A 57,671-nucleotide genomic window follows, 5' to 3' on the forward strand; every position below is an offset into this window, starting at 1 on the left:
GCTGAACGACTTGGTGTTTTACAAGAGTTAGAACAGGCTGTTGTGTGCTTCATTTTTTATAAGTTACAACACATCGAACATACTCGTGTGGCTATCAATATTAGTAACCGTGCGTTACATAATCCGGTATTTACTGAATGGTTGTTCGATCTTTATCAAAAAATGCACAAAACGCTTCCACCACTTTTGTATGAATTTAACGAGTCTGCGGCGATGCTTTCTTTGGAATCGACCGAGCGATTTATCCGTCAGGCTAAGCAATTAGATATTGATATTGCGATTGAACGTTTTGGCTCAAGTTTGACTTCGTTTTGTTACATTAGAAACTTAAACATTGATTACATTAAGATTGATGCTAGTTACGTCCGTGATATAGCTGAGTCTGATACACGCTTTTTTGTACAAACTATCACTCAAATTTGTCATGGGATTGGTATTAAAATCATCGCTCCACAGGTTGAGTCGGCTATGATAGGTGAACATTTTTCACTCATGAACATCGACGGTTTGCAAGGGAATGGATTGTATGCCGTACGGAATTTCAGTACAATCATTCCTGCTAATGCAACGAACACATGGACAAGTGCATTGGAGTTGAATAACTTTAGCCACTCACTGAATCACGAGGCAACATAATGCGTAAGAATAAATTAACCCTGTTATTAGTTTCTGCATTAATGACCACAGGCATGTCTGCTGGTGTGATTGCAGCTGAAGAAACCTTAACCGCAAGCACTCAGAATGCACCGGTATCTGATGTATCGGCCCAATTAGCCAATGCATTTATTGCCGCTAATGGTGATGAAGCTTTAATTATTGAAGCGATTCAAGCTGCGTATGCTGCGGGTTTAAGCCCTGATGAAATTTTAGCGATTGCGATTGCAAACGGTATAGACCCTGCCATTGTTGCTGCTAACCTTGAAGAGTTACAAACCGCAGCTGGCGGCGCATTTGGTGCAGCTCCTGCTCCAGGCGGCCCAGGTTTTGGCGGCGGTTCAGGCGGTGGCGCTGGAACTATTTCGAGCAACTAATCTAAAAGCTAGTTTTCATTAATTAGTTTAGCTAAACAAAAGCCCATTAATTTGGGCTTTTTTGTGGGTTAAAAAAAAGAATAGAGACTAGGAACTCGCAAGCTCGCCTGGGAGCGGACTACGTCCTTCTAGTGACTAGATAACGGTATACAGAACGCTTCGCTTACGGAATACATGGGCTAGGTTCTAGATCCTAGGTAAAGCTTTTGCCCCATTCGTACGTCATCTTTTGCCGTCATCCCTGAGATCTTTTATCAGAGATCCAGGTGTTGATCCATTCGCACGTCATCTTTATGCCGTCATCCCTGAGTGCTCGTATCAGGGATCCAGGTGTTTCTTTAAAATCAGGTTCTAGATTCTAGATTCTAGGTACTAGGTTCTAGATTCTAGGTACTAGGTTCTAGATTCTAGGTACTAGGTTCTAGGTAAAGCTATCGCCCCACTCGCCCGTCATCTTTTGCCGTCATCCCTGAGTGCTCGTATCAGGGATCCAGGTGTTTCTTTAAAATCAGGTACTAGGTACTAGGTTCTAGATACTAGGTACTAGGTAAAGCTGTCGCCCTACCCGCTCGTCATCTTCTCGCCCGTCATCCCTGAGTGCTCGTATCAGGGATCCAGGTGTTTCTTTAAAATCAGGTTCTAGATTCTAGGTACTAGGTTCTAGGTAAAGCTGTCGCCCCACTCGCACGTCATCTTTTGCTGTCATCCCTGAGTGCTCGTATCAGGGATCCAGGTGTTTCTTTAAAATCAGGTACTAGGTTCTAGGTAAAGCTGTTGCCCTACCCGCACGTCATCCCTGAGTGCTTTTATCAGGGATCCAGGTGTTTCTTTAAAATCAGGTACTAGGTTCTAGGTAAAGCTGCCGCCCCACCCGCACGTCATCCCTGAGTGCTCGTATCAGGGATCCAGGTGTTGCTGTTGACCTTGCTTGGGCACTAAAAAGAAATACAACACCTGGATTCCGGCTTAAAAGCGTTGCCGGAAAGACTTGGTAGTGAGCGTTGTCGTAATCTTCTTGCCGTCATCCCTGAGTGCTTGTATCAGGGATCCAGGTGTTGCTGTTGACCTTGCTTGGGCATTAAAAGCAAAAAGCTAACACCTGGATTCCGGCTCAAAAACATTGCCGGAAAGACGTGGTAGTGAGCGTTGTCGTAATCTTCTTGCTGTCATCCCTGAGTGCTTGTATCAGGGATCCAGGTGTTTCTTTTGACCTTGCTTGGGCATTAAAAGCAAAAAGCCAACACCTGGATTCCGACTCAACAGCATTGCCGGAACGACGTGGTAGTGGACGTTGTTTGAATACGAATGAGTAAACAATGAAATAGTGGCGTGCAAGTGTTGCCCTACCCGCCCGTCATCTTCTCGCACGTCATCTTTTGCCGTCATCCCTGAGTGCTCGTATCAGGGATCCAGGTGTTTCTGTTGACCTTGCTTGAGTATTAAAAATGCAAAAAGCCAACACCTGGATTCCGGCTCAACAGCATTGCCGGAACGACGTAGTAGTGGGCGGTATTTGAATACGAATAGCAAAAGACGGAGTAGTGGGCGGTGTTTGGATACGGATGGGTAAATGATTTAGTTTCGCCCCATCCGCACGTCATCCCTGAGTGCTTGTATCAGGGATCCAGGTGTTTCTTTTGACCTTGATTAAATATCTAAATTTCAAGGTCTTCCCAACGAGGATTAAACTTTTCTATTAATTGAATTTTCCATTCACGCTTCCAGTTTTTAAGCTGTTTCTCTCTGGTGATGGCATTATAGATGTCATCAAATACTTCATAGTAAACTAACATTTTAATTGAATGTTCTTTGGTAAAGCCATCAGACAAGCCATTTTTATGCTCCCAATTTCGTCTGATTAAATCAGATGTCACTCCAGTATAGAGTGTGCCATTGGGCCGATTAGCCATGATGTAAATATATGATTGCTTATCCATAAACACTTAGCTCAATTAACGTAATCTCAAAATATAGCAGTTAAATGCGAGCTTCGTTGTTCCTTAACAAAATTAAGAACTCTGCTACTGAATGCAAGATCTAAAGCCAACACCTGGATTCCGGCTTAACAGCATTGCCGGAACGACGGAATAGTGGGCGTTGTTTGAATATGAATGAGCAAACAACGAAGTAGTTACATGCAAGTGCAGCCCTACCCACCAGTCATCTTTATGCCGTCATCCTCAAATGCTTTAATTGGGGATCCAGGTGTTTCTGTTGATCTTGCTTGGGCATTAAAAGCAAAAAGCCAACACCTGGATTCCGGCTTAAAATCATTGCCGGAACGACGTGGTGGTGGGCGGTATTTGAATAAGAGTGAGCAAACAACGAAGTAGTTACATGCAAGTGCAGCCCTACCCGCTCGTCATCCCTGAGTGCTCGTATCAGGGATCCAGGTGTTTCTGTTGACCTTGCTTGGGCATTAAAAGCGTAAAAGCTAACACCTGGATTCCGGCTCAACAGCATTGCCGGAACGACGTTGTAGTTGGCGTTGTTTGAATACGAGTGAGCAAACAACGAAGTAGTGGCATGCAAGTGTTGCCCTACCCGCCCGTCATCCCTGAGTGCTTGTATCAGGGATCCAGGTGTTGCTGTTGACGTACCGCTTATATAATTTAGCTACAGCAATGCTTGTTCTATGTCTGCTATTAGGTCTTGAACATTCTCTAAGCCAACTGAGATACGCAGTAGGTTGTCGGTGATGCCTGCGGCGAGTCGGGCTTCTGGGGTGTAGGGTGAGTGGGTCATGGATGCGGGGTGTTGGATGAGCGATTCTGCGTCGCCTAGGCTTACGGCTATAGTGAATAGCTTTACACGATTGACGAAGTTGATGGCGTCTTGCTTGTTGCCTGTTAATTCAAATGCGATAACGCCGCCGGCGCGTTTCATTTGGTTACCGACAAAGCGGTGGCCCTGGTGGTGTGTTAAGCCTGGGTAAAACACCTGACTGAATTTAGGGTGTTTATCTAAATACTCAGCTAATACTTCGGCGTTGTCACAGTGACGGGTTAAGCGTACGTCTAGGGTTTTTAACCCGCGTAAGATTAACCATGCATCGTGAGGTGATATGACGCCGCCAAAGTCTTTTAATATTTCGTATTTTAATCTGTGCATGTGTTCTGCATTGCCGCACACAATCCCGGCTATCACATCACCATGGCCGTTTAAGTATTTGGTGGCGCTGTGGATCACCATGTCGATACCTAATGAAAGCGGTTGTTGCAATAGTGGTGTCATAAAGGTGTTGTCGACGATTGACACAAGGTTATGCGCTTTAGCGACATTCGCCATCGCGGTAAGGTCAAACACTTGCAGATGCGGATTAACCGGGGTTTCGCAGAACAAGACTTTGGTGTTTGGCTTAATAGCGGCCTCAACTGCGTTCATGTCGGTAAAGTCGACTAATGTACTCGTAATGCCTAAGCGCGTTAGCTGAGTGGTCATGAGCGCGAAGGTACAACCATAAACGGCTTTAGATGCTACGAGATGATCGCCTGCATGTAAATGCGTCAATAATGCGCTTGATACTGCTGCCATGCCCGATGCGGTTGCAGCGGCGTCTTCTGCGCCTTCTAGTAGCGCCATTTTACGTTCAAGTTCTGCGGTGGTTGGGTTACCGAGGCGAGTATAAATATAACCAGGTTCTTCGCCTGCAAAACGGGCTCCGCCTTGCTCGGCGCTGTCAAAAACAAAGGTCGCGGTTTGGTATAAAGGGGTGGTGAGCGAGCCAAAAGCTTCGCGTTGATGTCCGCCATGAATGGCTAATGTGGCTAAGTTCCATTTACCTTGATTGTTATTTTGCATTGCTTCTCCCTGCGCCACCTTGTTATGAGTTGTTACCCTCTTTGGGGTTATTGTGGTGGTGGTCGGAATTTAAGATACAGCGGAATAAAATATAACCAAGTGATTGTTGAAAAATAACCCAGTGGACGATGTAAAAACAATTTTACAAACAGCTGTTTACATCGTTTAAATCACCTATTTGAGTGCTATAAATGTACGTAGAGATGTGTGACAGCAGGCGATTAGTTCAGCAAAGATTGCTTGAGCTTTTGCATGCCTTGGTCAATGTTAACAAGAGGCTGGTAACCTAAGTCTTGTTTGGCTGCGCTGATGTCAAAGTAGTGGCTGGTAGACAGTTGTCTTGCGACAAAACGCGTCATGATAGGTTCTTGTGATTTATTGAGTAAACCATATGCGGTTTCGAGCACCACACCTGCGACAAAAGCAACACTTGCTGGAACACGTTTGGTTACTGGCGGTAAATCAACACACGCGAGAATACGATTAAGCATATCTGCCATGGTAATAGGTTGATCATTACTGAGAAAATACGCTTTACCTGCGCACTTAGCATTAGTGACTAAATCTAACGCGGCTAAAACATGAGCATAAGCAGCATTGTCGACATAAATGGTATCGACCAGTTTATCTTCATGACCCACGAGCTTTAACCTTCCTGCCCGTGCACGCTCAATCACTCTAGGCACAAGATGAGGATCGTTTGGTCCCCAAATCAAGTGTGGTCGTAAGGCGGTAGTGTAAAGTTGAGCGGAATTAGCCTCAAGCACATGTTGCTCTGCGATGGCTTTAGATTCACCGTAATTATTGAGGTATGAGTCTGCGTAAGGTGCTGATTCGTTAATGCCATTTTCATCACGCCCGGCAAACGTCACGCTTGGGGTGCTGGTATAGACTAAACGTTGAATATTAAGCGTTTTACAGGCATTGATAATGTTGTTTGCACCATCTACATTGGGCGAGTAATAGCTTTGTTTACTGCCCCAAACCCCCGCTTTTGATGCCACATGAAACACCATGTCGCAACCTTGCATGGCTTGTTTAACGTTTTTGTAGTCACTGATATCGCCGCGGTGCATATCGACGCCCAGTTCTACCAGTTTTGGGTAATCACCACGGGCAAAACCCACTACCTGAATACCAGCAGCAATTAAACGCTGGCAAATCGCCCATCCTAAAAAACCACCCGCACCGGTGACAAATACCTTGTCGACCGACAATGCTAATTGCTTAAGTGCGGTTTGCTCTAGAGGATGTAAATCTGTCAGATTCATGCTGATGACCTTATTTAATACTTTAAGACAACTTTGAGACGACTTTAAGACAACGTTAAGACGAGGCTTATTCTTTCCACTGCTTTTGTGCCCAAACCGCCAGTTTTTCTCTAAAGATTTTTGCGTTATGACGCACGTCGACCGGGAATTGAGGATGAATTAAAAAGCGCCCTATTCCGTCGGTGTGTGGATATTGTTCTGCGATAGCTAATAGCTCTTGATACAGTGCTTTAGACGTTGAGCAGACGATGTCTTTTTGTAACTCAATGCACAATACCGGTACGATATTATCACCTAACTTAACGCCAACAATAGCCGAACGTTTTACTTGTGGATGGGTGTTAAATACGCGCTCACAGGGTAATGTATAAAAGCGCTTTATTCTTTGCTGGCCACGCGTAGCATCGACAATATGGCCTTTACGACCACACATCCATAATAAGCCATTATCGTCTATATACCCCACGTCACCCATGCGGTGCTTAACGTGTTCTGCGTCGTTAATTTTAGCTAACTCAGTGGCCTGTGGACGTTGATAATAAGCCTGGCTGACCATTGGCCCGCTGACTACAATTTCGCCAATTTCGTTAGCGGCAAGTTTTTTAACATCGACCCAATTAGGCTGGGCATTATCGGTGATGGCAATAATATCAACGCTAACTGTCGAGATCGGTTTTCCAACACAAATGCCCTTACCTTGATCGGTCAGTTCGCTGGTTGCAAACAATGCATGGCTGCCAATCATGCTGATGGGTAACGATTCTGTCGCGCCGTAAGAATTCAGCACTTCAACCTGTGGGTTGAGCATGTGGCTAAAGCGTTTAATAGAACTAATGGTTGCCGGTGCGCCTGCTGATATCACTCGCTTAACGCTGTTTAGTTTATGCTGAGTTTGCTCGCCTGCTTGACCTAAACGCTCTAACAAGGCTGGGTTAACAAACATGTTACTGCATTGATATTGCTCTATAGCGGCAAACAAATTAGCAGGGTTGGCGGTTATCGGTTTACTGGCATCCATGTCTGGCACAATCGATGCCATGCCAAGTGCTGGGCCAAACAATGAAAACAGCGGAAACGTTGCTAAGTCGCGCTCACCTGGGCTAATGCCGTAATCATGTTTTAGGGCACTGATTTGTGCTTCAAACATGGCGTGGCTGTACACCACACCTTTAGGCGTACCTGTGCTGCCACTGGTAAACAAAATGGCCGCCATATCATCTGGTTTTAACAAGGCCATTTCAAAGGGGTAAGCCTCATTTCGGCCTATTTCGGTGATGGTTTCAAGGCTTGTAGCGTTAGCTAACCAGCGCTGTAACCCTGATCCGCCGACATTAATCACCTGTTTTACACTATCTTTGCCCCACCCCAGTACACGTCTGGCGATATGGGCTTTAGGAATACCGATAAAGGCGTCTGGTTGCGACTCTTCAAAACACTGTTTAAGGTTTTTAATCCCCATGCCTGGGTCGACTAAAATGGGGATGATACCAGCTTTGAATAAGGCAAACGTTAACGAGAAAAATTCAATGCTTGGGGTGACCATTAACACCGTTTTCATGCCACGCTTGATCCCGTATTGAATAAGCCCTTTGGCAATCATGTCTGATTGTTGGTGTAGGGTCGCAAAGTCGATTTCTTGATAATTGAACTGGCCTTGCTTAGCGTGTTGCACAGCAACAGCAAGCTCGGCAGGCATGGTTTGCGCAGCCGTTTTAAGGTGCTGACAGATATTGGCATTAGCAAGTGCAGAGGTTTGGGTCATGTGGCTTCAATTTGGCTAATGTGAATAACGCATATGCTGGCTAACCGCTAAAAGGACGCCAATATATAAATAATGTTAGACGATGAAATAGCTAAAAGGCTCAAATGAGCCTTTTAGGATGTAATTAGTTTTTTTCGATGAAGTCTTTAATTAAGCCAATTACTTCGTCGCTGGCATCTTCAAGAATGTAATGACCGCAGTCAGCAAACTCGTGCACCGTTGCATGAGGCATTCGCTGTCGCCATTCTTCTAAAAAATACTTGTCGAATACAAAATCTTGTAAACCAAAACAAATCAAGGTTGGCACGTTCGCAAATTCGCTTAAACTGTCGCCAATACTGCTGACTAGGTCGTAGTTTCTGTCGCCCGGTTTGAGTGGAATATCTTGTACAAAGCGTAAAGTCGAAATACGGTTTTTCCACGAGTTAAACGGTGCTACGTAAGCTTCGCGCACTTCTTTACTCATGGGTTTACGTTTAACACCTACATAGGATGCCGCTGACGAAAATGCATTACAACCGCGCACTAACAAAGTGCCTAGTAAGGTTTCGCGGCAAATCCACAATGCCCAGGGAAACGGCTTAGATTTTGGCAGATGAAACGCGGCAGTGTTTAAACACACAATACGTTTAATGCGTTCAGGATGACGAGCCGCAAAGCCCATACCAATCATTCCGCCCCAGTCGTGTACCACGAGGGTGATGTTTTGTTTTACGTCTAAGCTGTCAAGTAACGCTTCTAAATCGTCAATACGGTTTTTTAAGGTGTAATCGTATTGTGGATCATCGGGCTTGTCTGATAAGCCGCAACCAATATGGTCTGGCACAATACACTGGTGTTGATCGCTCAACGCGCTCACTAGGTTACGGTAGTAGTAACTCCAACTCGGGTTACCGTGCACCATAACCACTGGCTCGCCCTGGCCTTCGTTGATGTAATGGAGTTTATTGCCGTTACGGTCTAAATAATGACTTTTAAAGGGCAGTAAGTTGTCTAGCATGATGCATCCTGTTAACTATTTTTATAATGATATGCAAAAATTCAGTGCAGCCTAAGGCTTACCACTTAATTCCTAACATCATGCAGTTTAAACCACTGCCTATGCCTAAAAAGCTGACCTGATCGCCAACACGTAAAAAACCTTCGTCGTGTGCGATGGCGGCGGTAACAGGTAAAGACACTGTGCCCATGTTGCCAAGCTTTTGGTAGGTTGGATATTCTTTCTCGTGCGGAATGTTTAATGCATTGAGCACTTGTCTGCGGTTTGATGCACCCACTTGATGACAAATCACTTTATCGACTTGTTCAACAACCCAGTCGCGTTGCTCTAAAAAGTGTTCCCACGTGTGTTTAGCAAGCTCAACGCCTTCTTTAAGCAAGGTAACCGCATCGGTACGCATAAACTCGCGATACAATAAGTGCCCTGCTTCTTGCAGGCCCCATTGACACAATTGGTGATGTTCTGGTGCAGACAAATGGCTGGCACCCAGTAATTGATGTTGACGTGTGGTTGTGAGTGGCAAGCTACCGTCTGTTAAAATAACAGCCACTGCGCCTGAACCGCCCGTTAGCGTTGCCAGCGACTGGGCAAAGTTCTGCATTGTCGGCTCAGCTAGCATGTGGTCAATTGTGGCATCGACGATGTCTCGTGCCGATTCGCACGACACCACCATACCCGCTTTAATTTGCCCAAGCTCGATACGGTTAGCAATGTCTAAAATACCCGACAACACCCCTAAACAGGCATTACTGATGTCGTAAATTGCAGTATCTTTTGACACGCCAAGCTCAGCAGCTATGCGGCACGCGGTAGCGGGTTCGTGTTGGTCACGGCACACTCCGGTATAAACCACTGCGCCTAGGTCACTGACATTAATGCCCGTTTCGTTGACGGCTTTACGTGCAGCGGCAATTGCCCCGTCTGATAAACGATGGCCTTTTGGCCACCAACGGCGCTCAGTAATACCCGTTAATGCGGCAAGTTGCCCCATTGGAATACGAAACTTTTGATATAGCGGTGCTAAGCGAGATTCTAAATCGCTACTCGACACTATTTGTGGTGCTAGCTCATAAGCCAGACTATTGATAAAGACGCGTGAATATTTCATTAAACCGTATAATTCGCTTCGCTCTAGCAAGCCCAAAGCCACTAGAATAATTGTTATTCATTATTAACCCGCCATTTGAACAAGAATGGCATCATTATTCAATCAAAAACCGCAGTTAAGTCGGCATCTTTGGCGTTTTTTTTACGGCTTTGTGAAGGCTGTTGATTAACTAGCGCCTTGATTATTACAGACTTACGTTAAATAAAATAGCTTAAACAAAGGCTTAGTTGTAAATGTACATGTTATTCAACTTAAGCTGTTGTTTTAATTGCCTGGATAAAGGCATTTCGCGGTGTAACACTGTTTGCACAAAATTCACTCAGCGAAACATCATATCCATGCTGTTGCAAAAAACACACACGGTCGAGCAATAACCAAGCTTCTAATGCTCGACGAAATAAATGCGCGACTAAGTCTATGCGTTTTGTGAGTCGTTGTCGCGCTATTCCGCGTTGTAAAAATGTATCGAAGTCGATGTCGTTAGGAAGCACTAACTTTTTGTGATTTGCAGCCCACAGACAAAAATCGGCAAAACTGTCGCTGAGTTGGCTTTGTTTGACTGTTGGCACTGGTAGATAAGCATCAATCCCTCGCACCTGACGTTGCAGACTGTCAAAGCCTAAACGCCACGACACTTCTTGCAAGCGCAATGCCTGTTGCTTGGGACTGGCAATAACGCTTTGCTGTAATGGCAGTTGTAAGTCATGCCTTGAAAGCTTAACTTTACTGGCTTTAGCTTGAGTGGATAATGGTTGGTAGTGTGAGTCTTGGATTAAATGGTAACAACAAGGTGAAATCGAAATCGCTTGAGTGTCGGCCTTAGTCGCAAGGTTTAATAAACGCACATGCAAATCACCACAAGCATGCAATGCAATTACATGTTGCTGCGGATAAAATATCGTTTCATTGGGGTTAAGCGGCGCAAACGCATCGGCACAGATAAACCGCTGCGATAACTGCCATTGCTTGGCAAATGCCTGACCTTGCTGGCATAAGTTAGCTTGCCATTCGAGACTGGTAACTTCCACTTGCTGCTGCTTTGCGACTAAACGGCCTAAATGCCCTTTGCCAGCGCACCATTCTAATATCGGTAAGCGCGTTAATGTCGTTTGATATTGCGGGTCGATTTGCTCGGAAAATGCCGTGATTTGTTGCCACTTTCGACCTTTAATATGCGCGCTGAAATGGGCTAAATCAGTGTGTTGTTCAGCCGTTGAACCTGCTTGTTTACTTACAGCGCTAATGCTGCTTGTAGGCAAAGTGAAGACTAACAAGCTTAACTGTTCGATGATCTCTGCTACATTTTGGTGTTGGCTTTGTTTGAGGTCTCTTATCAAGCTTGGGAGCAGTGTGTCGATTAATAATTGCTGATCAGCATCAATTACATCAATTTCAGCATCGTCTAATTGCCACACTTTTTGCGCTAGATGAGGAAATGACGCCTGCCAAGGTAAGTGGTCACACTCAAATGCCACCAGCTGCCACAAGGGCCTTAAGCGTTCAAGCAATGAATCGAGTGCTGTAAACGTATGTTGATATTCGATTGAAGACATATTGATGCTGACAGTTAACCTTGGCTGATTGAAATGATAGGATGCGGGCTCAGATAACCCAAACCGGAATTGTAAACTATGCACTCGCCTTGTGTCGCCCGCTGTGGCTTAAATGCTGACGATTATTGTATGGGCTGTTTTCGCCACATCGACGAAATTGTCATTTGGTCACAAGCCACAGATCAGCAAAAACAACAGATTGTAGATAAGCTCGACGACAGAAAACAATTGTTTATGGGTGACAGTAATAACAAAACCTTGTCTCGCGCCGAATGGCTCGCAGCAGAGAAACGTATCAACAAGAGGTAAAAACCTAACAGCTAACACCTGGATTCCGGCTAAAAAGCATTGTCGGAACGACGTAGTAGTTGGCGGTGTTTGAATACGAATTAGCAAATGTGCCATTTGGCCCTACCCGCCCGTCATCTTTTGCCGTCATCCCTGAGATCTTGTATCAGGGATCCAGGTGTTTCTTAGATTTAAGGTTCTAGGAGCTCGCAAGCTCGCCCAGCGCGGACTTCGTCCTTCTAGGTTCTAGGTAAAGCTTGGCCCTATCCGCCCGTCATCCCTGAGTGCTTGTATCAGGGATCCAGGTGTTTCTTTTGACCTTGCTTAAAGCGTAAAAGACTACACCTGGATTCCGGCTTAAAAGCATTGCCGGAACGACGTGGTAGTGGGCGTTGTCGTAATCTTCTTGCCGTAATCTTTTGCCGTCATCCCTGAGTGCTTGTATCAGGGATCCAGGTGTTTCTTAGATTCTAAAAGGACGAAGTCCGCTCTCTGGCGAGCTTGCGAGTTCCTAGAATCTAGGCCCTAGGCCCTAGGGCCTAGGGCCTAAAACCCCAAAACCAACACCTGGATTCCGGCTAAAAAGCATTGCCGGAACGACGTGATAGTGGGCGTCATCTATATACGAGCAAAAGACGTGGTAGTGGGCGTCATCGGAATACGAATTAGCAAACGACGGAGTAGTCGGCGTCATCGGAATACTTATGAGCAAACGACGGAGTAGTCGGCGTTATTTGAATGATGAAGTGTCGGCGTTGTCCAAACGCGGGTAAAACCCCTACTTCTTCATCATCGCTTTTAAGTCTGCGAATGGATTGAAGGTGGCGGCTTCTTGTTTGGCTTCTTTGGAGCTGCCGTAACGGATGAGTTCTTCAAAGCGAGAATGCTCATTATCATGACAGTACAAGCATAATAATTCCCAATTGGTGCCATCAGACGGATTATTGTCGTGGTTATGATCGCGGTGATGTACCGTGAGTTCAGAAAGGTTTTTATGGGTGAATTCTCGGGTGCAGCGGCCGCAGACCCATGGGTATAATTTAAGTGCTTGTTCGCGGTAACCCTTTTCACGGGAGGCTTTGTAGTCTCTGGCTTCGGCTAAGACTTTATCTAATTTACTTGGGTTTTGATTGGTTGACATGATGCATCACTTATACAAAAAAATTACCCCAAGGATAATCACTGTTATCGCTTGGGGCAATTGTTTATACGCTGTTATTTTACGATTATTCTGCGACTGGCGAAGAATTCGATAAATAAAGGTAATGTAGGTAACGCTCATACTGAGTAATAATGTCGGCAATAATCTGTGATTGAGTATAACCCATCACATCATATTGCTGTCCACCGTGCTCAAGATACACTTCAACGCGATAGAATGCCTGCTCAGCATTTTTATCGGTTAATTCTGCCCCCATCATATTATGCGCTCGGATCCGTAAACCATACGCAAATGCCAGTGATTCATCTGAACCAATGACCAAACGTACACGATCTTCACTCAATATAATTTCAGCATTGATGTGTTTAGCGATAAACGTATCTTTGACTTCATTCAATGCTGGGCGTGCAACTGTGTCTAAAAACACTTGTGCATCTTGATGGCTTGGTTGTGACACCAAAACGTCAAGACGGTCTTGCCAGCTCATGTTCGCTTTTACATACTGCACACTGGTGTTGTGCGACTGTACGCTGTTGATTTTAAGCCAGTCATCTTGCAATGCTCGGTATAAACCCACACACATAAATAGCATTACAATTAAGAAGGGTAATGCACTGGCAATCGCGGCAGTTTGCAGAGCTTGTAATCCGCCCGCAACTAACAACACTGATGCAACCACACCTTGTAATAAGGCCCAGAAAATACGTTGCCATACTGGCGCATTTGCATCACCGCCAGAGGTCAGGTTATCAATCACTAATGAACCCGAATCTGATGAGGTTACAAAGAACGTCACCACTAAACACAGTGCAATAACAGACAGTACGTTAGACATTGGCATGTGTTCAAAGAATTTAAACAACGCCACTGACACATCGCTTGATACCGCTTCAGCTAAGTAAGTCGCACCGTGGTTCATAATGGCGTCGATAGCTGTGTTACCAAATACGGTCATCCATAGGAAGGTTAACGCACTGGGTACAAACAACACACCGATTAAGAATTCACGAATAGTACGACCACGACTTACACGGGCGATAAAGGTACCGACGAATGGTGACCATGAAATCCACCAGCCCCAATACAGTAATGTCCAACCACCAATCCAATCATCTTTTTGCTGATAAGCATAGAGGTTAAACGTTTTGCCTACGATGTCGCTTAAATAGCTACCGGTATTTTGTACAAATGATTGTAACAACATCACGGTTGGGCCAAGAATCAACACAAAAGCAAGTAACAAACAGGCTAAACCAAGGTTAAGCTCACTTAAGCGTTTAACCCCTTTGTCTAAACCAGAAAACACTGACAATGTCGCAATACCAGTGATAACAATGATCAAACCAACCTGTACAGTGGTGTTATTTGGAATGTCACTCATTAAGTAACTCAAACCAGAGTTTACCTGTAACACCCCAAAGCCTAATGACGTTGCCACACCAAACATGGTGCCGATAACCGCAAAGGTATCAACCGCATGACCGATTGGGCCATAAATACGGTCACCAATTAACGGATATAACGCCGAGCGCGGTAACAAGGGTAATTTATGACGATAAGAGAAATACGCTAAGCTTAATGCTACAACAGCATAAATAGCCCATGCATGGATACCCCAGTGGAAAAAGGTAATTTTAAGCGCATCTTTAGCGGCTTGAATGCTCTCAGGTGTTGCATCTGGCGGCGCAAGAAAATGCATTACCGGTTCTGCCACACCAAAAAACATTAAGCCAATACCCATACCTGCTGAAAACAACATAGCAATCCAGCTTTTATAGCTGTAGTCAGGTACTGAATGGTCAGGGCCTAATTTAATATCACCAAAACGGCTGACCATGACAAAAAGGATAAAAATTAAGAATACCGCCACGCCTAGAATATAAAGCCAACCCGCTTTAATTTCTAACCATGACTGCACGCTTTTAAAGAAGTTGCTGGCGCCTTCTGGCCAAATGGCACAGAGCAACACCATAAAAAATATGATCACCACCGATGAAATAAACACCGGCGGATTAATACTCGACTTTATTGACATAAAATCTCCAAGATAGAGAAAAATAAAAACAAAATGAGTCAGCCATGAACAAAATTGCTCAAGCCAACATAAATTCTATTTCAATTTGGGATAAGGGCAGATATTACCATAGACAAAAATAAAACAAATGGAAAGTCTGCGATTTGTGATAAACATTGCGCTTTAATTGATATAAAAAAAGGTTTCAGCCACAAATTGGGCTGAAACCTTTATTTTCAATACTTATGTAAGATGCAATGAGTCTTAAGGAGCGAGTAACGTCAGTGATAGTCCTAATATGGATAGTCCTAAATGTGATGACGTTATTCCGCTTTACTGTTGGCAATACCTGCCGTTAAGTTAAAGCGCATTGCATCTTCAAATGACCAATCGACAAAGATCAAATCATCACGTTTAACCAAACTGGTCACTCCAGCCATTTGGTAACTGAGCTGAAATAATACTGGCACCCAATCGCCATCTGGCAGAGCATCGGCTAACGGCTGCGGCGCTGACTCACTCATAATAAACCCTACCACATAGCCGCCATTGGCTTGTTTCACTAATACGGTTTTTTGGGTTTTAGGCTCGCCGTCGCGGTTCATTAAGCTAGCAATATCACGAATACTGCCATACACAGATTTAAACAACGGAAATTTCATCAGTTGCTTTTCAATCCAACCGTAAACCCAAGCGATAGGGCTGACTGAAAAAAGCAAACCTGCGACAAACACTAGGCTGGCAACCAGGCCAAAACCGGCGCCGACAAACACAGATTGAACACCCACAAGTTCAAGTAATAATTTACCTAAACCATCAAGTGATATAAACAACGACCAAAAAAGCCAAATGGATAACACCATCGGCAATAAATTCATTAAACCACGGGCAAGGGTCTTTTTCATTAAACACACAAAAGCAGAAAAACAGGTCAAAAATGTTAACACAGTTTGCTGATTAGTCACTTCAAATCTACTGAGGTTTAGTATCGGCTAACGATCTGGGATCGGTTAAAACCTGTTAACGGCTATGTGTATCTCAGATCACAGGCTGCAAACATAATAGTTACTTATTTGTTTTAGCGACATTCACCCATTGATGACGGCCTAACTCTAATAACACCCCAATGGCCAAGCCTGCTGCTGTATTGATTAGTAAGCATGTTGCTGCGGTTGAAAAAATAACAAAAATACAAAAAGGCTTACCATCGATAAACCGCTTTGACCACGCTAATTGTGTACCGGCGATGGCAAGTAGGCTGCCTAAAATAGCGAGAGGAATAAATGATAAAGCACTGGCAATGCCCTGGCCCCAAAAAATAGCAATGAGTATACATGTACTGCCAAAAATGGTGGGGGCTAACCATGTCCGGGCCCCAAAGTGATATTGCACAGCAAGCCCACCAGCGCCATGACACATGGCTGTAGCCCCAAAAGGGGCTAACAATAAATTAGCCCAACCAGAACTCTTAGCAAATTGTTGTGGCTCAAATTTAGCGGCATCTTCTGGGAATTTATGTTTCGCCATTGCCGATACGGCAATCACGGCATTAGTTAATGTTAGGGCTAATTGCGGTAATACTAATAGCATTGCAGCTGAGCCCCATTCATCGATACTCGGCCAACTTAATTGCCATGCACTGGCCTGGCTAAAATTAAAGCTAGGTGCTGTACCGCTGGTATATTGCCAAGTAATACCAAGGATAATCACTAACGGCATGACCAAATATTGCATTGACATATAACGGCTAGCGAACAATAACCCAAAGGCCAATAAACCAATAAACCAAGTTTCGCTCATCATGACACCACCGAGCCAAATAAGCTGGAGTCCTATTGCTAACTGGATACCAATACTGATTGCTGGCGATAACTGCTTGGCCATCCATTGAATAATCCCGCTATAAGCTAATATCAGCAGGATAATACCCATTAATATGGCTGATGCCTGGAGCATTCCCAGCGACATGCCTTCTGCAATAACTAACGCACTGATCACCTTCATAGGTTGTACAGGCATGGGGCTTCGATAATACAGTGCTGTAAATAATGCAAACAAACCGAAACCGAAAAATATCCCTTGAGGAGAGAAGTGATTAAGCGCAATTAAACCTAACACTAAAGGAAGGAAGGTGCCTAAGTCCGCAAATGCGCCACTAAATTCACCTGAAATCTTATTGACGTTGTCGTATCGATTGATTTCACGTCTCATAAATCTTGCCGAAGGTAATAGATACTCAAACATAGCAATTACAGTGCCACATCAAAAGTGAGATCCACGTCAAAGTAAAAGACTGATTGACAACATTATTGGGACAATTTGAACCAGTAGATATTATCAATACTGTCATTATGTCCACATTACAGTGGTTGTTTCCCTTCAAATAACTACGTAGAGCAAAAGCGGCTGGATTGATACCGTTAGATATAGTGAAAAACTCGCCGGAAACGTATTTGACGGGCATAAAAAAGCCCCTATTAAGGGGCCTTAACAAACATAGCATCACAATTAACAGTAGAGTAAGACGTTTACATCTTATGATTGAAACGTTATAGATTTTTTTCCATGTCTTCATAAGAAGTATGGCGAACATCTTTACCTTTTACATAGTAAATTACGTATTCACAGATGTTTTTACAACGGTCGCCAACACGCTCTACTGCGCGAGCGGCCCATAACACATCTAACACACCTGGTATTGAACGTGGATCTTCCATCATGTAAGTCATTAACTGACGAATAATACCTTCGTATTCTTTGTCTAATTTGGCATCTTCTTTATGCAACTCAAGAGCTTGCTCAGCATCCATACGTGCAAGCGCATCTAGGGTTGAGTGCAGCATGCGCGTTGCGTGACGGCCCATGCTTTCTATGCTGACAAGTAAAGGTTGCTGGCTATTTGCCCGTTTTTCGAGTGCCGCTTTGGCAATACGCACACATGCATCACCAATACGCTCAAGATCCGCAATGGTTTTTGAAATAGCGATAATCATGCGTAAGTCACTTGCTGCGGGTTGACGCTTAGCAATAATACGGGTGCACTCTTCGTCAATCGCCACCTCCATGCCGTTGACTCTGTGGTCGCCTTCAATCACTTTTTGCGCCAGTTCAGCATCTAATGCGGTTAATGCATCAAGTGCTTGCTCAAGTTGACGCTCAACTAAACCGCCCATGGCCAATACACGGTTACGAATATCTTCAAGTTCAGCATTGAACTGACCAGAGATGTGTTTACTTAAATTCATTTTTTCCATCTTACCCACCTAACATTTTGTTTGTTTATTAAAAGCGTTTATCGCCAGGATTAACCATAACGACCGGTAATGTAATCTTCGGTTTTACGCTTTTTAGGGGTAGTAAAAATCGTGTTGGTATCGGCGTATTCAACCAATTCACCCATGTACATAAACGCCGTTTGATCTGACACACGTGCAGCTTGCTGCATGTTATGCGTCACAATCACCACGGTGTACTGTTGTTTAAGCTCAGTGATCAACTCTTCAATGGTTAAGGTTGAAATAGGATCCAAAGCCGATGTCGGTTCATCGAGTAATAACACTTCTGGCTCAATCGCAATAGCACGAGCTATCACTAAACGCTGTTGCTGACCGCCAGATAAACCAAAAGCATTGTCGTGTAAGCGATCTTTAACTTCGTCCCAAATTGCTGCACCGCGTAACGAACGCTCTGCAGCTTCATCTAATTCACGGCGGTTATTTAACCCTTGTAAACGTAAGCCATAAACCACGTTTTCGTAAATTGATTTAGGGAACGGGTTTGGACGCTGAAACACCATGCCGACGTTACGACGCAATGACGCGACATCGACTTTTTTGTCATAGATGTTTTGCCCATGAAGCAAAATTTCGCCGTCGATTTTACAGTTATCAACCAGGTCGTTCATGCGGTTAATACAACGTAAAAGCGTTGATTTACCACAACCACTTGGACCAATAAATGCCGTCACTTGTTTTTTAGGGATCTTCATCGACACATCAAATAACGCTTGTTTGTCACCGTAACGTAAATCAAGGTTACGGATCTCAAGTGCGGTATCCTGCGCGGGTAAGTTAACTAAATCAACTGCTTGTGTTTGCATTGCTGAACTATCAATAGAAATCATTTTTCTTTCCTTCAGGATATCGCTAATTAGTGTTCTAGCGAACGGAATTTTTCACGTAAATGGTTGCGCACGCTAATCGCGGTTAAGTTAAGTGCAACAATTACTGATACTAATAAGAACGATGTTGCATACACCAATGGGCGAGCTGCTTCAACGTTAGGGCTTTGGAAGCCTACATCGTAAATATGGAAACCTAAGTGCATGAACTTACGCTCTAAATGCACAAACGGGAAGTTCATATCTATCGGTAACGTTGGCGCTAATTTAACCACGCCCACCAACATCAACGGTGCTACTTCACCCGCTGCACGCGCTACCGCTAAAATCAAACCGGTCATAATGGCTGGGCTTGCCATTGGCACAACAATGCGCCATAAGGTTTCTGCTTTGGTTGCCCCTAATGCCAGGCTGCCTTGACGTACCGCACTTGGGATACGGCTTAAGCCTTCCTCTGTCGATACAATCACAACCGGTAAAGTTAGGATAGCCAATGTAAGCGCAGACCAAATCACCCCTGGTGAACCAAATGTCGGTGCTGGTAACGCTTCAGGGAAAAACAATTGGTCAATTGATCCGCCCATCATGTAAACAAAGAAGCCTAAACCAAACACACCATAAACAATCGACGGCACACCGGCTAAGTTAATCACCGCGATACGGATCATCTTAGTAATTGGGCCTTTCTTAGCGTACTCGTGCAAGTAAATCGCTGCGACAACACCAAATGGCGTCACAATGACAGCCATTAACATCACCATGAACACGGTACCGAAAATGGCTGGGAATACCCCACCCTCAGTGTTGGCTTCACGTGGGTCATCGTTGACAAATCGGCCAATACCGACAAACCAGTGACCCACTTTCTGAATGACATTCATGTGGTTAACGTAGCTAACATCTAAAATAGAGTCTAGCTTGAGTATGACTTCTTCACCGCGCATGTCACGCACTACAACCGAGTCTCGAGCAGCCTGGTCGCGCAGTGCAAACAAGTCTTTTTCAAGCACAAGGTAGTCTTGGTTTAACTGCTCTATTTGCGCTTTAATATCGGCTTTGCGCTTGTCGGTTAGTTCGCCATCAAGCTCATAGCCACGTTGCTTTAAGCGTAGGCGCTCTATTTGATAGTTAATTGAGCCGATGTCCGATTTTTGTAAGCTTAATGCCTGGTCAGCAATATCTACCGCACGGTCAATATGGCTAAATAAAGAGGCTTCAATATCGGCTTCGTTATTGAGTTCTAGGCGTTTACCATCTTCAATCACTGCCACTGGGTAGCCATAGAAGTTACCATTTTTGGTACGTTCTAGTTTTGCGACATCAGCCGGTGTTGTGCGGCTCACGATATCTGTGGCTAAAATCCAGCGAAAATCCAGGCCAACAAATTCACGGTTACCGGTTTTAACGAGGTAACGTGTGACAAACTCACCAGGGTGTTCAGTGAATTTATGACCTGCTGAGATTAAGCGTTCTGTTGGCACTTCTTCACGGTCGTAAATCTCACCAATTAAGGTGCTTTTTACTCCGTTGTTATCTTCTAGTTGCCATTCGTAAATGTCAGCTGGCCAAAAGTAACTTAAGCCACGCCATGCGATTAACAGTAATAAGCCTAAAACGGCAATTAAACTGATACTTACGGCACCACCGGTCATCCAAATCCACGGTGAACCTGATTTAAACCACTTACCCATTGCACAAACCTCTCAAGGCGATTGGCGAAATAATCAATATATGAGTCATCATCTTTCCTTACAGTGAGCTATAACGGTCGCGTAAACGCTGACGTACGACTTCTGCAATGGTGTTGAAGAAGAAGGTGAATATAAACAGGACAAAGGCGGCTAAGAACAGCACTCGATAATGCGAACTGCCAATGGCTGACTCTGGCATTTCTACCGCAATGTTAGCTGCCAAGGTACGCATACCTTCAAACACACTCCACTCTAATATTGCTGTGTTACCGGTTGCCATTAATACAATCATGGTTTCACCGACAGCACGGCCAAGTCCCATCATAATGGCAGAGAAAATGCCTGGACTTGCTGTTAACAACACCACTCTGGTCAAGGTTTGCCAATTGGTGGCACCTAATGCCAAACTGCCGTTTGATAAGTGTCGAGGCACCGAGAAAATCGCATCTTCGGCAATCGAGAAAATAGTGGGGATAACCGCAAAGCCCATCGCAATACCGACCACAAACGCGTTACGTTGGTCGAAGGTAATGCCTAAATCATTCGTGATAAATTGACGCGTGTTACCATCAAACAATGCCACTTCAATCACTGGGCTAATGGTGAACGAGAACCAACCAACAAAGATTATCACTGGCAGTAACATCAGCTCTTGATAGGTTTCTGGTAAGCGGTGCTTCCAGGTTTCTGGCATTTTGCTCCATGCAAATGCGGTGGATAGTATCGATATTGGCAATAACATCAATAACACCACGATGCCGGGTAAATGATCTTCAATCAGTGGCGCTAACCATAAACCCGCTAAGAAACCCAAAATAACTGTTGGTAATGCTTCCATAATTTCAATGGTCGGTTTAACCACATTACGCACTTTAGGTGTCATGAAGTAAGCCGTGTAAATTGCGCCCGCAATGGCTAAAGGCACAGCAAACATCATGGCGTAGAACGCGGCTTTCATGGTACCGAACGCTAATGGCATTAAACTTAATTTAGCTTCAAAGTCGTCTGAACCTGAAGTTGACTGCCATACATATTGTGGCTCAGGGTAACCTTCGTACCACACTTTTTGCCACAAGGCGCTCCACGAAACTTCTGGGTGGTCGTTTTCAACGGCAAACAGATTAAGCTTGTTATCCGCTTCAATAATCAACGCATTTGAACGCGGGCTAAACGCCATTAAACCAGGGTTAGGCAGGCTGTATTTTTCATCAAACAGGTTACGTTGGCTGGTGGTGTACAGTAGGGTTAACTCCCCTTCTGAACTTAATACCGCAAGACTTTTACGATAAAACTCTGTCGCCATGGCGCTCACTGGCGCGATATCGTCAAATTCACGAATTTGCTGGTACAAGCGGCCTTTATCGCCATTCACCTGGAAATATTGGCTAATCACACCACTGTCGTAGCTGATCATAATTGAGCTAGCACCCGCAAGTAAATTCACTTGCTTAATTTTGGCCTCACCCCTTTTAACATCCAGCACTTGCAGTAATTCAACCTCGTCAGCCTCGCGAGTGTTGTACACAAATAACTTGTCTGTGGTGCTTAAAATTAATTGTCGATGATCGGGCGTCATTAACGCTGACACCACTTGTTTAGGTGCATCTTCAACAAACACTTCGATAGAAGCCCATTCAACTTCTTCTGTCATCATGTTTTCTTCGCCTTCTTGGCGATTGAGCTTCCATGCACCATTAGCATCCTGGTAGGCAAAGCTCATGCGACTGCCGCTGTAATCAAACACTAGGTTGTATACGGCGCCTTCTTCGTTGATGGTTAAGGGTTCATCACCGATTGGATAAGTTAATTTAGGCGTAATTTGACGCTGATTGTCCGGATAGGTCACCGTAAAATCGATGCCGACAACTATCACCTGGCCATTGCTTAAGCCTAATGCAAAGCGTTGCTCGCTTGGGCTCGATTTAGCGCTACTGGTAATGGTCGCGCCTTCTGGCAAGGTCGGTGTAAACGTTGAGATTAATTGCCCCGTTGTTGATGAGTAAAAATCAACCGTACCTAATTGCGTGACGCGATATAACACTTCGTTTTGCTCGTCACTGCCAATCATTAGCGTCTTGGCATCAGTATGTTGATAGCCCACACTGGTTACAGGTTCTATATTTGCGCCATCAAAGATAGGCTTGATGACATACAGCAAGTAGAAAAATATTAATAACAAAGCCACAAACACCATAGTGCCGCCGACTGTTATCCCAAACTCTGCTGCTTTATCCTTAAATGCTCTGCGTGATGCTTGTTTACTCGCAAGTAAACTTTTTTCAGCAGAACCAGGTTGATTTACCTGACTTTCCATTAAGAACCTCTAATAATTAATCGATGCCATAATTAGCGCTTTGATTGTGCAGTTTACTGTGCTAACAATAAATATTTATGACTGAATGGCGATTTCTAAAGCGTTAACTTAACTCAGTAAATTAACAACGAATATTGTGGCGTAAAGCCCTATCATTATTCATCACTCAATCGCCACTAGTTGCATAAGTCAATCGTCGTAAAACAACCGTAAAGCCATAACACAATCTTAAGTGGCTGCGATTATATGACGTAAAGATGACAGTTGTGTTACAGCCAATGTATATAGGAGAAATATCGTATGATGCGTTACCTTATCACTTTGCAAGCACCTGATAGAAAAGGATTAGTAGAACAGATCGCCAATGTCGTTAGTCGCCACAATGGCAACTGGCTTGATTCTGAAATGCGCCATATTGATGGTGTTTTTGCCGCAATATTACAGTTAGAGGTGCCAGCACTAAAATGGGATGAGCTGGTTGATGCGCTTGAATGCATTGACGGCCTCACCATGACCTTCTCAAAAACCAGTTTAAGTGCACAGCCTATCAAGCAACTCCGTTACAACCTTGTCGCTTATGATCGCCCGGGTATTGTTCTACATATTTCCAATAAAATGAATGCATTAGGTATTAACATTGAAAAATTTAGTAGCCAATATGAAACCGCAAGCCATACCGGGATTGCCTTATTTAGGGCCACAATGGAGCTTGGGCTTACCGACCCCGCTCAGGAAGAGATGATTGCCACTTCCCTGTATGAAATGGGTGACGATGTGGTATTAGATAAATTGAGCCAGTCAGCTTAAAAAGTTAACAGACAAACAGCACATAAACCAAGTTGGGCAAATTAAGGCTAAATTCCATTTTCATCATCTGCTAAACTGCCAGCAAATAAAGACGATAAAATGGATTCACCATGTTTGGAACGCTATCAAAACTGAAAACCCACCTCAATAACAACCATGAGGTGGAGTATCATTTACCTGTCGGAGAGGCGCGCTTAGCGCTAAACCCATTAATCGGTAAAACGCTTACCATGACTCACACGGGTAATATTTTTTGCAGCAGCTGCGGAAAAAAAACCAAAAAGAGTTACTCGCAAGGCCACTGCTATGTGTGTATGACTAAGCTGGCCAGTTGCGATATGTGCATTATGAAACCAGAAACCTGTCACTTTGATCAAGGTACTTGCCGTGAACCAGAGTGGGCAATGTCAAATTGCTTTGTACCGCATTATGTTTATTTGTCTAATACTTCTGGCATTAAAGTCGGCATTACGCGTCACACGCAAATCCCTACACGCTGGATTGACCAGGGTGCCACTCAGGGTTTACCTATTTTTAAAGTGTCTACGCGCAAAATGTCGGGCTTAATTGAAATTGAAATAGCCAAATTCATTAACGACAAAACCCATTGGCAAGCCATGCTAAAAGGCCACAATGATGACATTGACCTGGTTGAGCAAGCCGCGCAACTTATTCCGTTAATTGAAGATAAACTGCAAGCACTTGCTATAGAGCATGAAGATATTGTCATCGAGCGTTTAGATGCCAATATTCAAGCCATAAGCTACCCTATTACCGCGTTTCCAACCAAAGTGAAATCACATAACTTTGATAAAATTGCTGAGGTCACTGGGACATTGCAAGGCATTAAAGGCCAATACCTGATTTTTGATACTGGGGTGATTAACATTCGTAAGTTTTCATCTTATGAAGTTGAAGTGAGTTATTAAGTAATCATCACATTGGGTTAAGTATTGTGGCGACTGCTGTTCTCTATGTTCAGCAGTCTCACTGATTGATAAGTTAATTAATTTACTCATTTGTAAAAATATCATTATGCTCGGTAGAAAAATTCCCCTAAAATTCTGCTTCTCAGCACCTTAGCTTAAGAGATCCATTCATGGAGTTAGTGTTCGCCATTGCATTATTTGCCTTTTCTGCCGGTATTACACCAGGGCCTAACAACATTATGTTGATGACCTCTGGAGTTAACTTTGGCATTAAGCGCAGTATTCCACATTTACTTGGGATAAGTTTAGGCTTTCCAACCATGATTTTAGCTGTGGGATTAGGCCTAAGCGCAATATTTCAGGCGTATCCAATTATTCACATTGTCATTAAAGTGGTTGGCATTGCTTACCTACTCTACTTGTCGTGGTTGATTGCTAATAGCAGCAGCAAAATGGAAGGCAAACAAGTCAGTAAACCGTTTAGCTTTATTCAAGCGGCGGCCTTTCAATGGGTCAACCCAAAAGGTTGGATTATGGCCGTGGGTGCGATAGCCACTTTCACCTCGGTACAGCACGAACTCAACAGCCAGGTGATTACGATTGCCAGTGTGTTTTTATGTGTGGCGTTTCCCTGTGCAATCGTTTGGCTTAGTTTTGGCGTTGCACTAAAACGTTTATTGAAAAACGAACGTCAGCAGCGCATTTTTAATATTTCGATGGCATTATTATTGGTGGCATCAATTATTCCGATGGTGTTACCTGCATCATCACCGGTATAACGATAAGGTTAATCAATGGAACAACATGAATGCCTCACCCACACTGAAAAGTGGGTTGTGGATGTCATCATGAAATACAATATTTGCCCGTTTGCTCGTAGAGAGGTTGAACGTGCCAGTATTCGTTATGTGGCTATTGAGCAAACCAAAGTAAAAGCAGTATTAAAAGCACTCATAACCGAATGCCAATACCTTGATGAGCATCCACGAACTGAAACTACCTTGTTCATTCTGCCGCGTGGATTTGAAGGATTTTATGCCTATTTAGATTTGGTCGACGATGCCACAGAGATATTAGCTGAGCACGGTTATGAAGGTGTTTATCAACTCGCAACATTTCATCCAGACTACTGCTTTGAAGGCGAACCCCAAGATAGCGCCGCTAACTTTACCAATCGAGCCCCCTACCCAACCTTGCACATCATTCGCGAAGCCAGTATGGAAATAGCGCTCGCAAACTACACCGACCCCGAATCAATTCCTGAACGTAATATTGCTTTTGCTGAACGCAAAGGCAGTGATTTTTTTATTAAATTATTGCAGCATTGCACTAAATCGTAGACAGATAACGATTTACGAAATGCTTCGCTCGGCGCTTACAGACTCTAGGTTCTAGGTTCTAGCATGTCATCCTCGAATGCCTTAATCGGGGATTCAGGTGTTTCTTTTGACCTTCTGTAAAAACATAAAGCCAACACCTGGATTCCGGCTCAACAGCATTACCGGAACGACGGGGTAGTAGACGTTGTTTGAATACGAATGAGCAGAAGGCGAAGTAGTGGGCGTTATTTGTGTACGGATGAACAGAAGTCGAAGCAGTGGGCTTAATCTGAGTACGAATGAGCAAATGTGCCATTTGGCCCCACCCGCACGTCATCCCTGAGTGCTTGTATCAGGGATCCAGGTGTTTCTTGTCTCTCGTATCTGTGACTTTGGCTATCGCTTTCAAGCGAAAAGCCACCAACATCTGGATTCCGGCTAAAAAGCATTGCCGGAACGACGGAGTAGTAGGCGTTATTGGAATACGAATGAGCAGAAGGCGAAGTAGTGGGCGTTATTTGTGTACGGATGAACTGAAGTCGAAGTAGTGGGCTTAATCTGAGTACGAATGAGCAAATGTGCCATTTGGCCCCAACCGCACGTCATCCCTGAGTGCTTGTATCAGGGATCCAGGTGTTTCTTTGGACCTTCTGTAAAAGCGAAAAGCCAACACCTGGATTCCGGCTAAAAAGCATTGCCGGAACGACGGAGTAGTAGGCGTTATTTGAATACGAATGAGCAGAAGGCGAAGTAGTGGGCGTTATTTGTGTACGGATGAACAGAAGTCGAAGCAGTGGGCTTAATCTGAGTACGAATGAGCAAATGTGCCATTTGGCCCCACCCGCACGTCATCCCTGAGTGCTTGTATCAGGGATCCAGGTGTTTCTTGTCTCTCATATCTGTGAGTTTGGCTATCGCTTTCAAGCGAAAAGCCAACACCTGGATTCCGGCTCAACAGCATTGCCGGAACGACGTGGTAGTGGGCGTTGTTTGTGTAAAAATGCGAAATGAAGGAGTAGCGGGCCTTTCCCGTTTCGAGAAGTGGACCGTGACAATCGACTTATCAGCCTTTAACTTAACGCTCTACTCTTTTGATAACGTAAACTTGCTCACTTGGCGTGACATGTTGCTGGCATCACTGAGTAAGTTGTCGTTAAGCTCTGCGAGTTGTTGCGATATTTCTTGAGTATGATGGTAGATTTCAGTAATTTTCATCGCATTGCGATTCACTTCTTCTGCCACAGCTGACTGCTCATGGGTTGAGGCGGCAATTTGTTCATTCATGTTGTCTATCACCTCAACGTGCTCAGCAATGAGTTTTAGCTCACGACCTGCGTGTTTAGATTCTTCAACGCTTAACTGCGCCTGCGCCTGGCCTCGCTTCATGGCACTAACCGCTATTGTTGCGCCGGACTTTAAGCGTTCGGTCATGTTTTTAATGTCTTCGGTTGAGCTTTGTGAACGCTGCGCGAGCGTGCGAACCTCATCAGCAACAACGGCAAAACCTCGGCCTTGATCGCCGGCCCTTGCCGCTTCAATGGCAGCATTTAGTGCTAATAAATTGGTTTGTTCTGCAATGGAGCTAATCACATCAAGTATGGTCACAATGCTTTGCACATCTGTATCTAAACGGCCTATAGCTTCTGCAGCATCTGCTATTTCATTGGCTAACAGTTGAATAGCATCACCGGTTTTACTGACATCATTTTCGCCGCTTTTGGCCTCAATGTTGGCTTTGGCTGACGCATCAGATGCCTGCACTGCATTGGCGGCAATTTCATGTACTGTTGCACTCATCTGAGTCATGGCAGAAGCGACCTGCTCTGCTTCTGATGAACCTTGTAGCACATCGGTTTGCAATGAGCGTGTATAACCGTTCATTTGCTCAACAGCATTAACCAGATTAACGGCATTGACGCGCACCTGGGTAATGATGTCTTCAAACTCGGCCATCATTTGGTTAAACGCTATTGAAATTTGGCCAAATTCGTCTTCAGATTGATGAGGTAAACGGGTGGTTAAATCAAATTGAGTGCCGGCATGGAGCATTTGCTTGTGCAATACGCTTAAACTGCGATGTAAATAACCCGACACACTCAGGCTCATTACAATGACAAACACTAATGCGAGCAGTAAGAGTAACGCGGTGTAGTACATCTGCTGAGTTGCATTAGTCAGTTTGTCGTGGCTAAGCTGTGTTAAATCATCACCAAATTGTTTTTCAAGTGCTGTTAGTATTGCTATGCGGGCTGTTGATGTTTTAAACCACTCTTCTGGGTTTTGCGCCAACATGGCTGAGGCGTCTTGTGTAAAAGCCAGTTCTCGTAAAGCTTGTACATCTGCCATGGCACTGCTTTGCTGCGCTTGTTTAAAGGCGTTTATATTACTGATATTAGCCGCTGCGATAAATCGCTCGGCATAGGTTTGCTGCTCTGCCACTAAAGTGACAAATTTACGGAATAAACCCGGGGCAAACTCGCTGTTACCAAATGTGGTACTTAATACGGCCCGCTCTATCCCTGCACGCTCTTTTAACTGTAAATAAGCCGCAAACGCTTTGAGGCGCATTGACAGTTCGCTGTCTTGGCTTTGGCTCGCGGCTTCGTCGACCATCGACAGTAATAGCGTGTTCATTTGAGTGTAATAACCGACTTGTTCAGGCACGGTAACCGTGAGGCTGCTAACCTTGTCTCGCATCGTTTTTAGTTGAATTAATGATGAGGCAACTTGATCGTAAGTCGCTTGCAATTGAATAGGGAAGTCATCTTGCTGAGCAAATTGTTTAAAGCGGTTGATTTGGCTATCGGTTTGACCACGCTGCTCAGGCAAATCGTCTTTAAATGATTGCCCTTTTGACCCAATGAAACCAGCGCTCATGCCGCGCTCTTTTTGCAGCTCGTGCACCAGCGCACTATTAATAATGGCGACATTTGATAGTTCTATCACTAACTGAAGTTGCTGCTGGGTGCGGTAATGATTACTCACATACATGCCACCAAATAAGATACTGGTGAGCAAGGGTGGCAATACAAGCAAAGCAAGCTTACGCGAAATTTTAAGGTTACTTATCCATTGCCAATTCATAAAAATCCTTTTTAATTATAGGTGAGTACAATATATCTGAATACAATAATAGTACGACTGAGGTTAACTGATATGATTTATTTTTGTATTACAAATAAATCAAACTCAGACATTGCTCACAGCTAAATTAGCTAACCTCATATTAATTATGAGTAAGTTACCTATTATTAGGTATTAGGTATTAGTTATCACAGCCACACTATTGCTCTAATGCGAGACAAAACTCGCTGATTAATGCCGGCCATTCATTAACATCGTCCATTGCGTTAGCGATGTGTAATGTGGCATTAGGCAGCCACTTTTTTAAGGTAATGGCACTGTCGATGGGATGGGCGGCATCGCCTTCCCAGGCCAAAATAAGTGTCGGAACATCAATACTGGCAAGTTGCGCTGTGGTGGGTAAATCATTGTGGGCCGCTGCAGTAAAGAGTTGATGTAATGTTTGGCGTTTCATCAACTTCAAGCCATCTAGCATGCCTAACACGCTGTGTTTGTGAGCATCGATTAACCAGCTAGGCAACATTTTATCGATATGCTTAGCATTCATTTTTGCAAGGCCCTTACCACCTAATATCCGCGCAGCTTTGGCTATTTTATGGTAATAATCGACTTGTGCAGCCCGGGCTTGCCAGCCTATGGGAGGCGTCATTAACACCAGGCCTTTAACCTTTTCGGGATGGGCTAATGCCGCATACAAACTGGTGGCACTTCCCATAGATTGGCCGCCTAAAATAAGCGGTGTTGCCGCGCGGTAATGATCAGCGACACGGAGCATGTCTGTGGCTAGGTTTGGCCAAAGATAGTCATCAACAGACTGGCTTTGGGTGGATAAACCATGGCCAATGGCGTCGTAACGAATAAGTTGGAGTTTTTTAGGAAATCGATGCCATGCGTATACGCCAATAGCATCTTCGCTTTGCATACAGCCACATAAACCGTGGGCCCACACTAGGCTTTGGCCTTTACCGCTAATGGAACAATTAAACTGATTGATATTAAATTGTTCTGTCATGGCGAGGTAATCTCCTACTTATCCTTTTACGATTTCGATTAATCGATTAATAAACAGTTTGATGGCTTCAACATTATCAAATCTAAATGCTAATCCGTAGTGGGTTTCATTTAAGCCTTTGTATTGCCTTGTCGGAAAACGTGTCATTTGTGCATTGTGATAATAATCGTATTTAGCGTGTACACCGTCAATGGTGGCAAGCTCAGTTGAAAAGACTTCAAATGCTGGACGGATTATCAGCAACGGAATTTTACCTTCAACATGCACATAAACCGGTTCTTTGAGCTCTGGCAACATGTATTCGGTGACATTCTTAATATTAAAATTAGTACGACATTTGAGTTCATTCAAGGTACTAGATGCTTGTTCGAGGGTGATGCTCATGTATTTATCTGCCTGTAATCGTTTAATAGCTTGAGTATATTGATATTCATGCTCTTAAATCAATAATATAAAAAAAGCCCCGAACATAAGTTCAGGGCTTTCATCAATTACTTGGTTGAAAGCGAATCAACTTAACCTTCAATACCTTTGCTTGCTAGGAACTCATCGTAAGTGCCTTTAAAGTCATTAATGCCTTGTGGCGTGACTTCAAGGATACGTGTCGCCAGCGACGATACAAATGCACGGTCATGCGATACGAACATTAACGTCCCTTCGTATTTCTCTAAGGCGTTGTTCAATGACTCAATCGATTCCATATCCATGTGGTTGGTGGGTTCGTCGAGTAATAAAATGTTTGGCTTTTGCATGATAAGTTTACCGAAGTACATACGGCCCTTTTCACCACCCGATAACACTTTAACCGACTTTTTAATGTCGTCTGCACCAAACAGCATGCGGCCTAAAATGCCACGTACAGATTGATCATCATCGTTTTCTTTACGCCATTGGCTCATCCATTCGAACAAGGTCATGTCGTTAGCAAAATCGGCTTCATGATCCTGAGCGTAATAACCAATGTTATTATTTTCAGACCAATGAATGGTGCCTTCATCCTGCGGAATGTCATGCACTAGGGTACGTAACAAGGTGGTTTTACCCACACCGTTTTGACCTAGAATTGCAATGCGCTCACCCACTTCGACCATAAGATCAAATTTGCTGAACAAAGGTGTGTCGTATCCTTTGGCAAGGTTTTCAACAATCAATGCATTACGGAACAATTTCTTTTCTTGTTCGAAACGGATAAACGGGTTAACACGGCTAGAGGCTTTAATGTCATCAAGCTTAATTTTATCAATCTGTTTTGCACGCGATGTGGCTTGTTTCGCTTTAGATGCGTTAGCCGAGAAACGCGCAACGAAGGTTTGTAGCTCAGCAATTTGTGCTTTCTTCTTCGCATTGTCGCTCATTAAGCGTTCACGCGACTGTTGTGCAGCCATCATGTATTCGTCGTAGTTACCAGGGAATACGCGCAGTTCACCGTAATCTAAGTCAGCCATGTGGGTACACACTGAGTTTAAGAAATAACGGTCATGCGAGATGATGATCATGGTGCTATTACGTTGGTTCAACATATCTTGTAACCAACGAATGGTGTCGATGTCCAAGTTGTTGGTTGGTTCGTCTAGGAGTAATAAATCTGGGTCAGAAAACAGGGCTTGCGCTAGCAAGACTCGTAATTTAAAACCTGGGGCGATTTCGCTCATTAAACCAAAATGTTGCTCGGTAGCAATACCGACGCCTAATAGTAAGTCACCCGCGCGAGATTCAGCGGTGTAACCGTCCATTTCAGCAAATTCCATTTCAAGATCAGCTACTTTAATGCCGTCTTCTTCGGTCATTTCAGGCAGTGAATAAATGCGGTCACGCTCTTGCTTCACTTTCCATAATTCACGGTGTCCCATGATCACAGTGTCTACGACAGAAAAGGCTTCGTATGCAAACTGGTCCTGGTTTAGTTTACCCATGCGCTCGTTAACGTCTAACGACACGTTACCGCTTGAAGGCTCTAAATCACCGGCAAGGATTTTCATAAAGGTGGATTTACCACAACCATTCGCGCCAATTAAACCGTAGCGATTACCGCCACCAAATTTGACAGAGAGATTTTCAAACAGTGGCTTAGCGCCAAACTGCATTGTGATGTTAGCTGTTGTAATCAAAATGAAATTCCAAATCGTGTTGTGTGTTTAAACCGATATCACATTATAGCTTAATCGCTCGAGTTGACATCTGTATTACTCAAGTCCGCTCTTAACCAAATGCTAAGCAAATAATAGTGAGATTTAAACTGATATACGGCATCGCCGAAGGGGTAGATATAAAGCGCGACATTGTAAGGATTATTGGCCTATTTATCAACCTAAACCCAATCATAATGCTTTGCTGTTGATGCAATAAAAAAACGCAACAGCAAAGCATTTACAATTTAACGACTTTGTTAACCCTGCAAATAATTCACAATGTAATCTAAGCCACCTGTAATTGCCGCCACTTGCGCATCGTTACATTGTTGCGTCGTGACATGTGGGCTGTCTGGGTACACTTCGGTGGTGGTATTGAAATGATTCAACGTGATACCAGCACATAAGCTCAGCTTTTTAACCGGATAATTAATCACCCCAAACTGTTCAATCGGTACTTCAATTAATTGGCCATTATCATCTGGGGCAATGTGGGTCACTTTGGCCACAGAATCGATAATAGCTTTTTGGAACTCAGGGGTTGGGTTATCACTGTCACCAACCAAATAAAATCCGTCAGGAATAACGCCTTTATCGTACTCAACACCATCACGAGCAGACAATAACGGCCTGAACTCTAACTCATCTGTGTCGGTGGTTTCATGTAAATCAATGTGGGCATACACTTCGCCTAACGTGGCGACAAATGCCATTAATGCTGCTGACTCTTCTGCTGGACTGTTAGCGTAAAAAGAGCGATTAGGATCTATCGCTCGTGGGTTCCAACGGTTAATAGTCTCATAACCCCATGGGCTGACACACGGCGCCACAGCGACATTAAAATACTGACTGTAATACTTGGCTTTAGTGGCTAAAAATTGAATAGCGCCATGTACGCCACTGGTTTCGTAACCGTGCACGCCACCTGTCACTAAAATGGTCTTTTTGTTGCTGTCCCAGTTGTGCGACTTAAAGCCAAATAACGGATACTTGTCAGCGTCATAAGATAATGCGCCGTATTTCACTTGCTCAAACTCGCTTGCCAGTGGAATTAATTTACTGACCACTTCATCTTGGTATGAACGTTTGATGGTAACTTGTGCTAACCATTGGGCTTTCTCAGCATCGGTCCATTTTTGTCCCGGTGTGCCTATTGGGTATACAGTCGAATCTGTCATGAAACCTCTTTTATTTTTAATTAATGTTTATGAGTTAGATTTTGTTTTGGCGAAAATCACCAGGGCAATACCAAACAAAATAATACTGGTGCAAATAATAAGATGAACACTGATTTGCTCGCCGACAAAGATGACGCCACCTATTGCGGCAATCACAGGCACAGAAAGTTGTAATACTGCGGCATGATTGGCACTGAGTCCTCTAAGCGCTTGATACCATAACGCATAGCCCACACCCGAGGCCAACGCACCAGAAAGTATCGCCAGCACAATCCCTTGAGTGCTTAATTGAAATGCTAGCTGTGCCGATTCTGATTGCATTGGTTCGACGGGCATTAACATCGATAATAACCATACGCTGGCAAGCATCAACAATACTAAGGGTAAGGTGCGAATAAAATTGTAACCTGTAGCAAATAATGGCTTAACAGTGCCCTTACCTAACAACGTATAGCCGCCCCAGGCGCAACCACTTATCGCCATGAGCACTAAGCCGGTGATTGATAATGTCTCACTGCCAAGGCTGAGGCTCGGCCACACTAAATAGCCAAAGCCTGCAAACGCCACTAGCGCACCAGTTATCTCAAGAAAATTCAGTCTATGACCTTGCAAATAACTGATAAACATCATGCTAATTTGTACGGCGGCAAATAAGACTAATGCCCCAGTTGCAGTGTCTAGCAGGACATACGCGTACGAAAAACCAATGGCATACACAAACAACAGGCCTGCGGCTAAATAACTGCCATGGGCTTGTATTGGCAATTGATGTTTTGTTGCTAGGCCTTCTGTTGTTGGGTTTTCTTTTGCTGGTTTTTGTGTTGTTCGCCCTTTTGCCGAAGTCAGCAGCATCAATAAGGCCAACATCAATGCACCAGATGCTAATCTGATGGCGGTGAAACTGCTTGGGTCAATGAGTGGCACAGCCTGTTCATTTGACAATGCAAGCCGACAAAATACTGAGTTAGCCGCAAACGCGATTAATGCGATTAAGGTATAACATGTCAGTGCGGTGCGAGATAGCGGCGTGGCAGAAACCATAAGTTAACCTTACTGATAGTGAGTTACTTAGATGACTTTCTAAAGCTGAATTTACTCGCAAACCAGCTGATCACCGCCACCTGTTGTACGTGACTCAAGCCAAAATACACACAAATCCATGGAGAGATCAGTAAGAACCACGGCAATGCAGCGGTGGATCGCCCCGAAAACAGCAGATACAAAAAGCCGCCATAAATAATCACCACGCCTAGGATCCCCACGATAAGCATGATTTTTTTGAGTATGAGTTCGAGTTTTGCCACGTGATTAATCCCTAAAAGTAAAAAAGTCACGCCGAGCTAATACACATTGTATTAGCTCGGCGTGACAGCATCATAACAAACTGTAAACCCAATACCACTGTTCTATAAGCGAATACCGCCGTCAATTTCAAATACACGGCCGTTTACATAATCATTTTCAATGATAAAGCGAACCGTTGATGCGATTTCTTCAGGTTGACCTAGCCGCCCTACTGGCACCATTTTCTCTAAACGCTCTAATGCCTCTGGCTTCATGGCCGCGGTCATTTCAGTGGCAATCACACCCGGCGCCACAGCAGCGCTGCGGATGTTGTATCGCGCTAACTCTTTAGCCCAGCCAACAGACATCGCGGCAACACCGGCTTTAGACGCTGAATAATTTGATTGACCCATGTTGCCCGATTTAGCCAGACTAGAGATGTTAATGATCACTCCTGCTTGCTTGGTTTCAATCATGGCAGCCGCGGCTTCACGGCCACATAAAAAACTGCCGGTTAAGTTAACATTGATAACCGATTGAAACTGCTGATACGACATACGGTCGGTGACAACGCCATCTTTGGCTTTAACCATTAAGCCATCACGTAAAATGCCCGCGTTATTGATAAGCACATTTACTTGGCCAAAGTCTTCAACGATATACTTAAAGCCCGCCACAACATCTTCTTCGTCGGTAATGTCTAACGCATAACCTTGTACTTCAGTTGTCGTGCCTAAATCAGCACAAGCTTGCTCGAGCTTAGTTTGGTCAACATCGATAAGCGCCAATTTAGCCCCTTTGGCAGCTAAATCATGGGCCATCGCCAGACCTAAACCACCTGCTCCGCCAGTAATGACGACAACCTTATCTTTTAATTCCATCAACTGAATCCTTTATTTTTTCTTTGAAAACTGTTCAAAAATACTCGAAAAATCACGACTGCCATTGCCTTGACGCGCATGGTTAATATACAAACTGCGTGCAAGTGAGCCCATCGGTGTGCTCGAGTTAGAGGCTAATGCCGCCTCTTGCGACAAGCCTAAATCTTTTACCATGAGGTCGACCATAAAGCCGCCTTGATACCCTTTCGACGACGGCACGTTTTCCATCACATCTGGACATGGATTGTACTTTTCGAGTGTCCAGTTACCGCCGCTGCTGACTTTCATGATATCAGACAACACTTTAGGATCTAAGCCATTATCTAAACCTAATTGTAATGATTCGCTAGTGCCGACCATTAACACAGATAACAACATGTTATTACAAATCTTGGCAATTTGCCCTGCACCCACAGCACCCGCATGGAAAATATTGCCGCCCATGACCGTTAATACGGTTTGCGCTTGAGTGTAGGCGACATCTGAGCCGCCACATATAAAGGTCAAGGTACCTGCTGCTGCGCCTGCGGTACCGCCAGATACCGGCGCATCCATAAATTCAAGGCCTTTTTCGGCAGCTTTTGCGCCCACTAAACGTGCACTGTCGGCATCGATGGTCGAACAATCAATTAATAATGTCTGTTTAGAGACCACATCAAGCAGGCCTTTATTATTGTCATCACCAATATATAAACCCCGTACATGCTTGCCTGCAGGCAACATGGTAATCACAAAGTCTGCTGATGCTGCTGCGCCGCAAGCCGTTTTAGCACTGAGTGCACCTTGTGAGGTTAACGCTTCGACTGCGAGCGGATTTAAATCAAATACAGTCACGGTCATGCCGGCTTTAATTAAATTGACCGCCATCGGGCCGCCCATGTTACCTAAACCAATAAATGCTACAGTTGCCATGATAATAATCCTTATTAAGTAAAGTCAGCTAATGGGTGGTTTTTGGCGTCCCAAGGGGATGTGGTCAGTTGGTCTATTCGGCTTTGTTCTACGGCTTCAACATCGCTAAATAACCATTTAGGTTGGCGGTCTTTATCAATCAGTAACGCCCGAACCCCTTCGCAAAAATCCCCTATTGAGCAACAATTCACGCTGACACCAAGCTCCCATTGAAAACATTGCGCTAAACTGAGTTCAGTGCCTAATTGGGCTTGAGCAAAAATTAAATGCCAGCTGATTGGGCTACCCGCTAAGGCGGTTTTCTGGGCTCGTTGTAGCCATTCAAGCTCAGTATTTAAGGTCGATAATTGATGATGAACATCTAAAATATCGCCCGCCATTAATAAATCGATTTGAGTTTGAAATTGCTGTAAGTGACTGTCTGGTAGCGTTGCTAAATGCGGCTCAGTCATCGTGGTGAGTAAATCACTTAACAACTGATGATTACGCTGACTGTCTTGGCTCCAGTTAAGCTCAGCCATGGCGTCGAACAATGGCTCTTGTTCATCGCTCGGTAGATAATGATTTCCCAACTCAACATATAAGGCATCGGCGGCGTTCATGTTGTAGGCGGTAAGGCCTAAAAATAGCCCGGTTTTGCCTGGCATGCGGTTTAAAAAGTAACTGCCACCGACATCAGGATATAAACCAATGGTGACTTCTGGCATCGCGATTCGACTGCGCTCAGTCACAATACGATGACTGCCGCCGGCCATTAAGCCTAAACCGCCACCCATGACAATACCGTCGCCCCACACTAAAACGGGTTTACCAAACTGATGGAGTAAGTAATCCAGCTGGTATTCTTGGGTAAAGAAACCACACGCTTCATCGGTAATGGTGTTGGGATTAGCAATAGATGCATGGTAAATAGCACGCACATCTCCACCAGCGCAAAATGCTTTTTCGCCCGCACCTTGTAGCACCACACACGCAATGCTGTCGTCGTTTTGCCAGTGGGTTAATTGAGTTTGCATCGCGGCAACCATATCGAGGGTTAACGCATTGAGCGCTTTTTCAATATTAAGGGTCACAATGCCAATTGATTGGCCAGAGAGTGTGCCGAGTGTTTGAAATATTACATCTTGAGTCATTAGCAGTTCTTCCAGATTGCGGCGCGTTTTTGTAAAAAGGCGTTCACACCTTCAGCTTGATCTTCAGTATCAAATAGCCCGACAAACAATTCGCGCTCAAGCGGCAGGGCTTGAGTGCGCGGCATGTATCGCCCAGCTTGAATTAAAGTTTTACACACACTTACACTACTCGGTGACTGTTTAGCGACTTTGGCAGCTAAGGCAACGGCAGCATCTAGTGCCTGGCCTTTTTCGACTACTTCTTCAACTAGGCCAATTTTTTCTGCTTTAGCAGCATCAATACGTTCGCCACATAAAATCATGCGTTTTGCCCAGCCTTCACCCACTAATGCGGTGAGGTTTTGCGTGCCACCTGCACAAGGTAGTAATCCCACGGTAGCTTCAGGCAGTGCCATTTGCGCTTGGGCTTCGGCAATGCGTAAATCGCAGGCTAACGCGACCTCTAGGCCACCACCCATGGTGTAACCGTTAATGGCGGCAATGGACACACCACGAAACGAACTTAAAGTTTCAAAGGCTTCGCCAAAATGTTTTGCCATGGTCGCTGCATTGCCTTTATCGCCATCGGCAAATAAATTTAAATCGGCACCTGCTGAAAAGAACTTTTCACCTTGACCTGTGATCACTAAGGCATAAATATCTTTATTTTGATTCAGCTTGATAATGGTTTGCTTTAATAACTGTAAGCTGTCTGCTGTCCAGGTATTGGCTGGCGGGTTGTTAAGCGTCAAAATGGCCGTGTGACCAATAATATGCTCAATTAATGCGGTGTGGGTTGTCATCATTTACTGTCCTTAGTTTAGGGCTAGTGAGTCGCGAGAGTATCAACGCATTACAGAATTGGGTGAGCATCACTGGCAAGTAAACGACGAGCAATAATCAGGCGCATAATTTCGTTAGTGCCTTCTAAAATCTGATGCACGCGCACATCGCGGAAGTGACGCTCAAGCGGATACTCGCGGATATAACCGTAACCACCATGGATTTGCAGCGCGCCGTCACATACTTGAAAACCTACATCGGTCGCAAAGCGTTTGGCCATGGCGCAATAGGCGCTGGCTTCTGGGTCTTGGGTGTCGAGTTTAAATGCCGCTAAACGCACCATTTGGCGGGCAGCAACCAACTCTGTTGCCATGTCGGCTAATTTAAATTGCAGTGCTTGGAACGCCGCTAACGGTTTGCCAAATTGCTTACGCTCGTTCATGTATTGTGTCGCGCGCGTTAATGCGGCCTGCGCAGTACCAATTGAACATGTGGCAATATTGATGCGTCCGCCGTCGAGCCCTTTCATGGCAAAAGTAAAACCCTGGCCTTCTTCACCGAGTAAGTTAGCGGCAGGCACGCGCACGTTTTCAAAGCTGATCAGTCTTGTAGGTTGAGCATTCCAGCCCATTTTATCTTCCGCTTTACCATAAGTGACTCCAGCAGCATCAGCTGGCACCGCAATGGCAGAAATCCCTTTAGGGCCTGCTTCGCCGGTACGGCACATCACCACGAGCAATTCAGTTTCACCGGCACCAGAGATAAACATTTTTGAACCGGTAATGAGATAATCATCACCATCACGCACGGCTTTGGTTTGCAACGATGCTGCATCACTGCCAGCACCTGGCTCAGTTAAACAGTAAGATGCTAATAATTGCCCTGTGGTTAAGCCTTCTGACCATTGTTTACGTAAGGTTTCGGTGCCCCAGGTGGTCACCATCCAGGTCGCCATATTATGAATGGTTAACATGGCTGTTGTAGCGGTACAACCGTGGGCTAATTCTTCAAAAATAATTGACGCATCTAAACGAGATAAGCCCATGCCGCCTTCTGACTCTGGCGAGTACAAAGAACAGAAACCCAGCTCTCCGGCTTTTTGTATCACGTCTTTAGGAAAGTGATGTTCTTCGTCCCATTTTGCAGCAAATGGCGCAAGTTCTTCGGCTGAGAATTGACGAGCTAAATCAGCAAATTGGCGTTGGTCTTCGTTTAAATTAAAATCCATGCTGGACTCCTAATATTGTCTTAGATGACTCTTGGGTCATTTAGTCACTTGCTCACTGCAGCTTAAGTTGCTTGGCCATTATGTAAGGGAAAACAATGGTGTGAATCAAGATAGTCTTGTTGTATTTCGATTAGATTGTCGCGATATATCGATGATGTATCGCGACAAATGGTGACTCATCACAGCACACTTATTTTAAGTTAATGCTCATGTTAGGGCCGCTAACGGCTTCTGAGTCAAACCAACGAGTGGTGATGGTTTTAGTTTCAGTGCAAAAACGCACCGCTTGCTTACCATAGGCGTGTTGGTCGCCATAGAAACTGCCTTTCCAACCGGTAAATGAGAAGAACGGTAATGGCACAGGGATAGGCACGTTAATGCCCACTTGACCCACTTCAATTTCATGTTGGTACTTACGCGCTGCGCCGCCTGATGCAGTAAAGATTGACGTGCCGTTGCCGTATGGGCTGTTGTTCACAAGCTCAATCGCATCGTCTAATGTTTCAGCTTCCATACAACACAGTACAGGGCCAAAAATCTCTTCTTTGTAAATGCTCATGTCGGTAGTGACATTGGTGAACATAGTTGGACCAACCCAGTTACCAGACTCATAACCTTCAAGGGTAAAGTCGCTACCATCGAGTAAGCAATCGGCACCTTCTGCTTTGCCCTGGGCGATGAGTTTTAACACGCGCTCTTTGGCTGCAGGGCTGATGACAGGGCCGTAAGCGGCGTCTTTGTCATCCCATAAACCTGGACGCACTTTGGCAAGCGCCTCTTTTAACTCAGGGATCCACTCTTTAGCTTTACCGACAAATACTGCCACTGAAATGGCCATACAGCGTTGACCTGCAGCGCCAACCGAAGCGCCGACCATGTTGTTGATCACTTGCTGCTTGTTTGCATCAGGCATGATCACGCAGTGGTTTTTAGCACCCGCAAAGGCTTGCACACGTTTTAGATTGTCAGTACCTGTTTTATAAATGTATTGACCAACGCCCACTGAACCGACAAATGAAATCGCTTTAATGGCTGGATCTCTTAACAAAATATCAACGGCGGTTTTGTCGCCATGAATAAGCTGCAACACGCCTTTTGGCGCACCCGCTTCAACAAACAATTCAACTAAACGCTGTGGCGTCATTGGATCTTGTTCAGACGGTTTTAAAATAAAGGTGTTACCGCAGGCAATCGATAACGGGAACATCCATAATGGGATCATGGCAGGAAAGTTAAACGGGGTAATACCCGCACACACGCCAAGCGGTTGTGTATAGCTGTAGGTATCGATATTACGCGCGACGTTTTCAACGGTTTCGCCCATCATTAACGATGCAACATTACAGGCATGCTCAGCGACTTCAATGCCGCGCCATACATCGCCTTTAGCGTCTTCAAATGTTTTACCGGTTTCTTGCGCCAAAATGGTCGCTAATTCGTCGTGATGTTCTTTGAGCAAATGTTGGTAACGCAACATGACGCGCGCACGCTCAGACACAGGCACTTCTTTCCAGGTCTTAAACGCTTCTTTGGCGCTGTGAATAGCCAATTCGACTTCTGCTGTTGTCGCGCAATTAATTTTTGCGATAACGCTGTTATTAGCTGGGTTGGTCACATCGATATTGCGATCGCCGCTGCCAAAAGTGAATTCGCCATCAATGTAATGCTTAACTTGTGTGATCATGTTGCTTCCCTCGATCCTTGAATATCGTTAGTGAGCTAGGCCCACTCGTATTGAGTGACTGCACAGGTGATGCGATTATTTTGCTTGTCAGTCTCACATGTTATGTGGCTGCATTTGCCTCTACCTGTACAGTGGTCTTGTCGAACTTAATCTTTTTAAACTTAGTCTTACATAGTCTTGTCTAATTTAATCTTGTCTAGCTTAATCTTGTCTAGCTTGCTTAAACCTCAATCGCCATGGCTGTGGCTTCGCCGCCGCCAATACAAAGCGAGGCAACACCACGCTTAAGCCCTTGAGCTTTTAACGCATAAATCAATGTGACTAACAAACGTGCGCCCGAACAACCAATTGGATGACCTAAAGCACATGCACCGCCGTTAATGTTGACTTTGTTGGCGTCTAACCCTAACTCAGATATTGCTAGCATGGTCACCATGGCAAATGCTTCGTTAATTTCATAAAGGTCGACGTCATCTTTGCTCCACTGCACTTTTTCGAACAGTTTTTGCATTGCGCCTACTGGAGCCGTTGTGAACAACGATGGTTCTTGTGAGTGGGTGGTGTGGCCTTTAATGGTGGCCATAACGGTTAAACCTAATTCGCTTGCTTTAGCGCGAGTCATTAACATTAATGCTGCGGCGCCATCTGAAATTGAACTTGAGTTAGCTGCGGTAATGGTGCCGTCTTTGGTAAATGCTGGGCGTAACGTGGGGATTTTTTCAGGGCGGGCATTACCCGGCTGTTCATCTATCTCAACCGTCACGTCGCCACGACGGGTACTTATGGTGACAGGCACGACTTCGTCTTTAAATGCGCCAGAGTTAATCGCTGCATTGGCTTTTTCGAGTGAGCTTAATGCAAAAGCATCCATTTGCTCACGCGTTAGGCCAAAGTCATCGGCAGTTTTCTGGGCAAAAGTGCCCATTGCACCGCCGGTATAAGCATCTTCAAGACCATCTAAAAACATATGGTCCATTACTTTGCCATGGCCCATACGCATCCCACCACGGGCTTTGTCGAGTAAGTATGGCGCTTGGCTCATGCTTTCCATGCCGCCCGCAACAACCACTTGGCTGCTGCCAGCTTTAATTAAATCGTGCGCTAACATCACGGTTTTCATACCTGAGCCACACACTTTGTTTACTGTTGTTGCGCCAACGCTTAATGGCAAGCCTGCACCCAATGTTGCCTGTCGAGCGGGTGCTTGACCCAACCCCGCGGGCAATACACAGCCCATTAGCACTTCATCTACGCTGTCGCCGCTTATGCCAGTTTGTGCCAAAAGGCCTTTAATCGCGGCAGCCGCTAATACTGGAGAAGCGACCTCAGACAGTGCACCCTGAAACCCACCCATTGGTGTACGTTTCGCGGCAACAATAACGATATCTTGACCTGTTTGCTCTGTACTCATAACCACTCCAATTTTGTACGCATAGAAAATATCAAAAACAATATCACACCACTTTGACGTTGACGCTAACGTAAAGCAAGTAAAAAATGGTCAAAAATGTGATGTTAATCAGATGCGGTTGTCATTGCAGATTTACACTTGATAGAAAACGAGATGAAATTCTAGATAACATTCTGTTTATATTGATATAAAATACAGGCCACCTTGGTCGCGCTAGTGATTATAGCCAAGGTTAAACTTTAGTCTACTGAGGTTTATAATAAGAGGTTATTGTGGTTAAAAACAAAAAAAGCCGCGATACCTTAAGGTATGACGGCTTTTGGATTATGAGTGGCTGATTATGGTTTTTTGTTTTCCCATGGTGTTTTTGCGCTCATGTCGTTTAAGTCATACGGCGTTAACTGATACACATAATAATTAAGCCAATTACTGACTAACAAACTACCATGGCTATGCCAACGCGCTATTGGGTCTTGAGCGGGGTCGTTATTACGATAGTAGTTTTGCGGAATGTCTGGATTTAATCCCTGGCCTAAATCGCGAGTGTATTCATCGTTAAGGGTGTCTTTTTGATATTCAGGATGACCCATGACAAATAAATTACGATTGTCACGGCTGATCGCAATATAGGCACCGGCTTCATCAGACTCGGCCAACACTTCAACCTCTGGGTGTTGACGTAACTCTTCAACATTCATCTCAGCAAATCGTGAGTGCGGCGCATAAAATTCATCGTCAAAACCACGCAACAACGGGTGTGGGTCGCTGGTGCGACTGTGATTAAATACGCCAGAGCGTTTATTTTGCAGTAGCTGACGCTTTAAGCCATACAAATGATATAAGCCAGCATGAGCCGCCCAGCATAAAAAAAGTACCGAGGTGACATGATTTTGCGACCAGTCGATAATTTCGCGAATATGATCCCAGTACACCACATCTTTAAAATCGATTTGTCCAAGCGGTGCGCCGGTAATGATTAAGCCGTCATAATTGTTATGACGGACCTCTTCAAAATCACGGTAAAAAGTATTCATGTGGTCGACTGAGGTATGCTTTGATTCTTTGTCGTGAATACGCAGCAAATCAACTCCAACCTGCAATGGCGTATTACCCAACAATCGCAGCAATTGAGTTTCGGTCTCAATTTTGTTTGGCATTAAATTCAAGATCAGCACCCGCATCGGACGAATGTCCTGATTGGCGGCGCGGGTTTCAGACATCACGAAAATATTTTCTGACTCTAAAATACCTGCTGCGGGAAGATTATCTGGAATTCGAACCGGCATACGACTCACCTTTTTGGGTTAATTAAACACAGACCATGTGTGTAGTGATAAATAAATAGGCAACGTGCTGTAAATCAATATGTTTCACCGATCACAGTTTCAGCATTCTGCAAAAAAGCTAACTGAGCACACCAAGCTGATGTCGTTAGCGATACAGATTAACGCTAGACCTTGATAACACGCGATATAAGCAATAGTCACACAAGCACTCATTGATGTCATCAATCATACACAAGGATGTCTAGAAGTCTACACGTCTTAAGTTGAATTTTTTTCTCTCTTGTTATCAAACGAGGTTATTCCTATTATGAGCCATTGATAATCATGAGGTTAACTATGTCTGTCGCGACAGCAATGATCATTGGTGCAGGCTCTCAACTCAGCCAGGCGCTAGCCAAGCAATTATCGGCACAACAAGTGTCTTTAGTGCTTTTTGTGCATGACCCTGAATCACTCAAACAATTTGCTCAAAGCCTTCCTGGCGAGGTCAGCGTTTATCCGCTCGCCATTGACCAGCCACCAATGTTAATTGAACAGCTTAATCAAGCGTGGAAGCAACATAATGGCGCTCATTTAGTGATAGTGAACACTGGGGTAAACGAATACGACCCTACGCTACCCTGGTCTATTGACCAACAGGCTATTAACGTTAATGTAATGGGGTTTGCAGCGGCCAGCCAATGTGTTTTTAAATTGATGTGTGAGCAAGGCTACGGTCAATTAGCCGCAATTAACTCCATTGCAGGGCAACGCGGTGGTCCCAATGTGGCCTACCACGCCTCTAAAGCCTTTGCAGCAAATTACCTGCAAGGGTTGAGCATGCATGCACAGCGCTTAAAGTTGCCGGTAACGATTAGCGATATTCAATTAGGCTTATTTGATAAAGCGGTGCACTTAAATACTCAATTACTCCTGTCGCCCATTGATAAAGTGGCAACGCAAATACTAACCGCACTGAAAAAGGGAAAGCGCCGCGTATATGTCACTAAACGTTGGCGTCTTGTGGCATGGATAAACCGCATACTGCCCGAATATATTTATAATACTCGCCATTGGAAACCGAAAAAGAAACGCGGTTAACTTTACGCTTGGTTAATCTTGATGGCACAAAACAAAACAGGAACCTAAAAGGTTCCTGTTTTTGTCTCTACGATATCATACCAATTCTATTAATTATGTGACCAATCAGAGTCACTCAGATTGTTCAGTTTGAGGCGCATTGTTGAAATAATGGTATAAGTCGTTAGAAGGTATAACCGACGCTAATCATATAAACCCAAGGGTCGATATCGGTTTCAACCACCACATGATCTGCCCCCATATCAAAGCTCACATCTGTAGAAATTTGCGCATACCATACCGACGCGTTCACGAGCCATTTTTTATCAATCTGGTAATCAATCCCGACCTGCGCCGCAACACCCCAAGAGTTAGACATCGACAGATTATCTAGGCCTAAATCTTTGGCATCTTGATTAAAGTCATTGTCAAAAAAGTTAGTAAAGTTAACCCCTACCCCAACATATGGACGCAGTACAGACTGTGCATCACCAAAATAATACTGAGCAACTAATGTAGGTGGTAAGTGTTTAGCGTTCGCTATAACGCCTAACTCACCTAAGGACACATCATGGCTAAATGGCGTTGCTGCTAATAACTCAACGGCAATGTTGTCGGTCAGCATATAACCAAAGTTAAGGCCTAATTGCGTGTTGTTATCAACGGTAAACTCTGCGACACCAGCAACAACAGGACTTGATTCGTTAGGCGCTACCGTTGCACTACCCGCACGAACAATTATGTCACCCGCTTGATGCGCTGCAGCACCAAAAGATAAGCCAGCAGATAGTAATGATGCAGCAACTAAACCTAGGGTAATTTTCTTATTCATTTTCAAACTCCATGACAACAATAAATAGATGTAAGCCTGTAACATCCTTAACAATTGCCGCTAACCTACCTAAGTTATTCATTAACAATATTGATTTAGATCAATAAAATTGCACTACCCCTATTGAGGTAGCATATTGCATGTCTCGAGCTTGATTTAGATCACAAAACGATCAGCAAAATAGACTAAAGATGCATTTATAAGTTAGCTTATGCGATGAAGATCATGGGCTTATGGCTGAATGGAATGTAAATGTTGAAAACACATGATGCCATAGCAAATCGTCATATTGAGTGAATGTGATATGGCATGATTGGGTCATGCAACCATCGCTAACTAGCGAGTTAGCGATGGTTTGAAAGTGGGATTTAAACTGATAGCAAAAAACTAGCTGGCGTCGTGTTGTTGTTCTGGCGCTGCATCGGCAAAGGCGGCTAATTGATTACAAGCGGTATCAATACGTACGATGTTAGGAAAGTCATCAAGCGGGACATTAAAGCGCTTTGCATTGTAAACCTGTGGCACTAAACAAATGTCTGCCAAACTGGGTGTGTCACCGAAACAAAAACGGCCAGAATACTGGCTTAATTGCGCTTCTAACGCGGTAAAACCTACTGTTATCCAATGTTGATACCAACGCATTTTATCGGCATCAGACACGCCCATGTCTTTCACTAAGTATTGCAATACCCGTAAATTGTCTAACGGGTGGATTTCACACGCAATGGCTTGCGCCATGCCACGCACAATGGCGCGATGCTCAATATTACTCGGCAATAAGGCTTCCTCTGGATACTTTTCTTCGAGGTACTCAATAATGGCCAGTGATTGCGATAAATTAAGCTCGCCTTCTATGCCATCATCAACCAGAGTGGGAACTAAATGTTGGGGGTTAAGTTGATGGTAAGCCTGTGAATGCTGCTCTCCGCCATTATTAACCAAATGCACTGAAACCTGCTGTGCCGATAACTGCTTTATATTTAACGCGATACGCACACGATACGCTGCACTTGAGCGCCAATAACCATAGAGCTTCATGTTCTATCCTCTTTTTAGTTTTAGTTGTTTGTTTTACTTTTTAATTTGTTGAGCCATTAATAACAAAAAAGGCAATAACGATAATACGTTATTGCCTCCTAAAAAATACCGCGACAGAACCTTTACGCTTTATATTCAACGACTTTTTGGTCGATAGAACCAAAAATACTCACGCCATTTTCGTCAAACATTTCAATTCGTACTGTGTCGCCAAATTGCATAAACGGAGTTGATGCTTTGCCGTCGGCAATGATTTCTAGCATGCGTTTTTCTGCTAAACAGCTTGAACCGGCACTGCGGTCATAATTTGAAATCGTGCCAGAGCCAATAATCGCACCAGCACCTAATGGACGGGTTTTAGCCACATGCGACACTAATTGACTAAAGTTAAACGTCATGTCAACGCCTGCATTTGGGCGGCCAAATAACTCACTGTTTAAATGAGTCACCAGTGGCAAATGCACCTTGCTGTCTTGCCACTTGTCGCCTAATTCATCAGGCGTTATCGCAATCGGTGAAAACGCACTTGATGGTTTCGATTGGAAAAAACCAAACCCTTTACCGAGCTCACCTGGGATTAAGTTACGTAATGACACGTCGTTAACCAGCATTAATAGTTTGATGTGCTTAGCGGCATTGTCAGCCGATACACCCATGGCGACATCATCGGTGACAATGGCTATTTCTGATTCAAAATCGATACCGTATTCTTCGCTAGCCATTTCAATGTCGGCTTTAGGTGCAATAAAGCTGTCTGAGCCGCCCTGATACACTAATGGATCGGTCCAAAATGATTCTGGCATTTCAGCGCCGCGCGCTTTACGCACTAGCTCTACGTGGTTAACGTATGCACTACCGTCTGCCCATTGATAGGCACGCGGTAATGGCGATAAACAACGTGCTTCATCAAAAGCGATGGCGTTATCCATTTGACCGTCATTTAATGCTTCATATAATTCGCTTAACTGTGGATACAATAAATCCCATGCATCGAGTAATTGCTGCATTGTTTTAGCAATGGCAGGCACCGCTACCGCTTTGGTCAAATCTTTACTGACTAACATCAATTGGCCGTCGCGACGTCCGTTGTGATAACTTGCAAGTTTCATTATTGCTCCTAAATTCTGGGTGGCATCCGCGCTTGAGATCAATTGCATGAATGGCATTGTGCATTCATTTTGATCATAAAAAGCCGAAAAATCCTAACATGTGCGCCAAATCACGCGGTATTGAAATAAATCGTAATTTGTACATTATTATTTACAGACGATAAAAAGCCACTCTAACACTGGTTTACAGGATTAAAATGAGCAAAATGCCAGCAATTAGCTGGCATTAAATCGTTACATTACTTTTTCTTACTAATATTATAATCGCGCAGTTTATTGGCAATGGCGGTATGAGATACACCGAGTTTTTTCGCCAACTGTCGCGTACTTGGATATGCAGGATACAAACGGCGCAATAAACCCGATTCATACTCTTTCATGGCTTCGTCGAGTGTGCCTTCAAACTCTTCGTCGAAATAGCCAAAACCTTCGGCGTAAGACGGCAGTTTAAGCTGCTCTACGGTTAATTCAGTTGAACCATCCCACATCGATACTGCTCTAAAAATGGCATTTTTAAGCTGGCGCACGTTACCGGGCCAGGCATAAGTAAATAAATAGTCACGGCAATTGGCTGAAATACGACGCAGCGGGCTCGATAATTGCTGGCTGTAATGCTCTAAAAACATCTCGGTCAGTGGTATCACATCCACTTTGCGTTCACGCAGAGAGGGCATGTGATAACTCAACACATGGATGCGGTAATATAAATCTTCTCTAAACTCACCCGTTTGGCATAGTTCAGCAAGGTTTTTCTGGGTCGAGCAAATAATGCGAACATCGGCGCGCACTTCTACATCGCCACCGATACGTCTAAACGTGCCGTCTTGCAGCAAACGTAACAGCTTTACTTGCGCAGCTTTAGACATTTCGGCTATTTCATCTAAAAAGACTGTGCCGCCTTTAGCTTCTTCAAATAAGCCGCGTTTCACTACGGTACCGTTGGTGACAAAGCCAAATAATTCTTCTTCAGCCACACTGTCTGGCAATGCTGCACAGTTAATAGCAATAAACGGATGTTCACGGCGCATGCTGGCATCGTGACTGGCGCGGGCCATTAACTCTTTACCGGTACCAGTTTCACCAGTAATCAATAACGGAGCATCAAGCTGGGCCATACGCTTGGCTTGCTTTAATACGTCTTTCATTTTGTCGCTATTGGCTAATACATTGTCAAAACCCGTGGTTTGGTTTTGCAGTGCATTAAATTGTTTACCCACGCGGGCTGGAGATTTAAGTGAAATCACCGCACCGGCTAAAATAGTGGTGTCATCATCGTCGGGCAAATAAATCGGCAACATTTCAGCTAGGTATTCATTAGAATTAATTTGCACACGAGTGGCCTGGGCTAACACTGGGGTTTCGCTCATCCAACGGGCAAAGTTAAAGCCTTGCACCCAATGGTTTAATGATTCGTCAACCACTTCATGCTCTGCCATGCCGAGGGTTAATAGTGCTGACTCGTTAGCAATACGAATACGCCCTTTTGAATCAGTTGAAAAAACCGAATCTGGCAAAGTTTTCAATAATGTTTTTAAGGCGTAGTGCTCTTGTTCTGATGGCATAAAAGACACGGTACGCACATCATGTACACTTTCGACTTTACGGATTTGTGGCATCAGTTCACGCAAGGTTTCGAAACTGATTTCTGCAAATTGCAAAAATAGGAAACCTTTATTACTGGCATCAATGGCAATTAAGTTAATACCATGTTTTTCAAGCACAACGAGGATGTCTTTCGCTAAACCCACGCGATCAATACAGCTGACTTCCAAACGCATATGTAACGATTCCCTATTTATTAGTGTTTTGTGACGGAAATTTGTGACAACGTTAGAGGGATATTGCTTCGGTGGCAAGTGAAGTTTACAGTAGAATTGTAACAGACAGATTATTCAGCACATTACGTTAACGTAACATGCTGAAATCAATGTGATAATATCTAGTCTAACAACTGGTCTGTCTTGGCAGCCATAATGAAATCGTTTTTGTGTAAGCCTTTAATGGAATGCGACCACCAAGTGACGGTGACTTTGCCCCATTCGGTTAATATACCTGGGTGATGAAATTCCGCTTCAGCTAAATCGGCCAGTTTATTGGTAAAAGCCATAGCCAATTTAAAATTCTTAAATTTATACACCCGCTCTAACTGCATAATGCCGTCTCGCACCTCTACTCCCCAGTCAGGGATCATCCCGATAAGCTCTGCTAGCTCTGCATCGGTGACTTTAGGTGCATCTGCTTGGCATGCTTCACACTTCATCTCGGTTAATGCGCTCATTTGTACTCCTTGGCTTAATTTAGTTATGTGTTACTTGCAGCTTAATGAGCCCAATGCTCTGCTGCTCTTAATCGTTAACCCGCTTTGGCTTTAGGCTCAAATTTCGGTGCAAACATACCGAGTTGCTGAGCTTGAGTCACCATACTCATAATATCCATACGAGCAATTTCATCTAAGTAGTCAATATTTTCAATCACGTAATAAATCGGCTGCATAATATCAATTCGATAAGGTGTACGCAGCACGTCGAGTAAATCAAACGGTTTACGCTCAGGTTTATCGCTTAATGCATACATGGTTTCACCGGGTGAACTTAAAATACCACCACCATAAATCTGTAAGGGTTCATCTTTAGCCTGCACTAGACCAAACTCGATGGTAAACCAATACAAACGCGCCAGGAACACTCGCTGCTCTTTGGTTGCGGCAAGACCTAGCTGGCCATACATATGCGAAAAGTTGGCAAACGATGGATTGGTCAATAACGGACAATGACCAAATATTTCATGAAAAATATCAGGCTCTTGCAGGTAATCGAACTCTTCTTTAGTGCGAATAAATGTCGCTACTGGAAACTCTTTATTGGCGAGCAATTCAAAAAAGCGTCCAAACGAAATTAATGCTGGCACCGCGGCCGTTTTCCAGCCTGTAGCTGCTAAAAGGACTTTGTCGATGTCGGGTAATTGCGGGATACGGTCAATCGACATTCCTAATGCATCTAAGCCATTAAGGTATGCGGGGCATGCGCGCCCGGGCATATTGGTCACTTGGCGCTGGTATAACTGCTGCCATAATTGATTCTCATGTTCAGAGTAATCAATGTAACCCTGGGCATCGGGTTGATGGGCAATATACTTTGTTGCTGCTGTCATAGGTTCCACTTTACGTAAACTTCACTCTCTACATAGTGTGCTAACGTTGTGCTTTTGTTAACTCCCTCACAGTTTATTGTGTGGTGATAATGCAGGGGTAATTGTAAACAAATACATACAAAGACCCATAATTGTCATCATTTTCAGCTGATAATTTTATGTTTATTGAACGCAATGAATGCACAGCCGACCAGTGATTTTTTATGGAGAATATCAATAATTTTGCTGGTACTTGAACTGTGATAATTTACAATGTAGACAGAACATGACTCATTTATTCACAGGACGATTAAACTATGGCAATTTTGGTAACCGGTGGCGCTGGCTATATTGGTACGCACACAGTCGTGGAACTGCTAAATGCTGGACAGGAAGTAGTCATCGTAGACAATTTATCAAATTCAAGTGTTGAAGCATTAGTGCGAGTTCGCACTATTACCGGTAAAGATGTGACCTTTTATCAAGGCGACATTCTCAATAAAGCACTGCTGCAAAAAGTCTTTGCCGATCACAGTATCGAATCAGTTATTCATTTCGCGGGCTTAAAAGCCGTTGGCGAATCTGTTGCAAAACCGCTTAAATATTACGAAAACAACGTTACTGGCACCATTATTTTGTGCCAAGTGATGGCGGAAAATAATGTTAAAAACCTGGTGTTCAGTTCATCTGCAACTGTGTATGGCGACCCAGCAAGTTTACCGATTAAAGAAGATTTCCCTACCGGTGCCACTAACCCTTATGGCCAATCTAAACTGATGGTTGAACATATTTTAGCGGATTTACATCACTCAGATAACACCTGGAACATCGCGCGTTTACGCTACTTTAATCCGGTTGGCGCACACGAAAGTGGCTTAATTGGTGAAGATCCAAATGATATTCCAAACAACTTAATGCCGTTTATTGCCCAGGTTGCTGTGGGGAAACGCGAGCAATTAAGTGTATTTGGCGATGACTACAACACGCCTGATGGCACCGGTGTTCGCGATTATATTCACGTGGTTGATTTAGCCGTGGGTCATTTACAAGCACTTAAAAAGTTACAAACCAAACCTGGTTTAGTCACTTACAACCTCGGCACAGGCATTGGCTACAGTGTGTTAGACATGGTTAAAGCATTTGAAAAAGCCTGTGGTAAAACCATTGCGTATCAAATCAGCCCTCGTCGCCCTGGCGACATTGCAGCTTGTTACGCCGACCCAAGTTTTGCCGCTGCACAATTAGACTGGCGTGCAACCCACAGTGTTGAAGACATGGCCGGCAGCAGCTGGAAATGGCAATCAAATAACCCTGATGGGTATAAATTACCAAACGCTTAACCATTTTTTGCTGCAGCTAATACTAATATTCGCTGCAGCAATGAATTCAAACCTATTCGAATAGAAATGCCCCTAATGGTTATAAATAGCCCAGTGCTCAACCATTATTGATTACAGCCAATGCTAATATGCACTGCGGCAACTAATACCAGCCTATTGACCGTCTATTGGAATATAAATGCCCCTGATGGGTATAAATTGCTAAGTGCTTAACAATTTTTTATTGCAGCTAATGCTAATATGCACTGCAATAATGATTTAAAGCCTATTGACCGTTTATTGGAATCGAAATGACCCAAGGTATTAACCAAAGTCGCCGTAACCTCTTTAGCCGCCGCAAAACCAATGTGATCCGCCCGCCGTGGAGCAAACCTGAGCAAGCCTTTACTGATAATTGCACCCGTTGTGATAAATGCATTACTGCATGCGACACGCAAATCATTAAACGTGGTGAAGGTGGATTCCCTGAAATCGATTTCAGTAATGATGAGTGCACTTTTTGTAAACAATGTGTTGAGGTGTGCCCAGAACCGGTATTTGATACCTCTTTGGCACAACCATGGACTTATGTTGCCAGTATTAAAGACAGCTGCTTAACCGCTAAAGGTGTGTGGTGCCAAAGCTGTAAAGATGCCTGCGAACCGCGTGCGATTAGTTTTACCATGGCTGTTGGCCAAGTTCCAAAACCCGTAATTGATTTCAATGCCTGTAACGGTTGCGGCGCCTGCGTTTCACCTTGCCCGGCTGATGCAATTGCATTACTCACATCAGAGTAGATTACTGCTTTTTCCGAATTCAAGTTACTTAACACTATGCACAGTTTGTGGTGTTGTTAATTTGATTTTAACGTTATATTAGCCACCCCATTTAGCCTTAAGGGCACTAACATAAGAGCACTAAGATGTTTGGTCAAAAAAAGCCTGTCAATCCGTTGAGCTTTATCGCTCAAGAATGTCATTTAACTGGCAAGCTTATTTTTAGCGGTGATGTGTTAATTGCAGGCCATGTTAGTGGCGATATTCAAGCCCAAGGCAACGTGACGATAGAGCCTAGTGGTACGGTTGCAGGCGATATCTTATGCCGCGAGTTAATGATTGCAGGTCAACTGTCTGGCGAAGCACGCTGCAAAAAAATTACTTTACATGATCAAGGCGTGTTTGAAGGCGATGCATTTTGTGAAAACATTGAAATTTTAGATGGTGGCCAATTTTTAGGTTATCGCCATCGCGATCCGCTCTCAACCACAGCCGTCACTCAATAATCGTTAAGCGGTTTTATTGGTGCTAAAACACTGGCAAGTGTCATTAATGTTCAGCCAACTAACCTGCTCATTAGTATAAATATGATATGTGGGTTGCACTTTGTTTGGGTCATCAAGTGATGCTATCGATAAGGTGCAATACTGTGGATAATCCACATGACGATAGGTCATTGTGGTACCACATTGCTGACAAAAGCCGCGGCGAATATGAGCCGACGAAGCAAACTCTGTCACCTGCCCTTGCAACCATTTCACCTGTTCAATATTAAAATCCATCCAACTCATCACAACTGCACCAGTACTTTTTCGGCATTGGTTACAATGACAATGGTCAGCATCAAATGGCATGTCAGTCGTCTGGTAGCGTATTGCACCGCATAAACAACCACCTTGTAACACCATAGTCATTACCTCTTCGCACATTATTGAAATGGCTGCTTTGCAGAAATACTCGCTTGTTGTTGCCATTGGCGTAACAGACTCACAAACTCTTTGGGATCGCGATCGACACTGTCGATTGATAAATATAAGTGATAACCCAATTGCTCATTTAAGGTTTGGCAACGATGACCAAACATCGCTAACACGCCGCGATACCGGTCTCCATTTACCACTAGCGGCGTATATTCAACGCCTAAATACCCTTCTAGACTTTGTAAATCTTCATCTTGCGTTGCTGCGGTCATCAACAGTGGCCGCTGCTCGGTTAATAAACCAGTAGCTAAACGTGGCGAAATACAATCTAAAATCGGATTGATTTTTTTAAGTTTAACGCCAATATAAGGTAGTTCTATTAATTCCATGCTTTGATTTACGCGCACATTATCAAGGCGTTGAATGTTATCCCATTCAATAAACACCTGACCGCGACGGTGAAAAAACGCCACACCTTCGGCAGTAAACTTAAAACTGACCGCTGGCTGGTACACTTTAGCCACACCTAAAATTAAGCTGACTGAACCAAGCGCAAAAAACATCATGCCCAGCGCAAACAAGCTGCCAAAACCAATAAAAACAATCAAGCTTGTTAACAGGCTAACCGCACCAAGTATGGTTAAGGTAATACCATTACGTTTTGAAAAAGGACTGATCAATAGCTCATCGGTCATTTACTTTGTCTCCTTGGGGATCGGTAGTGCAGATAACCCTTTAATCTGTAGCCAAAGCATACCGACATACTCATGAATTGAACGCTGCGACGCTAATAATTGGTCTGCATCTAAACGCCACCAAAAGCTTTGAGAAGCAATAAAGTCTGTGGGCGCAGCCTGTGGTTGCAAGCCTAATTGGGTAAAAATGGCCATTGCTCGAGGCATATGTGTCGCCGAGGTCACTAACTTAAAAGGTTGCTGGCCAATCAACTGTTGTAATGCGTATGCTTCTTCAATGGTGTCTTTGGGCTGGCCAAACTTAACAATACGAGCCGGATTAACCCCAAGCTCAATTGCGGCTTTAGCCATTATGCTGGCATGCGGTGTTGGTTGTTGGCCGCCACTGTAGCCACTTACCACTAGGGTACAATCTTGTCCCAAACTCAGCTGCCTTAGCCCTTCACTTAAGCGCGCTAATGCGGTGGCAGATAGCTGCTGCACCGCGGTTAGGCCTGGCTTTTCAATATTACCCGAGCCTAATACCATTACCACACAGGCTTCTGTCATCACTTGATTATTGGCAGCGTAACGCGACTCTAGTGAGTCGGTTAACCAATAACTGACTTGCGATTGGCTACACAATAACAACACAGAGGTTGCAAGTACGAGTGTGACCTTGCCCAACGACAACAGCGATTGACGCTGACTGCGCCACAACAACCACGCAATTAATAGCAATAAAACGGTTAACGGAATGGGCATCACTAATTGCGACAAGACTTTTTTTAACCAAAACATCAATGATTCACTCAATCTATATTCAGTCAGTTATCCCGACTCATATTCTAATATTGGCGCTAGTGTAACTTAGTCTGCACAAAACAAAAACGGCACTATAAAGTGCCGTTAAATGTTATATCAAACTGGGTAAAACTACTTTTCGTCTTTGCCCCACAGCCACGCTGCGCCGCGAACACCCGATGATGCACCAAATTTATTTTTAACCACTTGCGTACCACATTCGCGGCCAACCACATATTTAGGCAATATTTTAGGCAACTCAGTATAAATTGCTTCAATATTTGATACGCCGCCACCAAGTACAATCATGTCAGGGTCCATCATATTAATCACATGAGCCAATGAGCGTGCTAAACGGTCGATGTAACGCTCAAATGCTGCAGTGGCTAGCGGATCGCCTTGTTGCATCATTTCAGAAATTTGAATACCACTGGTAGCATCGCCACCCGCTTCACGAAAATCGCGTATAAAGCCGGTGCCAGAAATAAAGGTTTCAATACAATCGCGGTTACCACAAAAACACGAGGTGGTATTAAATTCATCAGCGGTCATCCAAGGTAATGGGTTATGACCCCATTCGCCGCCAATACCATTGCCGCCACCATGTACTCGGCCATTAATGGCAACACCTGCACCACAGCCGGTACCAATAATACCGCCAAATACCACACCTTTACCTGCCGCTGCGCCATCGACCGCTTCTGATACGGCAAAGCAGTTAGCATCATTAGCCACTCGCACTTCGCGGTGTAATACTTCGCTTAAATCTTTATCTAATGGATGGCCGTTAATCCAGGTTGAGTTTGAGTTTTTAACCAAACCAGTAAACGGTGATACCACGCCCGGAATACCGACACCGACAGAGCCGGTTTGCTTTGTTGCCGTTTCGGCATCTGCCACTAAGCTGACAATGGCTTCAATGGTGCCAGGATAGTTTTTTGGCGTTGGAATGCGCTTTCTGAATATTTCTGCACCGTCATTAGCTAACGCTACAATTTCAATTTTGGTACCACCGAGATCGACGCCCATGCGCATCATAACTTGTCACTCCATTTGCTTATTAATTGGGGTTCCATATTTTGGTTTGCACAGGCCGATAACATGAGTGTTATTTACGTGCAAACCATGCTGACGATGCAGCAATAAAATACGGATTTAAAATATTTTCTTTTTGGTTATATTCAAGCGGCGTCATTGCTGGATACGCTAATACTACGCCACCTGCACTTTCTAATACTGCTTGTGCGGCTGCGGTGTCCCACTCGCTGGTTAACCCCAGTCTTGGGTACACATCAGCTTGGCCTTCGGCCACCATACAAAACTTTAATGAACTGCCGACACTGAGCATTTGGTGTTCACCAATAGTCTGTAAATACTCAGCAACATCAGGACTGACATGTGAACGACTTCCGACCACGATAGCGGGCGATTGCAGTGCTCGATCACGAATATCTAATACTGATACTTGTCCGTTATGTTCAAGCCAGGCGCCTTGGCCAATCACCCCGCTATAGCATTTATTCAACACTGGGGCGTAAACAACACCGGCAATGGCTTTGCCATTGTGGATTAGCGCAATGTTGACGGTAAACTCGCCGTTACGCTTAATGAATTCTTTAGTGCCATCAAGTGGATCTATTAACCAATAGGTTTGCCAGGTTTGTCTTTCAGCCCAGCTAATGTCTGCAGCTTCTTCACTCATTACCGCAATATCGGCAAAGTGGCTGTTAAGCCCTGCAACAATCACATTGTGACTAGCAATATCCGCAGCAGTCACTGGGCTGTCATCTTGCTTAACTTCAATCCCTAAATCGGATTGAGCATATACCTGCATAATGGCGTCGCCAGCCTCTTTGG

The 57,671-nt window shown here is 44.3% G+C and carries 53 protein-coding genes (2 of these 53 only partly in view); 12 read left to right on the forward strand and 41 right to left on the reverse strand.

The window, feature by feature from the left end:
- Positions 1 to 636 carry the 3' portion of a bifunctional diguanylate cyclase/phosphodiesterase gene (locus AC19MX_RS00920; protein ID WP_498296265.1) on the forward strand. 1,455 nt of this gene lie to the left of the window's left edge, so the window shows 636 of its 2,091 coding nt (coding positions 1,456-2,091); the start codon falls outside the window, past its left edge; the stop codon is at positions 634 to 636.
- On the forward strand, positions 636 to 1,031 hold the full coding sequence (locus AC19MX_RS00925) for a hypothetical protein (protein ID WP_498296267.1): 396 nt from the start codon (positions 636 to 638) through the stop codon (positions 1,029 to 1,031). Before AC19MX_RS00920 ends, AC19MX_RS00925 begins: the two co-directional genes overlap by 1 nt.
- A 1,655-nt stretch (positions 1,032 to 2,686) precedes the next feature.
- Here AC19MX_RS00925 and AC19MX_RS00930 read toward each other — a convergent pair.
- Positions 2,687 to 2,968 (reverse strand): GIY-YIG nuclease family protein, encoded by a 282-nt coding sequence (locus AC19MX_RS00930; protein WP_124731388.1) that lies wholly within the window; start codon positions 2,966 to 2,968, stop codon positions 2,687 to 2,689.
- A 174-nt stretch (positions 2,969 to 3,142) separates the two neighbouring features.
- On the opposite strand from AC19MX_RS00930, the gene AC19MX_RS00935 reads away from it, so the two are divergent.
- The gene (locus tag AC19MX_RS00935; protein ID WP_498296269.1) at positions 3,143 to 3,364 is read left to right on the forward strand and encodes a hypothetical protein; all 222 of its coding nucleotides are present in this window, start codon (positions 3,143 to 3,145) and stop codon (positions 3,362 to 3,364) included.
- Positions 3,365 to 3,647: 283 nt separating this feature from the next.
- On the opposite strand, the gene megL is transcribed toward AC19MX_RS00935, so the two are convergent.
- From megL to AC19MX_RS00965, 6 genes are all read right to left on the reverse strand, one after another.
- Positions 3,648 to 4,832 carry a methionine gamma-lyase gene (gene megL, locus AC19MX_RS00940; protein WP_498296271.1) on the reverse strand — a complete coding sequence of 395 codons (1,185 nt, stop codon included), beginning with the start codon at positions 4,830 to 4,832 and terminating at the stop codon, positions 3,648 to 3,650.
- A gap of 221 nt (positions 4,833 to 5,053) precedes the next feature.
- A complete protein-coding gene (gene oleD, locus AC19MX_RS00945) occupies positions 5,054 to 6,103 on the reverse strand; it encodes a 2-alkyl-3-oxoalkanoate reductase (RefSeq protein WP_498296273.1) in 1,050 nt (349 codons plus the stop codon).
- 67 nt (positions 6,104 to 6,170) lie between these two features.
- A complete protein-coding gene (oleC, locus tag AC19MX_RS00950; RefSeq protein WP_498296275.1) occupies positions 6,171 to 7,865 on the reverse strand; it encodes an olefin beta-lactone synthetase in 1,695 nt (564 codons plus the stop codon).
- A gap of 124 nt (positions 7,866 to 7,989) precedes the next feature.
- Positions 7,990 to 8,865, reverse strand: a complete 876-nt coding sequence (locus tag AC19MX_RS00955) for an alpha/beta fold hydrolase (protein WP_498296277.1) — start codon at positions 8,863 to 8,865, stop codon at positions 7,990 to 7,992.
- A gap of 58 nt (positions 8,866 to 8,923) precedes the next feature.
- Positions 8,924 to 9,973 carry a 3-oxoacyl-ACP synthase III gene (locus AC19MX_RS00960; protein ID WP_432401314.1) on the reverse strand — a complete coding sequence of 350 codons (1,050 nt, stop codon included), beginning with the start codon at positions 9,971 to 9,973 and terminating at the stop codon, positions 8,924 to 8,926.
- A gap of 251 nt (positions 9,974 to 10,224) precedes the next feature.
- Entirely contained in the window at positions 10,225 to 11,526 is a 1,302-nt protein-coding gene (locus AC19MX_RS00965; RefSeq protein ID WP_498296279.1) for a methyltransferase, read from the reverse strand.
- A gap of 78 nt (positions 11,527 to 11,604) precedes the next feature.
- Here AC19MX_RS00965 and AC19MX_RS00970 point away from each other — a divergent pair, with 78 nt between their 5' ends.
- Positions 11,605 to 11,835, forward strand: a complete 231-nt coding sequence (locus AC19MX_RS00970) for a DUF1289 domain-containing protein (RefSeq protein WP_498296280.1) — start codon at positions 11,605 to 11,607, stop codon at positions 11,833 to 11,835.
- Between the two features lie 757 nt (positions 11,836 to 12,592).
- On the opposite strand, the gene AC19MX_RS00975 is transcribed toward AC19MX_RS00970, so the two are convergent.
- From AC19MX_RS00975 to AC19MX_RS01010, 8 genes are all read right to left on the reverse strand, one after another.
- Entirely contained in the window at positions 12,593 to 12,955 is a 363-nt protein-coding gene (locus tag AC19MX_RS00975; RefSeq protein ID WP_498296282.1) for a YajD family HNH nuclease, read from the reverse strand.
- 85 nt (positions 12,956 to 13,040) lie between these two features.
- Positions 13,041 to 15,011, reverse strand: a complete 1,971-nt coding sequence (locus AC19MX_RS00980) for a BCCT family transporter (protein ID WP_498296284.1) — start codon at positions 15,009 to 15,011, stop codon at positions 13,041 to 13,043.
- 302 nt (positions 15,012 to 15,313) lie between these two features.
- Complete coding sequence (locus AC19MX_RS00985) at positions 15,314 to 15,895, reverse strand: DUF502 domain-containing protein (protein ID WP_498296285.1); 582 nt, start codon at positions 15,893 to 15,895, stop codon at positions 15,314 to 15,316.
- Between the two features lie 160 nt (positions 15,896 to 16,055).
- The gene (locus tag AC19MX_RS00990; protein WP_498296287.1) at positions 16,056 to 17,201 is read right to left on the reverse strand and encodes a putative sulfate/molybdate transporter; all 1,146 of its coding nucleotides are present in this window, start codon (positions 17,199 to 17,201) and stop codon (positions 16,056 to 16,058) included.
- 338 nt (positions 17,202 to 17,539) lie between these two features.
- Positions 17,540 to 18,244, reverse strand: coding sequence for a phosphate signaling complex protein PhoU (phoU, locus tag AC19MX_RS00995; RefSeq protein ID WP_498296289.1), 705 nt, complete (start codon positions 18,242 to 18,244; stop codon positions 17,540 to 17,542).
- Positions 18,245 to 18,294: 50 nt separating this feature from the next.
- Positions 18,295 to 19,113 carry a phosphate ABC transporter ATP-binding protein PstB gene (pstB, locus tag AC19MX_RS01000; protein ID WP_432401330.1) on the reverse strand — a complete coding sequence of 273 codons (819 nt, stop codon included), beginning with the start codon at positions 19,111 to 19,113 and terminating at the stop codon, positions 18,295 to 18,297.
- Positions 19,114 to 19,139: 26 nt separating this feature from the next.
- Complete coding sequence (gene pstA / locus AC19MX_RS01005) at positions 19,140 to 20,801, reverse strand: phosphate ABC transporter permease PstA (RefSeq protein WP_432401332.1); 1,662 nt, start codon at positions 20,799 to 20,801, stop codon at positions 19,140 to 19,142.
- 58 nt (positions 20,802 to 20,859) lie between these two features.
- Positions 20,860 to 23,115, reverse strand: coding sequence for an ABC transporter permease subunit (locus tag AC19MX_RS01010; protein WP_498296291.1), 2,256 nt, complete (start codon positions 23,113 to 23,115; stop codon positions 20,860 to 20,862).
- A gap of 300 nt (positions 23,116 to 23,415) precedes the next feature.
- Here AC19MX_RS01010 and AC19MX_RS01015 point away from each other — a divergent pair, with 300 nt between their 5' ends.
- From AC19MX_RS01015 to AC19MX_RS01030, 4 genes are all read left to right on the forward strand, one after another.
- Positions 23,416 to 23,922: a glycine cleavage system transcriptional repressor gene (locus AC19MX_RS01015; protein ID WP_498296293.1), complete on the forward strand. Its 507-nt coding sequence runs from the start codon at positions 23,416 to 23,418 to the stop codon at positions 23,920 to 23,922.
- 110 nt (positions 23,923 to 24,032) lie between these two features.
- A complete protein-coding gene (locus tag AC19MX_RS01020; protein WP_498296295.1) occupies positions 24,033 to 24,851 on the forward strand; it encodes a DUF2797 domain-containing protein in 819 nt (272 codons plus the stop codon).
- Positions 24,852 to 25,021: 170 nt separating this feature from the next.
- Complete coding sequence (locus AC19MX_RS01025; RefSeq protein ID WP_498296297.1) at positions 25,022 to 25,630, forward strand: LysE family translocator; 609 nt, start codon at positions 25,022 to 25,024, stop codon at positions 25,628 to 25,630.
- Positions 25,631 to 25,645: 15 nt separating this feature from the next.
- The gene (locus AC19MX_RS01030) at positions 25,646 to 26,191 is read left to right on the forward strand and encodes a DUF1415 domain-containing protein (protein ID WP_498296299.1); all 546 of its coding nucleotides are present in this window, start codon (positions 25,646 to 25,648) and stop codon (positions 26,189 to 26,191) included.
- A gap of 1,062 nt (positions 26,192 to 27,253) precedes the next feature.
- Here AC19MX_RS01030 and AC19MX_RS01035 read toward each other — a convergent pair.
- The 15 genes from AC19MX_RS01035 to metA form a co-directional block, all read right to left on the reverse strand.
- Positions 27,254 to 29,254: a methyl-accepting chemotaxis protein gene (locus AC19MX_RS01035; protein ID WP_432401344.1), complete on the reverse strand. Its 2,001-nt coding sequence runs from the start codon at positions 29,252 to 29,254 to the stop codon at positions 27,254 to 27,256.
- Between the two features lie 199 nt (positions 29,255 to 29,453).
- Complete coding sequence (locus tag AC19MX_RS01040) at positions 29,454 to 30,266, reverse strand: alpha/beta fold hydrolase (RefSeq protein ID WP_432401346.1); 813 nt, start codon at positions 30,264 to 30,266, stop codon at positions 29,454 to 29,456.
- 18 nt (positions 30,267 to 30,284) lie between these two features.
- Complete coding sequence (locus tag AC19MX_RS01045; protein WP_188956682.1) at positions 30,285 to 30,650, reverse strand: hypothetical protein; 366 nt, start codon at positions 30,648 to 30,650, stop codon at positions 30,285 to 30,287.
- Positions 30,651 to 30,781: 131 nt separating this feature from the next.
- Positions 30,782 to 32,374, reverse strand: a complete 1,593-nt coding sequence (locus AC19MX_RS01050) for an ABC-F family ATPase (protein WP_432401348.1) — start codon at positions 32,372 to 32,374, stop codon at positions 30,782 to 30,784.
- A 278-nt stretch (positions 32,375 to 32,652) separates the two neighbouring features.
- The gene (locus tag AC19MX_RS01055) at positions 32,653 to 33,573 is read right to left on the reverse strand and encodes a M14 family metallopeptidase (RefSeq protein ID WP_432401350.1); all 921 of its coding nucleotides are present in this window, start codon (positions 33,571 to 33,573) and stop codon (positions 32,653 to 32,655) included.
- A 27-nt stretch (positions 33,574 to 33,600) separates the two neighbouring features.
- Positions 33,601 to 34,614 (reverse strand): DMT family transporter, encoded by a 1,014-nt coding sequence (locus AC19MX_RS01060; protein ID WP_432401352.1) that lies wholly within the window; start codon positions 34,612 to 34,614, stop codon positions 33,601 to 33,603.
- 23 nt (positions 34,615 to 34,637) lie between these two features.
- Positions 34,638 to 34,844: a hypothetical protein gene (locus AC19MX_RS01065; protein ID WP_432401544.1), complete on the reverse strand. Its 207-nt coding sequence runs from the start codon at positions 34,842 to 34,844 to the stop codon at positions 34,638 to 34,640.
- Positions 34,845 to 34,979: 135 nt separating this feature from the next.
- Positions 34,980 to 35,738 (reverse strand): SDR family oxidoreductase, encoded by a 759-nt coding sequence (locus tag AC19MX_RS01070; RefSeq protein ID WP_432401354.1) that lies wholly within the window; start codon positions 35,736 to 35,738, stop codon positions 34,980 to 34,982.
- Between the two features lie 12 nt (positions 35,739 to 35,750).
- A complete protein-coding gene (gene mmsB / locus AC19MX_RS01075) occupies positions 35,751 to 36,650 on the reverse strand; it encodes a 3-hydroxyisobutyrate dehydrogenase (protein WP_432401356.1) in 900 nt (299 codons plus the stop codon).
- 14 nt (positions 36,651 to 36,664) lie between these two features.
- Positions 36,665 to 37,783, reverse strand: coding sequence for an enoyl-CoA hydratase/isomerase family protein (locus tag AC19MX_RS01080; protein WP_432401358.1), 1,119 nt, complete (start codon positions 37,781 to 37,783; stop codon positions 36,665 to 36,667).
- Entirely contained in the window at positions 37,783 to 38,565 is a 783-nt protein-coding gene (locus AC19MX_RS01085; RefSeq protein WP_432401546.1) for an enoyl-CoA hydratase, read from the reverse strand. Before AC19MX_RS01085 ends, AC19MX_RS01080 begins: the two co-directional genes overlap by 1 nt.
- A 50-nt stretch (positions 38,566 to 38,615) precedes the next feature.
- Positions 38,616 to 39,773, reverse strand: a complete 1,158-nt coding sequence (locus AC19MX_RS01090) for an acyl-CoA dehydrogenase family protein (protein ID WP_432401360.1) — start codon at positions 39,771 to 39,773, stop codon at positions 38,616 to 38,618.
- A gap of 190 nt (positions 39,774 to 39,963) precedes the next feature.
- Positions 39,964 to 41,457, reverse strand: coding sequence for a CoA-acylating methylmalonate-semialdehyde dehydrogenase (locus tag AC19MX_RS01095; protein ID WP_432401362.1), 1,494 nt, complete (start codon positions 41,455 to 41,457; stop codon positions 39,964 to 39,966).
- 220 nt (positions 41,458 to 41,677) lie between these two features.
- Positions 41,678 to 42,868, reverse strand: coding sequence for a thiolase family protein (locus tag AC19MX_RS01100; RefSeq protein ID WP_432401364.1), 1,191 nt, complete (start codon positions 42,866 to 42,868; stop codon positions 41,678 to 41,680).
- Between the two features lie 338 nt (positions 42,869 to 43,206).
- Positions 43,207 to 44,154 (reverse strand): homoserine O-succinyltransferase MetA, encoded by a 948-nt coding sequence (gene metA, locus AC19MX_RS01105; RefSeq protein ID WP_432401366.1) that lies wholly within the window; start codon positions 44,152 to 44,154, stop codon positions 43,207 to 43,209.
- A gap of 336 nt (positions 44,155 to 44,490) precedes the next feature.
- On the opposite strand from metA, the gene AC19MX_RS01110 reads away from it, so the two are divergent.
- The gene (locus AC19MX_RS01110) at positions 44,491 to 45,234 is read left to right on the forward strand and encodes an SDR family NAD(P)-dependent oxidoreductase (protein ID WP_432401368.1); all 744 of its coding nucleotides are present in this window, start codon (positions 44,491 to 44,493) and stop codon (positions 45,232 to 45,234) included.
- A gap of 163 nt (positions 45,235 to 45,397) precedes the next feature.
- On the opposite strand, the gene ompW is transcribed toward AC19MX_RS01110, so the two are convergent.
- From ompW to phhA, 6 genes are all read right to left on the reverse strand, one after another.
- On the reverse strand, positions 45,398 to 46,045 hold the full coding sequence (gene ompW, locus AC19MX_RS01115) for an outer membrane protein OmpW (RefSeq protein WP_432401370.1): 648 nt from the start codon (positions 46,043 to 46,045) through the stop codon (positions 45,398 to 45,400).
- A gap of 387 nt (positions 46,046 to 46,432) precedes the next feature.
- Positions 46,433 to 47,083 carry a maleylacetoacetate isomerase gene (gene maiA, locus AC19MX_RS01120; RefSeq protein ID WP_432401372.1) on the reverse strand — a complete coding sequence of 217 codons (651 nt, stop codon included), beginning with the start codon at positions 47,081 to 47,083 and terminating at the stop codon, positions 46,433 to 46,435.
- A gap of 122 nt (positions 47,084 to 47,205) precedes the next feature.
- Entirely contained in the window at positions 47,206 to 48,192 is a 987-nt protein-coding gene (locus tag AC19MX_RS01125; RefSeq protein ID WP_432401374.1) for a fumarylacetoacetate hydrolase family protein, read from the reverse strand.
- A 239-nt stretch (positions 48,193 to 48,431) separates the two neighbouring features.
- Positions 48,432 to 49,970 carry a transcriptional regulator TyrR gene (gene tyrR, locus AC19MX_RS01130; RefSeq protein ID WP_432401376.1) on the reverse strand — a complete coding sequence of 513 codons (1,539 nt, stop codon included), beginning with the start codon at positions 49,968 to 49,970 and terminating at the stop codon, positions 48,432 to 48,434.
- Between the two features lie 161 nt (positions 49,971 to 50,131).
- Positions 50,132 to 50,470: a 4a-hydroxytetrahydrobiopterin dehydratase gene (locus AC19MX_RS01135; protein WP_123776978.1), complete on the reverse strand. Its 339-nt coding sequence runs from the start codon at positions 50,468 to 50,470 to the stop codon at positions 50,132 to 50,134.
- A gap of 74 nt (positions 50,471 to 50,544) precedes the next feature.
- Entirely contained in the window at positions 50,545 to 51,342 is a 798-nt protein-coding gene (gene phhA, locus AC19MX_RS01140) for a phenylalanine 4-monooxygenase (protein WP_432401378.1), read from the reverse strand.
- Positions 51,343 to 51,638: 296 nt separating this feature from the next.
- On the opposite strand from phhA, the gene galE reads away from it, so the two are divergent.
- From galE to AC19MX_RS01155, 3 genes are all read left to right on the forward strand, one after another.
- On the forward strand, positions 51,639 to 52,661 hold the full coding sequence (gene galE, locus AC19MX_RS01145) for a UDP-glucose 4-epimerase GalE (protein ID WP_432401380.1): 1,023 nt from the start codon (positions 51,639 to 51,641) through the stop codon (positions 52,659 to 52,661).
- A 290-nt stretch (positions 52,662 to 52,951) separates the two neighbouring features.
- Positions 52,952 to 53,437 (forward strand): ferredoxin-type protein NapF, encoded by a 486-nt coding sequence (napF, locus tag AC19MX_RS01150; protein ID WP_432401382.1) that lies wholly within the window; start codon positions 52,952 to 52,954, stop codon positions 53,435 to 53,437.
- A 125-nt stretch (positions 53,438 to 53,562) separates the two neighbouring features.
- Positions 53,563 to 53,922, forward strand: coding sequence for a bactofilin family protein (locus AC19MX_RS01155; protein ID WP_432401384.1), 360 nt, complete (start codon positions 53,563 to 53,565; stop codon positions 53,920 to 53,922).
- A 3-nt stretch (positions 53,923 to 53,925) separates the two neighbouring features.
- Here the strand turns inward: AC19MX_RS01155 and AC19MX_RS01160 are convergent, their stop codons facing one another.
- The 5 genes from AC19MX_RS01160 to cysQ form a co-directional block, all read right to left on the reverse strand.
- Positions 53,926 to 54,324 carry a GFA family protein gene (locus AC19MX_RS01160; RefSeq protein ID WP_432401548.1) on the reverse strand — a complete coding sequence of 133 codons (399 nt, stop codon included), beginning with the start codon at positions 54,322 to 54,324 and terminating at the stop codon, positions 53,926 to 53,928.
- A 20-nt stretch (positions 54,325 to 54,344) separates the two neighbouring features.
- Positions 54,345 to 55,031 carry a DUF2982 domain-containing protein gene (locus AC19MX_RS01165; protein WP_432401386.1) on the reverse strand — a complete coding sequence of 229 codons (687 nt, stop codon included), beginning with the start codon at positions 55,029 to 55,031 and terminating at the stop codon, positions 54,345 to 54,347.
- Positions 55,032 to 55,811 (reverse strand): YdcF family protein, encoded by a 780-nt coding sequence (locus AC19MX_RS01170; RefSeq protein ID WP_432401388.1) that lies wholly within the window; start codon positions 55,809 to 55,811, stop codon positions 55,032 to 55,034. It lies immediately after the preceding gene.
- 135 nt (positions 55,812 to 55,946) lie between these two features.
- On the reverse strand, positions 55,947 to 56,852 hold the full coding sequence (gene mak / locus AC19MX_RS01175) for a fructokinase (RefSeq protein ID WP_432401390.1): 906 nt from the start codon (positions 56,850 to 56,852) through the stop codon (positions 55,947 to 55,949).
- Positions 56,853 to 56,922: 70 nt separating this feature from the next.
- Positions 56,923 to 57,671, reverse strand: partial view of a 3'(2'),5'-bisphosphate nucleotidase CysQ gene (cysQ, locus tag AC19MX_RS01180; protein WP_432401392.1) — the 3' portion only. The gene runs 52 nt beyond the window's last position; only the last 749 of its 801 coding nucleotides appear in the window; its start codon lies beyond the right edge, outside the window — the gene reads right to left on this strand; it ends in the stop codon at positions 56,923 to 56,925.

This window comes from Shewanella sp. MF05956, assembly GCF_059758055.1.

Bases quoted from the DNA above. Each gene is read 5' to 3' on its own strand.
- AC19MX_RS00925 (WP_498296267.1), top strand. From the start codon at position 636: ATGCGTAAGAATAAATTAACCCTGTTATTAGTTTCTGCATTAATGACC.
- AC19MX_RS00930 (WP_124731388.1), bottom strand. From the start codon at position 2,968: ATGGATAAGCAATCATATATTTACATCATGGCTAATCGGCCCAATGGC.
- AC19MX_RS00935 (WP_498296269.1), top strand. From the start codon at position 3,143: ATGAGCAAACAACGAAGTAGTTACATGCAAGTGCAGCCCTACCCACCA.
- megL (WP_498296271.1), bottom strand. From the start codon at position 4,832: ATGCAAAATAACAATCAAGGTAAATGGAACTTAGCCACATTAGCCATT.
- oleD (WP_498296273.1), bottom strand. From the start codon at position 6,103: ATGAATCTGACAGATTTACATCCTCTAGAGCAAACCGCACTTAAGCAA.
- oleC (WP_498296275.1), bottom strand. From the start codon at position 7,865: ATGACCCAAACCTCTGCACTTGCTAATGCCAATATCTGTCAGCACCTT.
- AC19MX_RS00955 (WP_498296277.1), bottom strand. From the start codon at position 8,865: ATGCTAGACAACTTACTGCCCTTTAAAAGTCATTATTTAGACCGTAAC.
- AC19MX_RS00960 (WP_432401314.1), bottom strand. From the start codon at position 9,973: ATGAAATATTCACGCGTCTTTATCAATAGTCTGGCTTATGAGCTAGCA.
- AC19MX_RS00965 (WP_498296279.1), bottom strand. From the start codon at position 11,526: ATGTCTTCAATCGAATATCAACATACGTTTACAGCACTCGATTCATTG.
- AC19MX_RS00970 (WP_498296280.1), top strand. From the start codon at position 11,605: ATGCACTCGCCTTGTGTCGCCCGCTGTGGCTTAAATGCTGACGATTAT.
- AC19MX_RS00975 (WP_498296282.1), bottom strand. From the start codon at position 12,955: ATGTCAACCAATCAAAACCCAAGTAAATTAGATAAAGTCTTAGCCGAA.
- AC19MX_RS00980 (WP_498296284.1), bottom strand. From the start codon at position 15,011: ATGTCAATAAAGTCGAGTATTAATCCGCCGGTGTTTATTTCATCGGTG.
- AC19MX_RS00985 (WP_498296285.1), bottom strand. From the start codon at position 15,895: ATGAAAAAGACCCTTGCCCGTGGTTTAATGAATTTATTGCCGATGGTG.
- AC19MX_RS00990 (WP_498296287.1), bottom strand. From the start codon at position 17,201: ATGAGACGTGAAATCAATCGATACGACAACGTCAATAAGATTTCAGGT.
- phoU (WP_498296289.1), bottom strand. From the start codon at position 18,244: ATGGAAAAAATGAATTTAAGTAAACACATCTCTGGTCAGTTCAATGCT.
- pstB (WP_432401330.1), bottom strand. From the start codon at position 19,113: ATGATTTCTATTGATAGTTCAGCAATGCAAACACAAGCAGTTGATTTA.
- pstA (WP_432401332.1), bottom strand. From the start codon at position 20,801: ATGGGTAAGTGGTTTAAATCAGGTTCACCGTGGATTTGGATGACCGGT.
- AC19MX_RS01010 (WP_498296291.1), bottom strand. From the start codon at position 23,115: ATGGAAAGTCAGGTAAATCAACCTGGTTCTGCTGAAAAAAGTTTACTT.
- AC19MX_RS01015 (WP_498296293.1), top strand. From the start codon at position 23,416: ATGATGCGTTACCTTATCACTTTGCAAGCACCTGATAGAAAAGGATTA.
- AC19MX_RS01020 (WP_498296295.1), top strand. From the start codon at position 24,033: ATGTTTGGAACGCTATCAAAACTGAAAACCCACCTCAATAACAACCAT.
- AC19MX_RS01025 (WP_498296297.1), top strand. From the start codon at position 25,022: ATGGAGTTAGTGTTCGCCATTGCATTATTTGCCTTTTCTGCCGGTATT.
- AC19MX_RS01030 (WP_498296299.1), top strand. From the start codon at position 25,646: ATGGAACAACATGAATGCCTCACCCACACTGAAAAGTGGGTTGTGGAT.
- AC19MX_RS01035 (WP_432401344.1), bottom strand. From the start codon at position 29,254: ATGAATTGGCAATGGATAAGTAACCTTAAAATTTCGCGTAAGCTTGCT.
- AC19MX_RS01040 (WP_432401346.1), bottom strand. From the start codon at position 30,266: ATGACAGAACAATTTAATATCAATCAGTTTAATTGTTCCATTAGCGGT.
- AC19MX_RS01045 (WP_188956682.1), bottom strand. From the start codon at position 30,650: ATGAGCATCACCCTCGAACAAGCATCTAGTACCTTGAATGAACTCAAA.
- AC19MX_RS01055 (WP_432401350.1), bottom strand. From the start codon at position 33,573: ATGACAGATTCGACTGTATACCCAATAGGCACACCGGGACAAAAATGG.
- AC19MX_RS01060 (WP_432401352.1), bottom strand. From the start codon at position 34,614: ATGGTTTCTGCCACGCCGCTATCTCGCACCGCACTGACATGTTATACC.
- AC19MX_RS01065 (WP_432401544.1), bottom strand. From the start codon at position 34,844: ATGCTTATCGTGGGGATCCTAGGCGTGGTGATTATTTATGGCGGCTTT.
- AC19MX_RS01070 (WP_432401354.1), bottom strand. From the start codon at position 35,738: ATGGAATTAAAAGATAAGGTTGTCGTCATTACTGGCGGAGCAGGTGGT.
- mmsB (WP_432401356.1), bottom strand. From the start codon at position 36,650: ATGGCAACTGTAGCATTTATTGGTTTAGGTAACATGGGCGGCCCGATG.
- AC19MX_RS01080 (WP_432401358.1), bottom strand. From the start codon at position 37,783: ATGACTCAAGATGTAATATTTCAAACACTCGGCACACTCTCTGGCCAA.
- AC19MX_RS01085 (WP_432401546.1), bottom strand. From the start codon at position 38,565: ATGACAACCCACACCGCATTAATTGAGCATATTATTGGTCACACGGCC.
- AC19MX_RS01090 (WP_432401360.1), bottom strand. From the start codon at position 39,773: ATGGATTTTAATTTAAACGAAGACCAACGCCAATTTGCTGATTTAGCT.
- AC19MX_RS01095 (WP_432401362.1), bottom strand. From the start codon at position 41,457: ATGATCACACAAGTTAAGCATTACATTGATGGCGAATTCACTTTTGGC.
- AC19MX_RS01100 (WP_432401364.1), bottom strand. From the start codon at position 42,868: ATGAGTACAGAGCAAACAGGTCAAGATATCGTTATTGTTGCCGCGAAA.
- metA (WP_432401366.1), bottom strand. From the start codon at position 44,154: ATGCCGGTTCGAATTCCAGATAATCTTCCCGCAGCAGGTATTTTAGAG.
- AC19MX_RS01110 (WP_432401368.1), top strand. From the start codon at position 44,491: ATGTCTGTCGCGACAGCAATGATCATTGGTGCAGGCTCTCAACTCAGC.
- ompW (WP_432401370.1), bottom strand. From the start codon at position 46,045: ATGAATAAGAAAATTACCCTAGGTTTAGTTGCTGCATCATTACTATCT.
- maiA (WP_432401372.1), bottom strand. From the start codon at position 47,083: ATGAAGCTCTATGGTTATTGGCGCTCAAGTGCAGCGTATCGTGTGCGT.
- AC19MX_RS01125 (WP_432401374.1), bottom strand. From the start codon at position 48,192: ATGAAACTTGCAAGTTATCACAACGGACGTCGCGACGGCCAATTGATG.
- tyrR (WP_432401376.1), bottom strand. From the start codon at position 49,970: ATGCGTTTGGAAGTCAGCTGTATTGATCGCGTGGGTTTAGCGAAAGAC.
- AC19MX_RS01135 (WP_123776978.1), bottom strand. From the start codon at position 50,470: ATGAGCGCATTAACCGAGATGAAGTGTGAAGCATGCCAAGCAGATGCA.
- phhA (WP_432401378.1), bottom strand. From the start codon at position 51,342: ATGACAGCAGCAACAAAGTATATTGCCCATCAACCCGATGCCCAGGGT.
- galE (WP_432401380.1), top strand. From the start codon at position 51,639: ATGGCAATTTTGGTAACCGGTGGCGCTGGCTATATTGGTACGCACACA.
- napF (WP_432401382.1), top strand. From the start codon at position 52,952: ATGACCCAAGGTATTAACCAAAGTCGCCGTAACCTCTTTAGCCGCCGC.
- AC19MX_RS01155 (WP_432401384.1), top strand. From the start codon at position 53,563: ATGTTTGGTCAAAAAAAGCCTGTCAATCCGTTGAGCTTTATCGCTCAA.
- AC19MX_RS01160 (WP_432401548.1), bottom strand. From the start codon at position 54,324: ATGGTGTTACAAGGTGGTTGTTTATGCGGTGCAATACGCTACCAGACG.
- AC19MX_RS01165 (WP_432401386.1), bottom strand. From the start codon at position 55,031: ATGACCGATGAGCTATTGATCAGTCCTTTTTCAAAACGTAATGGTATT.
- AC19MX_RS01170 (WP_432401388.1), bottom strand. From the start codon at position 55,811: ATGTTTTGGTTAAAAAAAGTCTTGTCGCAATTAGTGATGCCCATTCCG.
- mak (WP_432401390.1), bottom strand. From the start codon at position 56,852: ATGATGCGCATGGGCGTCGATCTCGGTGGTACCAAAATTGAAATTGTA.